Below are 57671 nucleotides of genomic sequence, written 5' to 3'. Positions count from 1 at the left end.
TTTGCGAATTCGGTGGCCGGATTTGCCCAGTTTGCGGCACAAACTGGGCACAAACTGGGCGGATCGGGATTGCGGATCGGGATGAATTCCCGCACTGGTCGGCTCCGGGCACCTGAAACCGATTAGCGGTTCCAGCATTCTGCCGCCACCCGCGCATTTTGCTCACTTTGCGCCCAGCCCGCCGCATAATGAGCGGATTCATTGCGCTGGGAGGCGTTTGGGCGTTTGGGCCCTGTACGGCATCAGATTTGCTCAGATTTGCTCACTTTGTGGAAAATCGGCATCAGAATGAGCAAATCCAGTGCGATGAGTGTGACTAGGCGTGCGGATTACAGTACGGAACAACTTCGCCCGCATCGGATTCGCTCACTTTGCGCCCAGCCCGCCGCAGAATGAGCAAATCCAGTGCGTGACGCATATCTCACCCGCACCCGCCCGTTGCGCAACATCGCGCGCGCCGGATAGGGTGGAGGCATGACTTCGTTCGCAGATATCACCACCATCGGCGTGGGCGGCCGCATCGCCCGATTTGTTGAGCCCACCTCGCGCGTGGGCGTGATCGAGGCCGTCGAGGACGCCGACGAGAAGGGCCTGCCGCTGTTCGTGATCGGCGGCGGCTCCAACACGCTCGCCTCCGACGACACCTTCATGGGCTACGTGGTGCGCGACGCCCGCCGGCTCATCACCGTGCCGGATGAGGCCGCGCCCGTCGAAGGCGGCGAGCGCACCGTGCATGTCAATGCGGAGGCCGGCGCGAACTGGGACGATCTGGTCGAATTCTGCGTGCGCATCGGGCTCGAAGGCGTTGAGGGCCTGTCCGGCATCCCCGGAACCGTGGGCGCGAGCGTGGTGCAGAACATCGGCGCATACGGCCAGGAAGTGGGCGATGTGGTCGAGTCCGTGGAGGTCTGGGACCGCCAGGAGAAGAAGACCCGCGATCTGACGCATGACGAGATGGATTTCGGCTACCGCACCTCGGCTCTGAAGCGCAGCATGTACCGGGCGCCCGGCGTGCCGGCGGACCAGTTTTTCCCCACGCCGCGCTTCGTTGTCCTTTCAGTGACCTTCGCGCTGCGGCACAGCGAGACCGGCGTGGTCGGCTACGGCCAGCTCGCCAAGGCGCTCGGCGTGGAGGTGGGCGATCGCATGTCCACCCACGCCATCCGCGAGACCGTGCTCAAGGTCCGCGCATCCAAGGGCATGCTTGAGGATCCGAACCGCTATTTCTCCCCGGATATGGCCGGCACCAAGCGCGAGGAGAACGTCGCCGCGGATCTCGCCGCCCTGCGAGACGCGAATAATGGCAGCGACGAGAAGGACTTCGATCGCCACAGCTGCGGCAGCTTCTTCATGAACCCTATCCTTCCTGCGGACGACCCGGCAATCGCCGCCCTGCCCGAGGATGCCCCGCGCTTCGAGGCCACGCTGCCCGACGGCACGCCGGGCGTCAAGACGTCGGCCGCATGGCTGATCGACCACGCTGGCTTCCCCAAGGGCTTCGCGATCGATGGCCATACCGCCGCCGACGCCCCCGCGTCCCTGTCCACCCGGCACACGTTGGCGCTGACCAACCGCGGCGATGCCACCGCCGCCGACGTGGCCGCCCTTGCGCGCACGGTCCAACAGGGCGTTGAGGAGCGCTTCGGCATCCGTCTGATCCCCGAGCCCGTGGTGATCGGCCTCGACCTGGCGTAGGTGGTGGACAGGGCATAGCGGCCCGATCTGCAACGCATGGCAACCGTTTGTCCCCCGCGCGACCCGCGTCCTAGGCTGGTGATCACCAAGACGAAAGGAATCACACAGTCATGGAAAAGCTCAATGTCAACGTGGCCATCGAGCGGGGGCTCACCACTGCCGGTGCGGCCAACCGCCCGATCAAGCTCATCCAGTTCGGCGAAGGCAACTTCCTGCGCGCCTTCGTGGACTGGATCGTCCAGCAGCTCAACGACAACGGCCTGTTCAATGGCAACGTGGCGATCGTCCAGCCGCTGCCCCAGGGCCGCGTGGCCGAACTGGACAAGCAGGATGAACTGTACACGGTCATCCTCGAGGGCCTGAAGGACGGCAAGGAGGTCCAGTCCCGCCAGCTCATCGACTCGATCGGCAGGACCGTCAACCCGTATGCCGACTTCGACGCCTATCTTGCGCTGGCCGACGATCCGAACACGCAGATCATCGTGTCCAACACCACCGAGGCCGGCATCGCCCTGTCCGACGAGGATGCCGCCGACGCCAAGCCCGCCAAGAGCTATCCGGGCAAGCTCGCCCAGCTGCTCAAGCGCCGCTTCGACAACGGTCTGCCGGGCTTCCTGATCGTGCCCTGCGAGCTGATCGCGGACAACGGCGTGGCCCTGAAGCGCTGCCTGAAGGAGACCGCCGAGAAGTTCGGCTACGGCGAGGCCTTCATCGAGTGGCTCGACGCCGAGAACACCTTCGTGTCCACCCTCGTGGACCGCATCGTGCCCGGCTACCCGCGCGACAACGCCGAGGCTTTGTGGGACGAGCTGGGCTACCAGGACGACAACATGGTCAAGGCCGAACCGTTCCTGCTGTGGGCGGTCGCCGGCTCCAAGGATGCGCAGGCCAAGGTCAACGAGCTCATCCCGGCCGCCAAGCTGGGCATCGACCTGGTCACCGCCGACGCCGTGCAGCCCTACCGCGAGCGCAAGGTCTACCTGCTCAACGGCCCGCACACCACCATGGCCCAGGTGGCCCGACTGGCCGGTTTCACCACGGTGGGCGAGGTCATGAACGATCCGACCATGCGCTCCTTCATCGAAAAGGAGATGCACGAGGACATCATTCCCGTGCTCACGCTGCCCGAGGAGGAGCTCAACGCCTTCGCCGCCGCCGTGTGCGAGCGCTACGCCAACCCGTTCGTCAAGCACGCGCTCGATTCGATCGGCCTCAACTCCGTCGCCAAGTTCACCGCCCGTCTGCTGCCGCTCGTCGGCGCGAACGTGGAGGCCGGCCGCGGTCTGCCCAAGCGCATCGTGCTCGCCTTGTCCGCGCTGCTCGCCACGTACGGCGGTCTGGCCGCGGAGCCGGTGAACATCAACGATTCGCCCGAGGTGGTGGATCGCATCCGCGCCGCCGCGGCCGATCGCGCCGGGTTCGTGAACGCCGTGCTGTCCGACGCGTCCCTGTGGGGCGCCGATCTGACCGCGATCGACGGTCTGGCCTCCGCTGTGGAGGCCAACGTGGCCGCGATCGAGAACGGCGGCATCAAGCCGCTGATCGAGGCCCTCGCGTAGCGCCTGCTCTTTTCTTCTTCAACCCTTTCCTTCCCGTGGCATCCGCCCGTTGCGTGCTTGTTCCAAGTTCCGCAACGGGCGGATGTCGCATTGTGGGGTGTGACCGGGTCATAGCCGGGTCGTGGCCGGGTCGTGGCCGGGTCGCGGTGCCCGCCGACCATACAATGAAACATATGACGACAGAGGATTTCAATCAGCCCGCCGATCGAGCGCGGGACGTGCAGGCTCAGGGAACGCAGGCTCAGGACACGCAGGCACCGGATACGCATGCATCGGGCACCCGGACGCCCGCCGAGCCCGCGAAGGTGACGATCCGGGACGTGGCCAAGCTGGCCGGCGTTTCGCCCTCCACCGTTTCGCGCGCGTTCGCCAAGCCCGATCGCGTGAGCGCGGCCACCACCAAGCGCATCTTCGAGGCGGCCGACCGGCTGGGCTATCACGCCGACCCGGTGGAGACCGTGCCGAGCCGCGGGCAGCACGGTCTGATCGCGATCATCGTGCCGGACATCGCCAACGAGTTCTTCTCCGACATCATCCGCGGCGTGGAGCGCGAGTGCGCCAACCACGGGCTGAGCCTGATCGTGTCCGAATCGCGCGAGAACGCCTCCCTGGAGCGCGCCGCGTTCGACAAGGTGGTCGCCTATGCGGACGGCGTGATCCTCACATCCTCCCGCATGCCTGATTCGATGATCCGCAAGTGCGCCCAGTCCCGCCCGGTGGTGGTGATCAACCGTGCGGTGCGCGGCGTGCACAGCGTGCTGATCGACAACGCCCCCGGCGTGCAGCAGGCGGTCGACTATCTGCGCGCGCACGGCGTGGACGGGGTCACGTATCTGGACGGGCCGGCCACGTCCTGGTCGGTGGGCGTACGATGGAACACGATCGCCGCCGCCTGCAAGGCGCAGGGCATGGAGGTGCGCCGCCTGTGGCCGGGATCCCCCACATTCGAAGGCGGGTTCGCGTTCGCGGAGAAGTACGCGCAGCATCCCACCGAGGCGGTGATCGCCCACAACGACCTGATGGCGATCGGTTTCATGGCAGCCATGCGCAGGCGTGGTAAGGAGGCGCCGCGCGACTACCAGATCATCGGGTTCGACGATGACATCGTGGCGCGCGTGAGCGAGCCCACCCTCACCTCGATCCGCGTCTCGCTGCCCATTCTGGCTTCGCGCGCGGCCCGACTGCTGTTCGCGCGCATCAACGGCGAGCGGCAGGACGCCGAGCTGTTCCGCATCCCCTCCGCGCTGGTCCTGCGCGGCAGCACCGGGCGGTGAACGCCCGATGGGCGTCCCGTGGATTGGAGCGGATTGGGAGCGGATCGGGACCACAAAACTCAACTCAACCAAAGTGAACATGATTTATGTTCGTTTTAGTTGAGTTGTTCGATCGCACAAATGCGCACACGATCGTGCGGCTCCGTGCAATCACTTGGCAAACATTGGCCTCCGTATTCCCCAATGCGCGTGTCGCCGACTATGCTAGGGTCTGTCGGACGATGTGCTATGTCACATCGGCATGATCGAAGGCATGGCCGTGCAAGAGCGGTCACGGAAAACGGTTGGACCGATCGACGGGCCGGGTGGCTGGCCGATCAGGAAGGCGGAGAACGATGTTCGAGATGACGACCGAAACGCTGAAGGGGCTGCTGAAAGACGCGCATGAGAACGGGTATGCTTACCCGGCGATCAACGTGAGCAATCTCGATACCGGCATCGCCGCAATGGCCGGTCTGAGCCAGGCGAAGTCCGCCGGCTTCATCCAGATCAGCGTGGGCGCGGCCAAGCAGGCCAGCCCCGTGAACGATCCGGTGGAGGGCTCCATCGTCCTGGGCCGCACGCTGCGCGACCTGCGCAAGTCCCAGCACGTGCCGATCGCCATCCACACCGACCACTGCCATGCGGACATGGTCGACGTGTGGCTCGTTCCGCTGCTCAAGGAGCTCAAGGTCCTCAAGGACGCCGGCGAGGAGAAGATCTTCGACTCCTTCATGTTCGACGGCTCGCACGACGAGATCCACGACAACGTGGCCACGATCCGCCGCCTGCTGCCGCTGGTCAAGGCCGTGGACGGCGTGCTCGAGGTCGAGGCCGGCGGCAAATGGGGCGGCATGGAGGACGGCGTCGCGGACAAGGCCGTGTTCTCCACCCCCGAGGACGTCGAGGAGATCCAGCGCACCTTCGAGGATGCCGGGCTCACCGCGGACGACTATCTGCTGGCCGTCGCGTTCGGCAACGCCCACGGCACGGCCGTCGTGCCGGACCTGCACCCCGAACTGCTCAGCGAGATCGCGCAGAAGACCGGCGAACGCAACCTGTACGTGTTCCACGGCGGCTCCGGTTCCCCGGACGACGACGTGCGCGCCGCGGTGGCCAACGGCGTCGTCAAGATGAACGTGGACACGGACACCCAGTACGCCTACACGGCGGGCGTGGACCAGTTCCTCACGGACGCCAACGGTCTGCAGCGCTCGCACCGCGAAGGCAAGAAGTTCTTCGACCCGCGTCACTGGAATGCCGCGGGCCGCAAGTCGATGACCGCCAAGGTCGTCGAGGTCGCCGAACTGCTCGGTTCGGCCGGGCACGCCGAAAGCGTCGACTACCGTTCCGTCCTGGAACCCGTCGTCGCCCGCTGAGGCGCGGACCTTCCATCAAACGCATAGCGCATTCATCAAAGGAGATGCACATATGACCGGACAACTGTACCTGCTTCGCCACGGACAGACCTACTGGGCCCTCTCCGGGCAGCACACCGGACTCGCGGAGGTCCCGCTGACCGCCAAGGGCGTCGAGCAGGCCTCGGATGCCGGAATCCGCGTGAAGGCCCGCCATCCCGGCGACTTCGCCGCCACCTACGTTTCGCCCATGCTGCGCGCCCGCCAGACCGCCGAGGCCGCGGGCCTGGACGCCCAGGTGCTCGACGATCTGCACGAATGGGACTATGGCCGCGCGGAGGGCCGCACCCGCGCCCAGCTTTCCGAAATCATGGGTCGTCCGTGGGACCTGTGGGTGGACGGTCCGCGCGTGCTGCCGGAGGAGATCGGCGGCGAGCATGTGGAGACCCTGCCCGACGGCACGCCCGTGACGGTGGCCGGAGGCCCGGGGGAGACCCTCGACGAGGTGTACGAGCGCGCCGGCCGCGTGGTGGATCTGGTCCGCCCGGTGATCGACGATGGCGGCGACGTGCTGCTCGTGGCCCATTCGCACATCATCCGCATGCTCACCGTGGCGTGGTGCGGGCTGCCTGCGATCGGCGCCCGCTCGTTCGAACTGGGAACGGCCGAATACTCGGTGCTCGGCGTGCACAAGGGCCAGCCCGTCATCCAGCACTGGGGGCTGTGATGCCCGCGCGTCCACGCCGCAAGCCCTTGGTGGTGGGCAACTGGAAGATGAACCTCAACCACCGCGAGGCGGCCCAGTGGATGATCGACTACTCGGGCATGAACGACGCCTGGGAGGGCCGCATGGCCGCTTCCGGGCAGCCGCTCGACCGTCCGGAGATCGGCATCCTTCCCCCGTTCACATCGCTGCAGTCCTTCATCGACACGCTGGGCGAACGGGGCATGGGCAAGCAGCTGGTCGTGGGCGCGCAGACCGTCAGCGACATCGCATCCGGCGCCTACACCGGGGACATCAGCGCGGACATGCTCTCCACGCTGGGCTGCAAATACGTGCTGGTGGGCCACTCCGAGCAGCGGCGCTACCATCCCGAGGACGACGACACCTTCGCCACGAAGATGCGCGTGGTATTGGACAACGGCATGCAGCCCATCCTGTGCATCGGCGAGACCCGCGCCGGCCGCGAGCACGGCATCGGCATCGACTACGCGCTGCGCCAGCTCGCCGAAGCCGTCAGTCAGATGGACTGCGAGGACATGAAGCGCGTGATCGTGGCCTACGAGCCCGTGTGGAGCATCGGCACCGGCAACGTGCCGGACCTCAATGTGATCGAATCGGCGCTCGCGGACATCCGCGATTTCATCAACGCGGCGTTCGGCGCGGACATCGCGGCGGCCGTGCGCATTCTGTACGGTGGCTCGGTCAAGCCGGAGAACGCCATGTCGATCATCCGGCTCAACGACATCGACGGCTTCCTGGTGGGCGGCGCCAGCCTCGATCCATGCTCGTTCGCCAAGATCTGCCATCGCACGGCCGAGGCGTCGGTCACCCGCCACCAGCGGCCCGCCAGCCGCGGATTCAAGCGCAGCGGCCGCATGAGCATCGCGGAGTTCAAGAAGCCGAACATTCCCGAATCCCGTAGGATCCTCGCGGCGGACGTCGCGCGCGAGTTCCCGGACACGCACTCGTGGCGCCTGTCCTTGGCCTTGGCCGCGTATCGCACGGCCGGGTTCTCGTGGCTGGAGGTGCGCGCGGTGCAGGATCTGATCGAGGCCGTGGACGCGGCCGGATCCGCCATCGAGGAGGATCCGGACATGCTGCGCGACATCATCTGGGATTCGCGCCGGCAGATCATCGAGGCCATGATCGCGCTGATCGAGCGCGATGCCGTGCAGGGCGTGTACTCCGTGAACCAGTGGCTCGTGGAATCGGACCCCCGCCTGACGCACGATGAGCGCTGCGAGCGGCTCGTGCAGGCGTACGCCTCCAGCACGTGCAGGCGCGCCTACCACTACATGAGCCACGGCGACATAGACTACGACGTGTTTTGCACGTACTTCCTGGAAGGGTACCTGTCGTGCGACGCCAACACGGACAACCGGCGCTGGCGCAGGCGCGGGATCGACCGGTACAAGTCGCGCCCCTGGTTCCCCAGTCAGCAGGACGAATAGGCCTGTGGCTTGTCCCGTCCGCGGCCCGTCCGCTGCCCGTTCGCGGCCGGCCTCTCCGTGGTCTGCAACGGATGGCAACCCGCGCCGTTCCAACGGCCCGCCCGCGCCATACTTGTAGGGTGATTGCAAACCCTCAACGTATCGGCAAAGGAGTCGAGGCATGAGTTTCCTTGATGATGATTACCTGCTGACCACGGACGTGGCCAAGGAGCTGTTCCACGGGACCGCGGAGAGCCTGCCCATTGTGGACTACCACTGCCATCTGAGCCCCAAGGAGATCTACGAGGACCGGAACTTCACGGACATCGTGGCCGCGTGGCTCACCGACGGCAACAACTACGGCGACCACTACAAGTGGCGTCTGATCCGCGCCAACGGCACCCCGGAGGAGCTCATCACCGGCAAGGGCGACCCGTGGGAGAAGTTCCAGGCGTACGCCGCCACCATGGAGAAGGCCATCGGCTCGCCGGTCTATCTGTGGACCCACATGGAGCTGCGCCGCTACTTCGGCATCACCGAGACGCTGACCACGCGCACCGCCCAGTCCATCTACGAGCGCACCAACGAGATGCTCGCCACCAAGGACTTCACCCGTCGCGCCCTGCTGCGCCGCATGGGCCTGGACACCATCTGCACCACCGACGATCCGGTCGACTCTCTCGAATACCACAGGAAGTTCGCGCAGGAGGGCGGCGACACCTTCGCCATGATCCCCGCCATGCGCCCGGACAAGGCCCTGAACCCGGACAAGGCCGGTTTCTCCGAGTGGGTCGACCAGCTCGAGCAGGTCACGGGCGACACGATCGGCTCCTTCGACGACATGATGGCCGCCATCAACAAGCGCGTGGACTTCTTCCACTCCATGGGTTCCCGCCTGTCCGACCACGCGGCTGACCTCATGGTCTACGAGGAGGCCACCAAGGCCGAGCTCGACGCGATCCTGGACAAGGCCCGCGCCGGCGAGCCGCTGACCGCCGACGATCTGGCCAAGTACCGCACCGCGCTGTTCCTGGAGCTCATGAAGATCTACGACGCGCACGACTGGACCATGCAGCTGCACATCCACGCCCTGCGCAACATCAACTCCGTGGGCTTCGCCGAGCACGGCGCGGACACCGGCTTCGACGCCCTGAACGACCGCTCGATCGCCGAACCGCTGGCCCGCCTGTTCGATGCGGCCGCCCGTCAGGGCGCGATCCCGCGCACGATCATCTACTCGCTCAACTCGAACGACTACATGCCCATCGCCACCGTGATGGGCAGCTTCCAGGGCGGCGGCAAGAAGCAGCGCATGGCCCTGGGCAACGCGTGGTGGTTCAACGACACCCGCACCGGCATCCGCCGCCAGCTCGAGGTAATGGCCGAGGAGTCCCTGCTGGGCAACTTCGTGGGCATGACCACCGACTCCCGCTCCTTCCTGAGCTTCCCGCGCCACGAGTTCTTCCGCCGCATCCTGTGCGAGCTGGTGGGCGAGTGGGCCGCTCGCGGCGAGGTCCCGGACGATGTGGACTACCTCAAGCCCCTGATCGCCGACGTCAGCTACAACAACGCGAAGGCGCTGTTCGTCTGATCGTTCGTCCGATCGGCGGTCGCCGGCCGATCCGTCCGCGATGATCCGATCCGGGCGCCGGGTTCCCGCGCGGGGGCTCGGCGCCCGTTTGCGTTGATGTCATCGCCCGTCCCGCAATGCCCATTGCCAGGCCGGGATGACCCGAATCGTTCCCGAATCCGTGCTGATCGTCCCCTCCTGCCGCAGGGTGATGATCGTTGACGTCACCTCCGGCATGCGGCGCATGGTCAGCTCAAGACCGGCGATTTCGCGATCGCGCGTGCTGGCTCGCGTCATTTCGGCCGTGACTTGGATGGCGGCATACGGTTCCATGCCCAGGGCATCCCCCACGAGGAAGTCGATCTTTTCATGCCTGTCCGTGGGCAGCGTGAGCGATGTGATGGAGTCGGTACGTCGTCTCGCCTGCCTTCTGCGAAGTTCGAGATAAACCGCCGTTTTCAGTCGTTTGCCGACGTCCTGTTGGTTGGCCCGGGAGACCGCGTAGGTGAAGCCGGGATCCTCCGAATAGACCTTGGGCGGCGTGGTGGATCCGGGCTTGAGCGTGGTCGCGTATTCCCGGACCTCATAGCACAGGAACGCCTGTTCCAACAGGTCGAGGATGCGCCTTGCCTTGTTCCAATACAGTTTGTAGCCGGCTTGTTCCAGCTGGGCGGCCATGTTGCTGACGGACAGCTCGCATGACGTGTTGCGCAGCGCATACAGCGTGATCTGGTTGGCCAGCGTGATGTCGCTGCGTCCAAGGCGATCCGCCACATCTCTGGCTACCACATCGCGCATGTAGCTTTGCAGCATGTCGATTCGGCCCGCTTCGGACAGCCTCTGCACGCCCGGGAATCCCCCCTCGATCAGGTATCGATCGAATGCGGCCTCCATGGCCGTTGTGGTTTGGGGCGAGAAGGCGTCGTCGTCGGGGGCGGGGGCCTTCAGATCATGGAAGTCGCAGTATTCGCGGAACGATAGGGGCAGCACCTCGTGGGCGTATGATCGGCCGCGGAAGTTCGTGGCGATTTCCTCGCTGGAGAGTTTTGACGAGGAGCCGGTGATGACGATCGTCACCGGCTCATGTTCGGCGAGCCGCTGGCAGAATCCCTGCCAGTGCGCCGCCTCCTGCACCTCGTCCAGGAAGAGGTAGGTGCCCCCCGATCTCGATTGCGGGCATTGGCGCCAGAATTCGTTGACGGTTTGCTCCAGAACGTCCTCGGGCATGGGCTGAAGCCGTTCATCGGCGAAGTTGAAGTACAGGATGGCGTCGCGCGGGATGCCGGCGTCCAGCAGATCATTGATGAGCTGGAACAGATGGAAGGTCTTGCCGCTGCGGCGCATGCCGGTGAGGATGTGCACCAGATTGAACATGGCGGGTTTGGGAAGATCCCGGATCACCGGCTTGCGGCGAATGGGTCTGGGGAAGCGGTATTCACGCATTTCCCGGACCAGCGAGGCATAGTCCGGTGCGGGGTGCCGATCGATGATGCGCGTCATGGGTCCTCCGATTCCCAATTCATCTATCTTCATACATATTTTATGAAGATAATATCATCTTCTCATAAAATATTTATGAAGTTGATGCTCGTGTGCGGCGGCATACAATCGGCTGCAAGGCATCGGATCTGCTCATTTTGATGGTGTTGCGGCGCAGAATGAGCGGATTGGATGTGTGACGGTCTGAAATCGGCTGCAGCGCATCGGATTTGCTCATTCTGTGCTTTGCTTACTTCAGAATGAGCGGATCGGATGTGGGGGAGCTGGTTTGGGTGTCTGGTTTGGGTGTCGCAGGGCATCGGATTTGCTCATTTTGCCCGCCCACGCCGCCTTCCGTGCCAAATATTGGGATGCAGTTTCAACCTCTGGTATGCTGATAAGCGTTCCAATCCATTGCATCGAAGAGGATCAATCATGGCACTAGCACCATCATTGAAGCTTCCCACGATCACGCATATCCGCGCGTACTCGATGGGCGGCGCTGCGGCCAAGGTCCATGGCCAGGGCGGCGGCGATTATCACGATCAGGGCAAGGACCACTGGATCGACGACCACATCGCCACCCCCATGTCCAAGTACGATGAGTACAAGCAGTCCCGCCAGTCCTTCGGCATCAACGTGCTGGGCACGCTGGTCGTCGAGGTCGAGGCCTCGGACGGCACCACGGGATTCGCCATCTCCACCGCCGGAACGGTGGGCTGCTTCATCGTCGAGCACCACCTGTCCCGCTTCGTAGAGGGCAAGCGCGTCGATCAGATCAAGCTGATCCACGACCAGATGCTCAACGCCACCCAGTACTACTCCGGTGGCGGCGGCGTGGTGATCAACACCATCTCCTGCGTCGATCTGGCCCTGTGGGATCTGTACGGCAAAGTCGTCAAGCTGCCGGTCTACAAGCTGCTCGGTGGTGCCGTGCGCGATGAGATCCACTTCTACGCCACCGGCGCACGCCCGGATCTGGCCCAGAAGATGGGCTTCATCGGCGGCAAGATGCCGACCCACTGGGGTCCGGCGGACGGCGACGAGGGCATCGCCAAGGACATCGCCACCCTCAAGGAGATGCGCGAGCGCGTCGGCGACAACTTCTGGCTGATGTTCGACTGCTGGATGAGCCAGGACGTCAACTACGCCACCAAGCTGGCCCACGCGGCCGCCCCGTACAAGCTGAAGTGGCTGGAGGAGTGCTTCCCGCCCCAGCAGATCGAGTCCTACCGCCAGCTCAAGAAGAACATGCCCGCCGGCATGCTCATGACCACCGGCGAGCACACCGGCACGCTGGAGGGCTTCAAGGAGCTCTCCGACGCGGGTGTGGACATCCTGCAGCCCGACGTCGGCTGGTGCGGCGGTGTGACCTCGCTGTGCGAGATCGCGGCCGTGGCCAAGTCCCGCGGCCAGCTCGTGGTGCCCCACGGCTCCTCCGTGTACTCGCACCACGCGGTCATCACGTTCACCAACACGCCGTTCAGCGAGATGCTCATGACCTCGCCGCACGCCGACTACGTCCGTCCGCAGTTCGATCCGGTCCTGATCGACGAGCCGGTTCCGCACGACGGCATCATCACCGCGGAGGAACTCGACAAGCCGGGCTTCGGCGTCGAGCTCAACCGCGAGTGCCCGCTCGAGCGTCCGTTCGAGCACTGATCCGAGCGGCCGTCCCCGCCTCCCGCAGCCAACGCTCCTTATGGCTGCGGGGCGGGCGGCCGTTATTCGTCTTGCTGGCCATCCGCCGGCATTTCCGCCAGAACACGTCAAGAAAGGGATGCGCAACGATGACATCCGTCGCTTTGCCCCGCAATGAATTCAAAGCCGCCCTCAAGGAAGGCAGGCAGCTCAAGGGCCTGTGGATCGCCATGGGATCGGCCACCTCCATCGAGATCGCCGCCGAGATCGGCTACGACTGGCTGCTGATCGACGGCGAGCATGGTCCGAACGACCTGACCACGATCCTCGACCAGCTGCGCGCGGTGCACGGCTATCCGACCACGCCGATCGTGCGTCCGCCGCACGCGGACCCGGTGCTGGTCAAGCAGGTGCTGGATCTGGGCGCGCAGACGCTGCTGCTGCCGATGATCAACAACCGCGAGGAGGCCGAGCTGATGGTCAAGGCCATCAACTACGCCCCCGAGGGCATCCGCGGCGTGGGCGGCGTGATCGCCCGCTCCGGCCGCTGGGGCCTGATCCCGAACTACATGCGCGACGCCAAGAACGAGCTGTGCCTCATCCTGCAGGTCGAGTCCCAGGAGGGTCTGGACAACATCGACGAGATCGCCTCCGTGGATGGCGTGGACGCCATCTTCATCGGCCCCGCCGATCTGTCCGCCTCGCTCGGCCATCCGGACGACGCGGGCGCGATCCAGGACCAGGTCCACTACGCCTTCGAACGCATCAAGGCGCACGGCAAGGCCATCGGCTCGCTCGCCTTCGACCCCGAAACCGCCAAGAAGTACTTCGAGTGGGGCGCGTCCTTCGTGGCCGTGGCCGGCGACACCGACGTGTATGTCCGCGGTCTCAAGGCCGAGCTCGCCAACTATCAGGATTGATTCCATGCGCGCGGATCCCCGCACCTGTTCGCAGGCGGGGATCCGCGCGCATGTTCCGTTGCCGGAATGCCCGCTGTCCAAAGGAACGCTACGATGAATGCCATGAACACAACGGCCCCCGTCATCCCCGGAACCCAGACCCTCATGAACGGCCTCGCCGTGCTGCAGGCCGTGGCCGACGGGGCCGCGACGCTGGCCGACGTGGTCGCCGCCACGGGCCTGACCCGTTCCACGGCGCATCGGCTCATCCAGGCGCTCCGGTCCGCCCGCTATCTGCGCGACACCTTCGAGGGCTCGCTGGCCCTTGGCCCGGCGCTGATCGAGCTCGGCTTCCAGGCGCGCGACCAGGTCTCCCTGCGGGCCGTGGCCCGTCCGGTCATGGTGGACCTCGCCGAGGAGGCCAAGGACACCATCCATCTGGCCGTGGAGGACAACGGCGAATGCCTGTATCTGGACAAGATCCACGGCAGCCGCAATGTGGAGATCCGCTCCTGGCCGGGCGTGCGCATGCCGCTGACCTACACCGGCATCGGCAAGGCCCTGCTGCTGGACAGCCCCGAGCGCTGGGAGTCCCAGTTCGAATCCGACCGCAGGCGCATGGAGCGCCAGCCCCAGCATGATTTCTCCTCCACGCGCGCGTTCGTCAACGCCATGCGCACCTATGCGGAGCAGGGCTTCGCCTACGATCTGGAGGAGAACGAGCCGGGCATCCGCTGCGTGGCCGCACCCATCCACGACGCGACCGGCGCGGTGGCCGGCGCGATCTCCGTGTCCGGCATGACCCAGGTCATGCCTCCCCGCCGCATGAAGAGCCTTGGCCCGGTGGTGCGCGCGGCCGCCGACCGCATCAGCGCCGAACTGGGCGCCAAGCCTGCCCGCTGAGCCGTCGGCTTGGCGAAGGGGCCCGCTTCGGCCCCGTAATGCGTCCGCGTGCGCAACCGATGGAAACCGCCGCCGTTTCCCGTGACTCCCACGCTAAGGTGAATTCACGGAGTGAAAGGACGGGACATGGACCTTGCTTTGCAAACCGGAGCGCTGCTGCTCGCCATCGTCATGGGATACGCCGGCAAGAGGGCCGGCTTCTTCGGCGCCAAGGACTACAGGCTCCTGCAGACCCTGATCTTCAACGTGACGTTGCCGTGCGCCGTCATCTTATCCTTTGCGAAGAACGATCATGACCTGCGGATGTTCTGGGTGATCCTTCTGGGCTTCGTCTCCACGCTCATTCCGCTGCTGGTCATCTACGCGGCCACACGCCGTGCGCCCAAGGCGTCCCGCGGCTTCCAGATGCTCGCGGGCACCACGTTCAACATCGGCAGCTTCGCCCTGCCCGTCATCACCACCTTTCTGGGCGCGGGGGCCGGCGTGCCGGTGGTGATGTTCGACATCGGCAACGCCATGATGTGCGCGGCCGGCTCGCTGGTGCTCACCAACCTGCTGCTGCACCTCGACCCGAACTGGGATGATATGACCGCAGCCCAGCGGGGCCGCGTGATCGCCCGCAACTTCTACTCGTCGGTCCCGTTCGACATGTACATCGTCATGATCGTGCTGCTGCTGGCCGGCATCGCCATCCCCGGGCCGGTGGTCACGCTGGTCACCCCGTTCGCCAATGCCAACACCTTCCTGTCCATGATCATGGTGGGCATGATGATGGAGATCCCGCATGACCGGTCGGACGTGCTCGACATGGCCAAGGTGCAGGTCTGGCGACTCGCGGTGGCCGTGTGCGTCGCGCTGGCGGCCTGGTACCTGCTGCCGCTCGCCCCTCAGATCCGCATGATCGTGGCGATCACCGCGTTCGCGCCCATCTCGATCTTCTCCACCAAGTTCGTCGACCAGACGCTGGACCGTGGCCAGCTGGCCGGGTTCAGCCTCACCGTGAATGCGGTGATCTCGCTGTTGATCATGGCGGGTCTGTGCGCCTGGCTGCCCGCACTGCTGTAGCGGGGCGGTTCGCCGCGCGCCGGCTTCGACACGCCGTGCGCGCGGCCCAGCTCGGCCATTGTGATCGCTCACAATGATGTGATCTGCGTCACTTTTCCTCAAAAATATGCAACTGACGGCAACGGTGGTAGCATGTTAGTTATTCAACTGACATGTCAGTTCCCTGGTTGACATACCAGCTGACGGGATGCGCAAAGTTGCGCGTTCCAAGGAGCAACCGGCAGTGATGCCGGCAAGAATCGGAAAGGGAAGTACTCCAATGGTCGAGATCATCATCGGCGTGATCCTGATCCTGTCGTTCGTAGGCATGATCTGGTACTGCGTCAAAGGCCACAACCTCATGGTTGGATTCTTCGTCATCGCCACCCTGTGGATGGTGCTTGCCATGATCGGCAACGCCATAACGCCCAACCCGAAGATGGATGGGCAGAACTGGCTTGAGGTCTTCGGTTATGTGTTCCAGACGGGACCCGAAGGCTACGCGAAGTCCATCCTCGTCAACATCTTCTTCGGCGCGTTCTTCGGCCGTGTCCTCATGGACACCGGCATCGCGGCCACCCTCATCCGCAAGGTCGTGGAGCTCGGCGGCGATCGTCCGCGCATCACCATGGCCCTGCTGTGCATCGTCACCATGCTCATCTTCACGTCCATGACGGGCATCGGCCCGGTCATCTCCATCGCCGTGATCGTCCTGCCCATCCTTCAGGCCCTGGGCATCCCGTCCGGCGTGGCGCTGTTCTCCTTCATGGGCTCGATCATGGCCGGCATCTGCGCCAACGTCACCAACTTCAAGCAGTACCAGGGCATCATGGGCGGCATCGACGCCCGCTACCTCAACGATTACGACTACACCCAGTACTTCCCGTTCGCCTGCATCATGGCCGGCGTGGCGCTGGTGACCGTGCTCATCGTCTCCAACCTGTCCCTGCGCGGCAAGAAGTCCACCCGCTCCTGGGCCGCCCAGGCCCCGGCCGCCTCCAAGGAGAACGCCCCCTGGTACTCCTGGATCTCCGTGATCCTGCCCGTGATCATCATCGTTCTGATCAAGGTCAAGGAGGTTGATCCGGAAACCGGCAAGGAAGCCACCACTACCTTCCCGGTCATCCTCGCCTTCATCCTCGCGGCCCTGTACGCCCTGCTGACCACCGGCAACCTGTTCAAGGGCGGCTTCACCGAGGTATGCCGTCGTCTGGCCAAGGAGTTCGCGGACGGCTCCGTGGATGTGGCCCCGATGATCGGCTTCCTCCTGACGCTGTCCATGTTCAACAACGCGGCCGTGTACGCGGCCCCGTACTTCGAGGCCATCGTGGGCGGCGCCATCCCGCACAACGCCCTGCTGATCTCCGTGATCTTCGCGGTCGCCGTCCCGCTCGGCTTCTTCCGCGGCCCGACCAACCTGGTCGGCTCCGGCACCGCCGTCGCGGCCCTGGTGCTCTCCGTGTTCGAGTGGCCGGTCGCCTTCATGTACCCGATCCTGGCGACGGCGACGATCGTCCCGCAGCACCTCGACATCACCCAGTCCTGGGTCGCCTGGGGCCTTGGCTACTCGAAGGTCAGCTCCCGCGAGTACATGAAGATGTCCATCCCCACCGGCTGGATCGCCGGCGCGATCCTGATGTTCATCGCCTACTTCATGTACGGCGGTCTGGTCACGGCCTGATCCCGATCCCGGCCTGATCCGATCGGCCGGCCATATGGGCTCCCCCGTCCCGGCATGATGGCGGGGGAGCCCCTCACTGCACACCAAACCACAAGACTTACGAAGAGGTAAATCCATGTCCCGAGCTGTACGAATGGGCATCGACGTCGGCGGCACCCACACCAAGGCCGTCGCGATCGACAACGCCACCCATGAGATCATCGGCAAATCCAGCGTCAAGACCACGCACGACGACCCCCGCGGCGTTGCGGCCGGCGTCGTCAAAAGCTTCCAGAACTGCCTGCGCGAGCACAACATCTCCCCGGACGACGTGATCTTCGTCGCCCACTCCACCACCCAGGCCACCAACGCCCTGATCGAGGGCGATGTGGCCAAGGTGGGCGTCCTCGGCATGGCCAAGGGCGGCTTCGAGGCCTTCCTCGCCAAGCGCCAGACCAAGCTGAGCGACATCGAGGTGGCCGAGGGCAAGAAGATCCAGATCTTCAACGCCTTCCTGACCACCAAGCACCTCAACAAGGCCGCCGTGGAGGGCGCGATCGACGAGCTGATCCGCCAGGGCGCGCAGGTGATCGTCGCCTCCATGGCCTTCGGCGTGGACGACGCCGGCCCTGAGCAGCTGGTCTACGAGGTCTGCCAGGAGAAGAACGTCCCGGTCACCATGGCCTCGGACATCACCAAGCTGTACGGCCTCACCCGCCGCACCCGCACCGCCGCCATCAACGCCTCCATCCTGCCCAAGATGCTCAACACCGCCAACTCCACCGAGCAGTCGGTGCGCGAGTCCGGCGTCAACGTGCCGCTCATGATCATGCGCGGCGACGGCGGCGTCATGGAGATCAACGAGATGAAGAAGCGCCCGGTGCTCACCATGCTCTCCGGCCCGGCCGCGTCCGTGATGGGCTCGCTCATGTACCTGCGCGCCTCCAACGGCGTGTACTTCGAGGTGGGCGGCACCACCACGAACATCGGCGTGATCAAGAACGGACGCCCGGCCATCGACTACTCGATCGTGGGCAAGTACCCCACGTTCATCTCCTCGCTGGACGTACGCGTCCTGGGCTGCGCGGGCGGTTCGATGGTCCGCGCCAACAAGGAGGGCGTGATCGACGTGGGCCCGCGCTCCGCGCACATCGCCGGCCTTGAGTACGCGGTCTTCTACCCGAAGGAGGAGATCAAGGGCGCCACGGTGGAGTTCTTCTCCCCGAAGCCCGGGGATCCGGCCGACTACGTGGCCGTCAAGCTCGCCAGCGGCAAGCGCATCACGATCACCAACACCTGCGCGGCCAACGTGCTGGGACTGGTCAAGCCCGAGTACTTCTCCTACGGCGACGCCGAGGCGGCCAAGCTGGCCATGAAGGCGCTGGCCGACTACTGCGGCACCACCGTGGAGGACATCGCCAAGCAGATCATGGAGCGCTCCTACGCCAAGATCGAGCCGGTGATCCTGGACCTGGCCGAAAAGTACAAGCTCGAGAAGGACCAGATCTCCCTGGTGGGCGTGGGCGGCGGCGCGGCCTCTCTGATCGTCTACTTCGCGGACAAGATGGGCGTCAAGTACTCCATCCCGGACAACGCGGAGGTCATCTCCTCGATCGGCGTGGCCCTGGCCATGGTCCGCGACGTGGTGGAGCGCATCATCCCCAACCCCACGCAGGACGACGTGCGCGCCATCAAGAACGAGGCCATCGACAAGGCCGTGGAATCCGGCGCCACGCCGGACAGCGTGGAGGTCCACATCGAGATCGACCCGCAGACCTCCAAGGTCACGGCCATCGCCACCGGCTCCACCGAGGTGAAGACGGCCGGCGACCACCTCAAGGAGTTCACGGTCGAGGAGGCCCAGGAGGCCGCGGCCGAGGACATGCGCCTGACGGACAAGTCCAAGGCCCTGCTGCTCGAGCAGTCCGACCACTTCTACGTGTTCGGCACCAACCGGGACGTCACCTCCGCGGCGGCCGGGCCGGTGCGCATCGTGGACAAGAAGGGCTTCATCAAGGTGCAGCGCGCCCGCGCCCTGGCCTTGAAGACCACCGCGGCCAACTTCGAGGAGGCCGTGGCCAAGCTGTGGGACGAGATGGCCGTCTACCAGTCCGAGGTCATCATCCGCCCGGACTACTATCTGTGCATCGGACCGCGCGTGATGGATTTCTCCAACCCCGATTTCGAGCAGATCATGCTGCTCATGAACATCGAGGTCTCCACGCTCGACCCGGACACGGAGATCCTGCTCGTCGCCGGCAACATCCGCCAGGACGGCTTCGAGTAAACCGCGGGCCTTCGGGGCCTTCGGATCTTCGGGCCTTCGGGCCTGTGTGGTCCGCGGGCCCCGGAATCCGGGAGTCCAAACAATATTAAGGAGCGCATCATGGGAATCCTCAGATCCGACGGCACCGCCCGCCAGTTCGCCAACGATGACGAGCGAGACAAGGCCTTCGACGGCACCGTCGGGGACGAGGAGATCCGCGACGCCCTGCACGGGGCGATCGACCGCTTCTTCGACAGGCTGGGCGGCAAAAGCAAAAAGGACGGCGCCGCCGCGTCGCTCGACGGTTCGGCCGCGGGCGACGGGACGGCAGCCGGTCCGATCGGGCTTGTGGACATGATGCGCAGGCTCGCCACGGTGTCCGACCGCGCGTGGGGCCGCTACATCCTGTCCAGCGACATGCTGCGCGACAAGATCGATCCCGACGAGGGCGATCGCATGATCGAACAGGCCACGGCTTGCGGACGCGAATGGGCCGATCGCGTCTACCGCGAGTGGGGCACCAACCATCCCAGCGAGATCGCCGGCAAGCTGGGCATCGCGATCGGGGACAACCCGTCGCCCATGTCCGGCCGTCGCGCCCTGTTCGCCCAATATCTGCCGGATGCGGGCGGCGATCGCATCGAGGTGCTGGTCGATCCGCTCAACCGGTACGATCAGCTGCGGGGGCGGCTGATCGCCGAGGCCGCGGCGGATCCGCAGGCCTCCGCAAGCCCGCAGGCTGCCGTGATCACACAGACCGGTGAAGCCGCGGCGGATCCGCGGGCCGCCGAGGGCGGGACCGACTCCGATCTGGCGCTGATCCTGCCCACCGCCGGCCGCGTGCGCACGCTGCTGGTGGGCCACGAACTGTTCCACGCCATCGAGGACCGCAACGAGGCGTCCATCTACACGCGCACGGCCACCATCAGCCTGTGGAAGGTGTTCGGCAGGGAGAACCGCTCCACCGTGCGCGGCCTTGGCGAGATCGGCGCCGGCGCGTTCTCCCGCGCGCTCGTGGGCGCCGCGTTCTGCCCGTTCGCGCTGGATGTGCTGCTCATGTGGTCGTACAGTCCGGACAACGCGCGGGCGTTGTATCGTCAAATCATCACATTCGACGTCTAAGATATCTGACGTCAACGCCGGAGGGGGTTGTGCCGGCGGATGTCGCGAACGCGTCTGCGCCGATTCGCGACGGAGAGGGGGATCCCATGGACGCCAAATTGAGCGATCGGCTGTACGATCGGATCAAACAGGACATACTGTTCCTCAAGCTCGAACCCGGCGAGGCCGTGAGCATGCAGAAGCTGTCGGACATCTACGGCGGCTCCCGGACGCCCGTGCGTGAGGCCGTGGTGCGCCTTGAACAGGAGGGGCTGCTGATCGTGCATCCGCAGTCCAAAACCGAGGTGAGTCCCATCTCCGTGTCCCGCGTGGAGCAGGAGCGCTTCGTGCGCACATCGTTGGAGACCGCCTGCATCGACGATTTCATCCGGCTGTGCAACCAGCTCACCTTCGACACCATGGACCACATCAACGCCATCCAGGAGCGCTGTCTGATGCGCGAGGACTTCAAGGCGTTCCTGGAGGCGGACAACCGCTTCCATCACATGATCTTCGCCACCGCCGGCCGTGAGCTCGCCTACGATCTGTCCATGGCCAACTGCGCGCACGACCTGCGCATGCGCTATCTGGGCATCGCCATGGGCGGGCAGGGCCCGTTCATCATCACCGAGCACCGCGCGATCACCTCCGCCGCCCAGCGTCGCGACGCCGGCCGCATGACCGTGCTGCTGCGCGATCATCTGGGCAACTGGGCCCGCTCGTTGGACAAGCTGCGCGCCGTCTGCCCGGACGGGTACTTCGTGGACTGAGTCTGCGGGGGGGGGCTGAGCCCTCGGGCCCGTCGGGCGGGCCGCCCGATGTTCGGCCGCGGGCCACCCAACCACGGAATGACCGGTTTTTCCCGGAATCGGCTTCATTTCAACGCCGCCCCGGAAAATCCGGGCCTTCCGTGGTCGGCCCCAGTGGTCGGCCCCGGTCCATGGAAGGTCCCACGGAAGGCCTCGCGGAACCCTGCGGTCGCTCTCCCATGCCCTCTTATGTAAAGACAGTATGCTTATGTGGTTCCATGATTCGTCAAACCATTGAATCCCTGTAAAAGCGAGAAACCTGGAACGTTAAAAATGGCGGAATTATAGAGGACACGCATTAATTGTTAGGGAAGTTGACAGTTATTGCCGAAATCTGTAGAGTATCAATCACTCGCCGCAAAGCAGCGGTGATTCCCATCTCGAGGAGGAGTAGGACAATGATTAGGAATCGACTGATTACAGGCCTCGCCGCCGTGGCCGCCCTGGGCATGGGCCTGGCGGGATGCGGCACCGAGGGCACTTCAAACAACACCGCATCCAATACCGCCACCAGCAGCAATGAAGTCGTCAACATCACGTACATGCACCGTCTGCCGGACAAGGCCGGCATGACTCTGGTCAATGACATCGTGGCCGAATGGAACAAGGCCAATCCGAACATCCAGGTCACCGCCACCAAGTTCGATGGCAAGGCCTCGGAGATGATCAAGAAGCTCGAGACCGACGTGAAGGCCGGCACCGCCCCGGATCTGGCCCAGGTGGGCTACGCCGAGCTGCCCGAGGTCTTCACCAAGGGCCTGCTGCAGGACGTCTCCGCCGAGGCGTCGAAGTACCAGAGCCACTTCGCGGCCGGCCCGTACTCGCTCATGCAGGTGGACGGCAAGACCTTCGGCCTGCCGCAGGACACCGGCCCGCTGGTCTACTTCTACAACAAGGCCGAGTTCGAGAAGCTGGGCATCACCGTGCCCAAGACCCAGTCCGAGCTCATCGAAACCGCCAAGAAGGCCGCGGCCGCCGGCAAGTACATCATGTCCTACCAGCCCGATGAGGCCGGCAATATGATCTCCGGCCTGGCAGGCGCATCCGGCGGCTGGTACACCGTCAAGGACAACGCCTGGGTCGTCAACACCGAAACCGCCGGCTCCAAGGCCGTGGCGGACGTCTACCAGCAGCTCATCGACGCCAAGGCCGTCACCACCAACCCGCGTTGGGACACCTCCTTCGACGCCACGCTGCAGGACGGCTCCCTGATCGGCACCGTCGCGGCCGCATGGGAGGCCCCGCTCTTCCTTGACTCCTCCGGCGGCACCGGCGCCGGCCAGTGGCAGGTCACCCAGCTCGGCGACTGGTTCGGCAACTCCGGCAAGACCAGTCCCGACGGCGGCTCCGGCGTGGCCGTGCTCCAGACCTCCAAGCATCCGGCCGAGGCCATGAAGTTCCTCGACTGGTTCAACACCCAGGTCGAAGGCCTCGTCTCCCAGGGCCTCGTGGTGGCCGCCACCACCGAGGACGCCAAGACCCCCAAGGATTGGGCCGACTTCTTCGGTGGCCAGGACATCATGGCCGAGTTCAAGACCGCGAACGGCAACATGGGCGACTTCACCTACATGCCCGGCTTCTCCGCCGTCGCCGCCGCGATGAACACCACCGCCGCTAAGGCTGCGGACGGATCCGGCAAGGTGTCCGACATCTTCTCCGAGGCGCAGAAGACCTCGGTGGAGACGCTGAAGAACCTCAACCTCTCCGTCGCGCAGTGATCGGGATCTGACCGGTCTCGCATCGCCAAGCCAATGAAGGGCCGGGGTCGTGCACTCCCGGCCCTTCATGTTGTTCGCGGCGCAAAGTCGTTCCTCTCGCCGTTTCAGGCGGCGTCGCCATTTCCAGTTGTATCGCCTTCCTTGGGAAAGACAGGTTCATCATGACTGCAACCACATCGTCATCCAAGCCGAAGCGGTCGCTCGCAGCGAAGCGGGAGAATCGCATAGGCTGGGCGTTCATGGCTCCCTTCGCCATCCTGTTCGCCTTCGTGTTCATTCTGCCCATCGGCTGGGCCGTCTACTCCAGCTTCTTCCGCCAGATCGCCGAGGGGGGCGGCGCGTACGGCGGCGGCAAGCTCGTCAACAAGTTCGTCGGCCTGCAGAACTTCCAGTACGCCATCACCTCCGCAGACTTCTGGACCGGCGTGGGCCACGTGCTCGTCTACACGGTCATCCAGGTGCCGGTGATGATCATCGCCGCCCTGGCGCTGGCCATGGTCGTCGACTCGTTCGTCGTCAAGCACGTCACCGGCTTCCGCCTGGGCTACTTCCTGCCCTACGCCATCCCCGGCGTGGTCGCCTCGATCATCTGGGTGTACCTGTACAACGGCCAGATCTCGCCGATCGTCAAGGGCCTCGCCGCGATCGGCATCAACGTCGACTTCTTCGCGGACAACGTGGTGCTGCTGTCCATGGCCAACATCACCACATGGACGTTCACCGGCTACAACATGCTGATCTTCCTGGCCGCCCTCCAGGCCATCCCGCACGATCTGTACGAGGCCGCGCGCATCGACGGCGCCAACGGTTGGCAGATCGCCATGAAGATCAAGCTGCCCAACGTGCGCGGCGCCGCGCTTCTCGCCATGCTGCTGTCCATTGTGGGCACGATCCAGCTGTTCAACGAGCCGCAGATCATGGCCACCGCCGATCCGGGCATCTCCAAGTCGTACACGCCCATGATGATGGCCCTGAACACCTCTCAGGGCACCCTCACCCCGTCCGGCGACGGCCCCGCGTCCGCGATCGCGATCGTGATGGCCCTGATCGCCGGCGTGCTGGCCATGCTGTACACCCTGGCCGAAAGGAAGGTGAACGAGTGATGTCCTCCGCAACCGTCAACGAACGAGAGCGCCGCAGGGCCGAACGCAGGCTGGAAAAGCAGCGGGCGGCGGCCGAGCACGATCTGCCCCGTTCCATGCGGCCATCCGCCGCCGTGAAGGTCATCACCGTCGTGGTGCTGGTGGTCGCGCTCTTCTACTTCCTGTTCCCCATCTACTGGGCGATCATCGCCTCCACGAAGTCGCCCTCGCAGATGGTGGGCACGAACGGCATGTGGTTCGCCGTGGGGCTGGGCGATCTGCCGAACGCGATCGCGTCGAACTACGCCACCCTGCTCGGCTGGACGCGCGGTAACTTCTGGCGCTGGGTCCTCAATTCGCTGATCTACTCCGGCGTCTCCGCCGCGATCGGTACGATCGCCGCCGTGATGGCCGGATATGCGACCGCCAAGTTCAACTTCCGCGGCAAGAACGCGGCGATTGGCGTGATCATGGCCTGCATGCTCATGCCCGCGGCCCTGCTCACCATCCCGCAGTACTCGATCTTCCACTCCCTGCATCTGACCAACACGATGCTGTCGATCATCATCCCGTGCTGCGTCTCCCCGTTCGGCTTCTTCCTGGGCCGCGTATACGCGCAGTCCTCGGTGCCGGACGAGCTGCTGGAGGCGGCCCGCATCGACGGGGCGAGCGAGGCGAGGATCTTCTTCACGATCGTGCTGCGGCTGCTGGCCCCCGCGATGGTGACGATCTTCCTGTTCCTGTTCGTCGCCACGTGGAACAACTTCCTGCTGCCGCTCATGATGGTCTCCTCCGACACCCTCAAGCCGGTCACGCTGGGCCTGTACGGCATGGTCTCCCTGGCCACGTTCACCGATCGCGGCGCCCTGATGATGGGCGCCCTGCTCGGCGTCCTCCCCGTGATCGTGCTCTTCCTAGGCCTCCAGCGCTTCTGGCAGTCCGGTCTGGCGGCCGGAGCGGTAAAGGGCTGACGCGGTCAGCCGGCAGTCCGGTGGACTGCCGGCCGCGTCAGCCTGAGCCGCCGCCAAGGGCGCGAAGGTCGGATTGAGCCCCGCCCGTCAGGGTGGGTCCGTTATTGCAGGGGCCGAAGGCGAGCCGATCACCGGCAATCCGGTGGTGGCCTGCCAGCCCCTAATCGCAGCCCCGTCGTCGGGCCGCCAACCCACCGCCCTGCCATCCGCGAACCCAAAATCATCTTCCCCCCGTATTCCCCATCCATCCATCCATCGAACAAGGACGTTTTCATGGCACATACAACCGGTTGTTTCACGTTGCCCAGCGAGTCGAATTTCGCGGAGAAGACCGCGGAGCTGGCCGAGCTGTGGGGTGCGGACGCGATCCGCAACTCGGACGGCACGCATCTGGACGATGCGGTGCGCGCGCTGGGCAAGCGGATCTACAGCGCGTATTTCCCCACGCGCGCGCATAACGAGTGGATCACCCTGCACATGACGCAGACCCCTCAGGTCTATCTGCTCACGGACCGCTTGTTGGCCGAGTCGGACGGTGACGGATCGTGCGCTGTCACTATCCCGCTGATGGAGTCGTTCTTCGAGGAGCAGCTGGCCCCGAATTGGGACGCCGATCCGAAGCGCTACTGGGAGGTCGTGGACCGGACCACGGGCGGGGTGGTCGATCCGGCCCTGTGGGACGCGGACCGCGAATCGTGCTCGGTGACGGTGACCGGTGCGACGCCGATGCACGAGTACACGGTCTCGTTCCTGGCGTACATCATCTGGGATCCGGTGGAGATGTACAACCACCTGACCAATGACTGGGGCGACAAGGAGCACGAGATTCCGTTCGACATCTACCATCCCGCCACCCGAGATTTCGTGTTCCGCACGTTCGAGCAGTGGCTCAAGGACAACCCGGACACGGATGTGGTGCGGTTCACCACGTTCTTCTACCAGTTCACGCTGCTGTTCGACCAAAGGCGCCGGGAGAAGATCGTCGACTGGTTCGGCTGCTCGTGCACGGTGTGCCCCGAGGCCCTGGACGATTTCGAGCGCGAGTACGGCTACCGTCTGCGCCCGGAGGACTTCGTGGATGAAGGCTGCTACAACTCGGCGTGGCGCGTGCCGGGCAGGGCGCAGCGCGATTGGATCGACTTCCTGTCCGGGTTCGTGCGCGCGAACGTCAAGCGCCTGGCGTCCATGGCCCACGAGTCGGGCAAGGAGGCGATGATGTTCCTGGGCGACCAGTGGATCGGCACCGAACCGTACAAGGACGGGTTCGCGGATCTGGGTCTGGACGCGGTGGTCGGGTCGATCGGCGACGGAACCACCACGCGCATGATCGCGGACATCCCGGGCGTGCGCTATACCGAGGGCCGGTTCCTGCCGTACTTCTTCCCGGACACGTTCTACGAGGGCAACGATCCGAGCGTGGAGGGGCTGGATAATTGGCGCAAGGCCCGCCGCGCGATCCTCAGGAGCCCGATCGACCGCATGGGCTACGGCGGGTACCTGTCGCTTGCGGCGAAGTTCCCGAAGTTCGTGGACACCGTGACGCGCATCGCGGACGAATTCCGCGACATCCGCGAGCGGACCGGGGGCGAGCCCGCCGAGGGCATGCTCAACGTGGCGATCCTCAACTGCTGGGGCGGGATGCGATCGTGGATGGCGTTCACGGTGGCGCATGCGCTGCCGAACAAGCAGACCGCGTCCTACTACGGCGTGCTCGAGGCGCTCTCCGGCATGCGCGTCAACGTGCGCTTCATCAGCTTCGACGACGTGCTGGGCCGTGGTGTTGATCCGGATGTGGACGTGGTGATCACGGGCGGCCCGGCGGACACGTCGTGGTCCGGCGGTGACGTGTGGCGCGATCCCCGTCTGGTCGAGACGCTGCGCGCGTGGGTGCGGTCGGGCGGGGCGCTGGTGGGCGTGGGCGAGCCGAGCGCGGCCGTGCGCTTCCAGGGCGGTCGGTTCCTGCAGCTGGCCGACGTGTTCGGCGTGGACGAGGAGCGCTTCCAGACCCTGTCGGTGGACAAGTACTTCCCGCCGGTCACGCCGGATCACTTCATCACGGCGGACGTGCCCGTGGATCCGTCCGCGCGCGAGGCGTGGGAGCGGGCCGGCTATCGGGCCCCGCTGTCCGGGTGCGGCGGCGGCCAGGGCATCGCGCCGCTGGGCGGGATCGATTTCGGCGAGCCGATTTTGAACACGTTCCCGGTCAATGAGGATGTGACGCTGCTGCGGGCCGATGGCGGCCAGGTGCAGCTCGCGGTGAACGGGTACGGCCTGGGCCGTGGCGTGTACGTGTCCGGTCTGCCGTATTCGGCGGCGAACGCGCGTCTGCTGGAGCGCATGCTGTTCTGGGCGGCGGGCGCTGAGGATCGGTACGCGGCGTACAGCTCCTCGAACCCGGAGTGCGAGGTCGCGCACTGGCCGGACGCGGGCCTGTACTGCGTGGTGAACAACACGGATCGCGCGCAGTCCACCGACGTGACCCTGCCCGGCGGTGCCGTGGAGCATTTCGATCTGGAGCCCAGCGGCATCGCCTGGCGCTGAGCGCGGCGGATCGGTCTTCTCCGTCATCCTGAGCGGAGCGGATCGGTCTTCTCCGTCATCCTGAGCGGAGCGGATCGGTCTTCTCCGTCATCCTGAGCGGAGCGCAGCGAAGTCGAAGGATCCGTAACCTCGTCCCTCAAACTTCGCTCGGGAGAACGAAGTCCGGTGTGAAATCCCCCGCAGGACGGCAAGTCGGCGGACTTTCGGGCGGATTTCGCAAGGCCGGCCGATCGTCGTGCTGCTGCAGTCTTCCCCGTGTCCGAAGTCGCCGCCAATTTCGCAATGGGCGGCGACTTCGGACACGGGGGAGGTGCTCTGTGTCTCAAGTTGCATCCGTTCCGGGATTCGGTGGCGTTTTCGGACACGGGGGAGGTGCTCTGTGTCTCAAGTTGCATCCATTCCGGGATTCGGTGGCGTTTTCGGACGCGGGAGCGGTCTTCTGTGTCTCAAGTTGCATCCATTCCGGGATTCGGTAGCAGTTTCGGACGCGGAAGGGCCCCCCTGTGTCTCAAGTCGCCCCCAATTTCGCAATGGGTGGCGTTTTCGGACGCAAGGGAGAGCTGCTGTGCCCGAAGTCGCACCCATCAATCGCGCAACACGCGCCTCGCGCCCGCATTAATGCATATATACTTAACAAATAGAGAAAGCACTACAGCATAAATAGCAGAAAGGGGATTCCCATGGCAGACATCGACGTCACGCTTGCCTCCGTGGCCTCGCGGTTCCAGCTCGAAGGCACGGTTGAAACCATCGAACCGTACGGCGACGGGCACATTAATGTCACCTATCTTGTCGTAACCAGCCAACGGCGCTACATCCTGCAGAAGATGAACACCGCCATCTTCCCGGACACGGCGAACCTGATGCGCAACATCGAACTCGTCACCGCCTTCCTGCGCGAACAGGGGCAGGAGACGCTGGACATCGTGCCCACCGCCACGGGCGCATCGTACCTGCAGGACGATTCCGGCGCCTGGCGCGTATACCGGTTCATCGAGGACACGATCTCCTACAACCTCGTGCCGGACGCCGACGTCTTCCGTGATGCGGGCGCGGCCTTCGGATCCTTCCAGAACCGCCTGGCCGGCTTCGACGCCTCCCAGCTCACCGAAACCATCGCGCGCTTCCACGACACCCCCAACCGCTTCAACGCCTTCAAGGCGGCCCTCGCCGCGGACACGCAGAGCCGCGCCGCCACCTGCCGGCCGGAGATCGACTTCTATCTGGAGCACGCCGACGTGTACCCCACCATCGTGATCGGACTCGGGAACGGCTCCATCCCGCTGCGTGTCACCCACAACGACACGAAGCTCAACAACATCCTCATGGACGCCGGGACGCACAAGGCCCGCGCGATCATCGACCTCGACACCGTGATGCCCGGGTCCATGCTCTACGACTTCGGCGACTCGATCCGCTTCGGCGCTTCCACCGCCCTTGAGGACGAGCCCGATCTGAGCAAGGTCCACTTCAGCACCGATCTGTTCCGCGCCTACACCGAGGGCTTCGTGGGCGAGTTGCGCCACAGCATCACCAATCGCGAGGCCGAGCTCCTGCCGCTCGGCGCGCGCATGATGACCCTCGAATGCGGCATGCGGTTCCTCACGGACTACCTGTCCGGCGACACCTACTTCGCCACCAAGTACCCCGAGCACAACCTGGTCCGCTGCCGCACGCAGATCCAGCTCGTGCGCGAGATGGAACAGAAGGCCGCCGAAACCAATGCGATCGTGGACGCCGTGATGTCCGCGCCCGCGCAGGAGGTCCGCTGATGGCATCGCCCATGGAGCATCCGGCGCCGGAAACCACCGTCTACGAAGCGATCGATGCGCTGGTCGACTACGCCGGCCGGCATCTCGATCTGGATCCCCGCAACGCCGATTGGATCCGCAACCGCATCTTCGCGCTGTTCGGGCTGTCCTCCTACCGTCCCACCGGCGCTACCGCCGGTGAAGACGCTCAGGATGCGCCGGCCCCCGACGCCCTGTTGGCCCGTCTGCGCGATGCGCTCGAATCCGCGGGCCTGTCCGACCATGACGACTGGCCGGCCGTGGAGGACGAGGTGATGGGCATCCTCACCGCGGATCCCGCGCGGATTGCCGACGCCTTCGCCGAAGTGGAGGGCGCGTACGACGGCATGGCCGCCATGCGATGGCTCTACGACCATTGCGTGTCCAACACCTACGTCAAGAAGTCGCAGCTCGACCGCAACCCGCGCTTCGAATCGCACGGGATCGTGGTCACCATCAACCGCGTCAAGCCGGAATTCCGGAACATGAAGAAGGCCGCCGCCGGCAACGCCGTGGCCGGGGGATACCCGCAGTGCACCATCTGCCACGAGAACGAGGGCTTCGCGGGCCGCAACAAGCGCACGCTTCGGACCGTGCCGGTCACGCTGGGCGGCGAGGACTGGTTCTGGCAGTTCTCGCCCTACGGCTACTTCAGCCAACATGGCATCTGCGTGAACCGCGAGCACACGCCCATGCATGTGGACCGGGACACGTTCGTCCATCTGCTCGACTTCGTGGACCGGTTCCCCGGCTACTTCCTCGGCTGCAACGCGGCCCTTCCGCGCATCGGCGGCTCGGTGCTCGCACACGACCACTACCAGGGCGGCGGCGAGATCCTGCCCATGCTCAAGGCACCCGCTTGGGCCACGCTGCATCTGGATGCGCACCCGGACGCCGTGGTGGAGATCCTCAACTGGCCCGGAACCGCCGTGCGCGTGGTCTCCCCGTCGCGCGGGACGATCGTGGAGGTGTCCGATCTGATCCGCCGCGCGTGGATCGACTACAACAACCCCGATCTGGATATCGTCAGCCACGACGCCAACGGCAACCGTCAGTCGGCCCTCTCTCCCAGCGCGATCCGCACCGACCGCGGCTACGAGATGAACCTGATCTTCCGCAACAACGCGGTCAGCGACGCATTCCCGGAGGGCGTGTTCCACGCGCACCCCGAATTCTGGCCCATCAAGCAGGAGCCTATCGGCCTGATCGAGGCGCAGGGCCTGTTCATCCTGCCCGGACGTCTGGTGGACCAGCTCGGGCGGGTGGAGGACTCGATCGCCGAAGACAGGCCGTTGCCGGACGACATGGCCGAATTCCGGATGATCCGCGACGAGATCGCCGCCATCCTGTCCGCCAACGCAGCAGCCGGCCCGGATGGCGCATATGGCCGCGAGGCGATCCGCGCCGCCGTGCGCGACGAGCTCGGATCGGTATGCGAGCGCATCCTTGGCAACACCGCCGTCTTCAAGAACAAGGCGCTCACTCTGGGATTTCTGGAATCCCTGGGTTTCATGCAGCACGCGGGAGGCGTCGCCGGATCGATCGCGGCGGATGATTCGGGGACGGAACGATCATGAATGCACAAACAACGTATGCCGGCCCGTGGCGGGTCGGCGTGGACATCGGCGGTACCAAGATCGAGGCTGCCCTGGTCTCACCGGCGGGCGAGATCGTGGCGAGCGAGCGCGTGCCGGCGAGGCCCGGCAATGAGGCGGTGCTGGACGACGTGACCGCTCTGGTCCGCTCGGTGGCCGGGCATCTTGGCGATCCGAAATCCTCCATCGCCGCCGTGGGCGTGGGCACGCCGGGCCAGGTCGATTCGGCCACCGGGCACATTGCCCACGTGGTCAATCTCGGCATCGAGGAGTTGGAGCTCGGCGCGCTCGCCGGCGAACGGCTCGGCGTGCCGGTCCACGTGGAGAACGATGTCAACGCGGCGGCCGTGGGAGCGGCCCGCGCGCTGTGCGGCAACGACACGTCCGGCACGATCGTGTGCCTCAACTTCGGCACCGGGCTGGCGGCCGGGGTGGTGACCGAAGGCCGTGTGGTCCACGGATTCAGCGGTGCGGCGGGGGAGATCGGCCACGTGCCGGTGGATCCCAACCGCTTCCCCTGCCCGTGCGGCCAGCGCGGTTGCCTGGAGACCGTGTGTTCGGGCGCCTCCGTGGCCCGGCTGTGGCCCCGGACGATCGATGGCCGGCCGCCCATGCCCGATCTGATCGACCGCGCCCGCGCCGGCGAGTTCGCGGCCCAGCGGGTGCTTGCGATGGTGATGCATGCGATCGCCGACGCCCTGCAGATGATCGGTCAGGCCTACGATCCGCGGCTGATCGTCCTCGGAGGCGGCATGGCCAAAACCGGCGATCCGTTCGTGCAGGTCATCCGCGAGGAGCTGCACGAACGCGAGGCCGACTGTCCCTTCCTTGCTGGGCTGAAGCTGGGGGAGCGGCTGCGGCTGGCCCCCGTCGACATCAACCTAGGCGCCCTCGGCGCGGCCCTGTGCGCGTGAGGGATGAAATGCCTCGTGTCGCGTAAGGCGCGCGGCCCCGTAAAGCCTCAGCCCAGATCCAGATGATCCCTGATCACCGCGATCGCGCCGCCCCGCAGCGTGATGTCCGCGCCGCATTGGCAGCGGCGGATCGTGGTGCGGGCGTGGAACTTCGAGGTGGTCAGACGGTCGAGTTGGCGCTGGGCGGCGTCGAGGAACGTGGTGTTGATCACGTCCGGCGGCCCGTACACGCACACGTCGGCGATGTCCAGCAGTCCGATCGGCACGGCCAGTGCGGCGGCGAACCGGGCGCCCGCCGCGCGGATGATCTCCGGCGACTCGCCGCGGTCCGCCCCGGCCAGTCGCTCGCGGATCGCGTGTGCGGAGATCAGCATCTCCATGCACCCCCGCTTGCCGCACGGGCAGAGCGGTCCATCCACCGGATCGATCGAGATGTGGCCGATTTCGCCGCCCGCATGTCCCTCGCCGGTCACCGGCACGTCGTCGATCAGCGTGGCCGCGCCGATGCCACGATCGTTCTTGACGAACAGCAGATTCGATCCCGCCTCGCCGAAGAAGCGTTCGGTGAGCATGGAGTTCGTCACGTCGTTGCCGATCGTGACGGGCAGGCCGAACCGCCGCTGCAGAATGCCCTTGATGTCCACGTCATGCCATCCGAGGAACGTGGATTCGCGGATCACGCCGTCCTGGATCACGCCCGGCGCGGAGACGCCGATGCCAAGGATCCGGTCCGTGTCCAGTCCCTCCCGCAGCTGATCCACGAGCTGCACGATCGCGTCGATGTCCACATGCGCGTCCGGTCCGAGCGCGATCTCCATGCGGTCCTGCGGCAGACCGAGCAGATCGGCCACCGCTCCCTGCACCAGCTGCTCCTGCGACAGGTCGACGGTGATGATCCGCAGCCGCGTGGTGTCCACGCTCAGCAGCGTGCCGCGCTTGCCCTTGCCGGTGGCGTTCGTCTCGTAGCCGTTTTCGCGGATCAGGCCCTCATCGAGCATGTCGTTGACCACGTCGGACACGGCCACGCGGGACAGTCCGGTGCGCCGGCCCAGTTCCGCCCGGGACAGTTGGCTGGAGGGGAACAGCAGGCTGAAGATCAGCGCGCGATTGTTGCGGCGCACGTCCGACGGGTTCGCCTTCGCCGTTCTGCCGGGGGTGTGCAGGGGAGCCGACATGAGCCCCCTCCTTTCATGTGCCGCTGGTTGCGGATTGTCCGTTTCGTGTCCGTCGCGTATCCGCCGTTCGAATATAGACCTCACCGTTGAAGTCGGAAGATACGTTCTTTTCATTATATCCGTATAGATTCGTTGCGACTCGCTGAAAGGTTTGGAAATTGGCTGTTTTCTATTTATGTAAGTATTATTAACAATTGAAGGTGGCGGCATGGCCGCTACTCAGGAATTGCCAGTGGCAGGAAGGATGTGGGTCATGGCGGAGATCATCATTGTCAGGAATCAGGAGGAGGCGGGCGAGCTGTATGCGCGCTGCGTCGCCGATCTCATCAAGGCCAAGCCGGATGCGGTGCTGGGATTGGCCACCGGCTCCAGCCCGCTGGCGGCGTACCGGGCGCTGGCGTCCATCGTGCGCGATGAGTCGATCGACGTGTCCCGCGTGCGCGGCTTCGCGCTGGACGAGTACATCGGTCTGCCGCTGGCCCACCCCGAGTCGTACCACGCGACCATCCACCGCACGGTGGTCGGGCCGCTGGGCCTTGACCCGGACAAGGTCCACGTGCCCGGTGACGTGCTGGACGGCGCGCCATTGTCCGACGGGGAGCGGGTCGCCGCGGCCGGCCCGGCCTATGATGCGGCGATCGAGGCGGCGGGCGGCATCGATGTGCAGATCCTGGGCATTGGCACGGATGGGCATGTGGGCTTCAACGAGCCCGGCTCGTCGCTGGCCTCCGGCACGCGCGTCAAGACGCTGACCGAGCAGACCCGCATCGACAACGCCCGCTTCTTCGACGATGACATCAATCAGGTGCCCACGCACTGCATCACGCAGGGCATCGGCACGATCATGAAGGCGCGGCACTTGGTGCTGCTGGCGTTCGGCGCGGGCAAGGCGGAGGCCGTGGCGGAGACCGTGGAGGGTGGCATCAGCGCGTACTGCCCGGCGTCGGCGCTGCAGCTGCACCCGCACGCCACGATCATCGTGGACGGGGAGGCCGCCTCCAAGCTGCGCAACAAGGACTATTACCGCTACGCGTTCGCGCACAAGCCCGCCTGGCAGGGCATCTGAACGCCGAACCGTTCCCTCTCTGTCATCCTGAGCACTGAGCCGTGAGCCTCCCGCCTTGTCATCCTGAGCGGAGCGTAGCGAAGTCGAAGGATCCTTAATCTGTGCGCACTAAGGGATGCCACGATTGATGCGCAATGGCCAAGGATCCTTCGACTCCGCCCTACCGGGCTCCGCTCAGGATGACGGGTACCTACGGTGTCCGGCTGCGTCAGACCATCGCCGCCCTACCGGGCTCCGCTCAGGATGACAAGACCTCAACCCGCGTACACTGCAGATGTCGGACGCAAAGGAGTGACATGACCGAATCGCGTGAAACCATCGTCAACCGCGTGACCGCCGCGCTGGAGGGGAAGCCCTCGGCCTTCGCGATCCGCAATGCCCGCCGAATCGATGCGCGGGGCATCCGGGAGCATACCTGGGTCGTCGCAAGCCCCAGTGGCGTGATCGCCGCCACCGGCACTTCCGACGCCGACTTCGAGTCCGCCGCCCGGTCCGCCGACATCGACCCCACTGCCGTTGACGGCGACGTCCGCGCGATCGACGCCGCCGGCCGCCTGCTCACGCCGGGCTTTGTGGACATCCATTCCCATGGCGCATGGGAGAGCAGCTTCGACGACGGTCCCGAAGGCATCGCCGTGGCGCGCGCGGGCCATGTCATCCACGGCACCACCCGCCAAGTGCTTTCACTGATCACCAACCCGATCGACGTGATCCGCGAAAACCTCGGTTATGTGCGCGCGGCCATGGATCGCCGGCCGGACGTGCTCGGCGCCCATCTGGAGGGCCCGTTCCTCGCCCTTGCGCGCAAGGGGGCGCATGATCCGATCTGCCTGAAGGATCCGGTTCCCGAACTGGTCGATGCGCTGCTGGAGGCTGCCGACGGCTGCATCCGCCAGATCACCATCGCCCCCGAACTGCCGCATGGGCTCGACGCGATCCGCCGGTTCGCCGCCGCCGGTGTGGTTCCGGCCGTGGGCCACTGCGATGCCGATTACGATCAGGCGCGCGCGGGCTTCGACGCCGGTGCGGGCATCCTGACCCATATGTTCAACGCGATGAACGGCCTGCATCATCGCGAGCCCGGCCCGATCCCCGCCGCCGTGGAGGATCCTCGTGTCACGATCGAGCTGATCAACGATGGCTTCCACGTCCAGAACCCCATGGTCCGGCTCGGCTTCGGTCTCGCCCCGCATCGCATCGCCTTCGTGACCGATTCCATGGCCGCAACCGGCTGCCCGGATGGCGCCTACAAGCTGGGCGCGCTCGACGTCAACGTGGTCGACGGCCATGCACGGCTCGTTTCCAACGGGGCGATCGCCGGGTCCACCCTGCTGCTGGAGGTGGCCGTGCGCCGCGCGGTGCTGGAGCTCGGCATCGATCCGTCCGCCGCCGTGGAGGCCGCCACGCTCACCCCGGCCCGCGCGTTCGGCTTCGATCGTCCCAATCCGGTCACCGGCGCCCCGATCGGTCTGGTGGCCCCCGGTTATGCGGCCGATCTGCTGCTCCTTGATTCGTCCGACTGGTCCGTCGAATCCGTCTGGTGCGCCGGCCGTCGCGTCAGGTAGACCGTCGCATCCGGTAGGCGTCGTGGGGTGCGGATGCTTTCTCATAGGTCCCAAATAATGGGATGCGGTTCCAAAATCACTATACTGGGTAAGCGTATGGGCAAGCCGTCCAGTCGGCGGCCCGCCACCAACGGACAAAGCAGTCGAGAGGCAGGAATCAGCACATGACCGCGAACAAGTACAACTTCGAAGGCAAGGTCGTCATCGTCACCGGCGGCGGCACCGGCATCGGACGCGCCATCACCCAGGGCTTCCTGGACAACGGTGCCACCGTCGTGGCCGTCGGACAGCGCCTCGCCCCGCTGGAGGAGACCATCGAGGGCTACGGCAAGGGCTACGCCCACCAGACCGACGTCTCCAAGCACGAGCAGGTCGCCGAGCTGGTCAAGTGGACCGCCGACACCTTCGGCCACATCGACGTCGTCGTCTCCAACGCCGGCATCTTCGAAGGCGGCGAGATCGAGCACGTGTCCGACGACGTCTGGCACAAGCTCTTCTCCGTCAACGTCGACGGTCTCTTCTACCTCACCAAGGAAGCCCTCCCGTACCTCAAGGAATCCAAGGGCAACATCGTCGTCGACACCTCCGTCTCCGGCCTCTTCGGCGACTGGGGCCAGACCGCCTACAACTCCACCAAGCACGCCATGAACGGCTTCGTCCGCTGCGTCGCCCTCGACTACGGCCAGTACGGCGTTCGCGTCAACGCCTTCGCCCCCGCCTTCATCGAAACCGACATCAACAAGGAAGTCTGGACCGACCCCGAGCGCCTCAAGCCCTACATCGAGCGCGTCGCCCTCGGCCGCACCGGCAAGCCCGAGGATTGCGCCGACCTTGCCCTCTTCCTCGCCTCCGACGGTGCCAAGTACCTCACCGGCCTCGTCGTCCCCGTCGACGGCGGCACCACCGCGGCCACGGGGCAGGGGAGGAATAATTACGAAAACGACACTCGTTCCGTCCTGTGATCGCCGCGATGGAGCGTCTTCGTCGTTGCGGAAGGTTCGACGTACCTTCGTACGCCTTCACCTTCCGCGCCTAGAAGCCGCACGCATCGCGGCGATCACAGCCGCGGGAGGATGACGGATTGGCTTGCTGATTGCTGATCCGGCATGTGATCGGCGGGGCCTTCTCGAAGGGTGAGGGGCCCCGCTTGATGTATTCGTTTTCATTGCAAAGGAGCAAATATGACGCTTGGAGAGGATTATCAGGAGCCGGTCAAGGGGCGGCTGTACACGATCATTCCCGAGGACGGTGATCGCGCCAAGGCCCCAAGGCCGTTCATCGACACCCATGTCCATCTCATGAAGACGAGCCTGTACTCGTGGTTCAACCCGTCCAAGGCCGCCACCTTCGAAGGCCCATGGGACCCGCTGTTCCAAGCCGGCGACTATCTGGCGGACGATCTCGTCGACGAGCTCAAGGGATCCAACGCCAGCATCGTCGGCGCCGTGCACGTCCAGGCCAATGCGGACGATCCCGTGGCTGAAGTCGCCTTCGAACAGCAGCTCAGCGAGGACAGCGGTCTGCCGATCATGATCGTGGCCGGCGGCGACCTGTCCAGCCCGGACATCGAATCCACGCTTGAGCGCGAGGCCGATTACGCCAATACGCGCGGTTTTCGCCAGAACCTCAACATGCATCCTCATCCCCTCTACCATTACGTGGACAAGTCGTACATGGACGATCCGAACTGGCTCGCCGGCCTCGCCCTGCTGCCCAAATACCGCATGAGCTTCGACATGCAGCTGTATCCCACGCAGTTCGCGCGAGCCGCCGAAGTGATCGACGCGCATCCGGACACGCTGTTCATCATCAACCACGCCGGCATGCTGGCCGACCGCAACCTCGCCGGCTGGCGGCTGTGGAAGAACGGCCTGTACGAGCTTGGCAAACGCGACAACGTGGCCATCAAGATCTCCGGCCTGCCGTCCATGGACCACTACTGGACCATCGAAAGCATCAAGCCCGCCGTCTACACCGTGCTGGACGCCTTCGGCATCGACAAGGTCATGTTCGCCTCGAACTTCCCCGTGGACAAGCTGCACTGCTCGCTTGCCGATCTGGTGCACGCCTACGAGCGCTGCGTGGAGGACCTCTCGCAAGCCGAGCGCGATGCCCTGTTCGTGGACAACGCCCGCAGGTTCTACCGGTTCTAGCGTCCGGACGGCATCCGGATGGCATCCGGAAAGACACAGAAGGGATAAACGCCATGTCAACCGTCGAACGAGCCTCGTACAGGGGCTTTCTCAAAGCCGAAGCCACGGAGGATGACGTCGCCCGTGCCGCGGCTGCGCTCCACGAGGACGCCGAACGGCTCAAGGCGGACGATCGCGTGCTCACGGTCTGCCTGACCCGTTACGGCCGACAGCTGTTCCTCTACGTGGAGCACATCGTGCCGGAGCATCCGGCGCACAAGGCGATGGCGTCCATCACCGGCTTGCCCGCCTCCCGCGGCTGGTTCGCCGGCCTGCTCACGCCGTACCCCCAGTTCGGCGGGGATGCGGACTGGGCCTATATGCATCCGGTGTTCTGGTTTGACGAGCCCAAGGATGTCGAATCATTCCGCCGCGCGCAGGAGCCCGATGCCCGCTGCGGCCGCATCGCCCACTTCTGGCCGGACGCTGTGATCGACTATGTGCTCCACCATCAGCTCATTGCGCGCGAGGGTCTGGCCGTGGGCGACCGCTACCAGTTCATCTCCGTGCTGGACGATGTGGCTTTCAGCTACTTCGAGACCCCGCGCGATCGCGAGCAGGTCAACATCCGCCGCGAACAGGGCGAATCCAAGGAGATCCAGCGCTGGCTCGACGTGGACCCGTTCAGCCACTTCGACCACTTCGATCCCGGAACCCTCGAAAAGGACTTCCTCGTCATCGACACACTGGTTTCGGTGGGCTGAGCCGTTAAGCGGACAGCCCGGTGGGCTGTCCGTAGGCGAAGGGAGCCGCCGCCAAGGCGGCGACGGTCCGGTGTAGCCGGACGCCGGCAAGATGTCCTCTCTCGTCATCCTGAGCGAAGCGACGCGGCGGTTCCCCGTCATCCTGAGCGAAGCCCGAAGGGCGGAGTCGAAGGATCCTTAACTGTATGCACAAATTAAGGATCCTTCGACTCCGCCCTAAAGGCCTACGCTCAGGATGACGGAGGGGACTTGCCGGCTCGGTCTCAGGATGACGGAGGGGCCTTGCCGGCCTACGCTCAGGATGACCAAAAGACGGCCCACGCTCAGGACGACGAGAGGAAACCTGCCGGCTCACATCGCATGCTCGAACCGGATCACGTCCGGCTCGGCGTTGGATGTCACGAACGCCTTGGGGGTCATGCCGAACTCCCTCTTGAAGCAGCGCAGGAAGTGCGTGTACGACTTGAACCCGCACATGTGGTACACGCGCTTGGCGTTGCCGGTCTTGCGCAGCAGCTCCTTGGATTTGAGCAGCCGCTTGGTGAGCGTGTACTCGTGCAGGTTCACGCGCATGTGCTTCTTGAACTCGCGGCTCAGGTAGTACTTGTTGATGTAGAACCTCGCCGCCAGCGCGTCGAGCGAAAGGTCCTCGTCCAGATGGTCGCCGATGTAGCTCATCACGTCGCCGATCATCCGCGGCACCATCGAGCTTTCCGGCATGATGTCGTTCGTGGAGGCGAGCACGGCCTTGTTCAGCGCGATCATGAGTTCCAGGAACCGCTGCTCGTACATGATGTCGTCGCCGTACGACCGCCCGGGCTTCTCGTCTAGTCTGGCGATGTGCTCGGCCAGCATGTCCGGATCCACGCGGATCACGCGGCTCACCGGCTTGCCGTAGTGCGAGAAGCATGCGGTCAGATCGGTGGCGGGCGTGGAATGCGACTTGAGGTACTCGTCGGTCACGTAGGCGTAGGCGCGCTCATAGCTGTCCGTCGACTGCCGCACAATGTTGTGCAGGTCGTTGATGTTCACCAGGATCACGGTGCCCGGCGTGGTCTCGTACTCGTCGCCGTCAAGGTAAAAGACGCCGCTTCCCTTGAGTACGCAGTTGATCTCGTAGTAGTCGTGGTAGTGCAGCGGCATGTCCTCCTCCACGGTCTGGTTGACGTGGAAGATCTCGAAGCGGTCGGTGATCATCGGGTTGACCACCACGGCCTGCGATGCTGGCATGAAACCGGACCCCCTCGTTCAAAGCTGCGCGGATGCTGAATCCCAGTATAGCGATCGTGTCCCTCGTCCCAAGAGTGCAAGAAAAGACACTCATGGTGCAAAAGCTGCGTATTTCTGAGCGTGACGGTCCATTGCCGGACTCATACAATGAAACCATCCGCACAATGAAGTGGTTGCGCGGGTGCATCGTCTACGTAAGGAATCCATATGACCGAATCCGCACTGCCGGCCAGCCGTGAAGAGATCCGCGGGCTGATCGACCGCATGATCGACAACCTTGTGACCATCGAGGTCACCGATACCAAGGGCCTGTGGGTCAACCCGGACGGCACTGTGGTGGACGACAAAAGCTGGAAGGAATGGAACTGGCCGCAGGGCGTGGGCCTGTACGGCATCTACAAAAACTATCAGATCACCGGCAATCCCAAGGCCCTCAAAACCGTGACCGATTGGTTCGATCAGGCCCTCGCCAAAGGCACTCCGGCCAAGAACGTCAACTCCGTGGCCCCCATCCTCACCCTCGCCTTCCTCTACGAGCAAACCGGCGAGCCCAGCTACCTGCCCTACTTGAAGCAGTGGGGCGAGTGGATCTACCGCGACCAGACCCGCACGGAGGGCGACGGCATCCAGCACGTCACCCTGGCCGACGCAAACCACAACCAGCTGTGGGCGGATACGCTCGTCATGACCGTGCTGGCCCTGGCCAAGCTCGGCAAGGTGCTGGATCGTCCGGAGTATCTGGAGGAGGCCAAGTACCAGTTCCTCATCCACGCCAAGTTCCTCATGGACTCCGCCACCGGCCTGTGGTTCCATGGCTGGACCTTCGATGACCGCAACAACTTCTCCGCCGCCCACTGGGGCCGCGGCAACTGCTGGGCCACCATCGCCATCCCCGAGTTCCTCTCGCTGCTCGATCTGGACGAGCATGACGCCGTCCGCCGCTGGCTCATCGAGGTCCTCCGCGAGCAGGTCGAGGCCCTGACCCGTCTGCAGGACGAGCGCACCGGCATGTGGCACACCCTGCTTGACGATCCGGAGTCCTATGTGGAGTCCTCCGCCACGGCCGGCATCGCCTACGGCATCCTCAAGGCCGTCCATGAGCGCTACATCGATGCCGCCTACGCGCCCGTCGCCTACCGCGCCATCAAGGGTCTGATCGGCCGGATCAACGAGGCCGGCGAGGTGGGGAACGTCTCCGCCGGAACGGGCATCGGATCCGATTTCGACTACTATCGCAACATCGACGTGACACCCATGCCGTATGGCCAATCGCTGACGGTTTTGGCGTTCACGGAAATGCTGGTATCGTATTGCTAGGGCGATGTGAAACCGGTTTCACGATCGTGACAACGACGTGCAACAAGGTTGACTAACCGCATAACTGAAGATTGAATGGAATCGTCATAGACGACAGAAAGGAAGCCTAATCATGGCCTTCGATATGAACAAGTTCTCCCTGGAGGGCAAGGTCGCGCTGGTCACCGGCGCCTCCTACGGCATCGGTTTCGCCATCGCGTCCGCGTTCGCCGCGGCCGGTGCGAAGATCGCCTTCAACGACCGCACCCAGGAGGCCGTCGATCGCGGCCTCGCCTCCTACAAGGAGGCCGGCATCGAGGCTCACGGTTACGTCGCCGACGTGACCGATGAGGACGCCGTCGCCCAGCTGGTCAAGGACATCGAGCGCGATCTCGGCACCATCGACATCCTGGTCAACAACGCCGGCATCATCAAGCGCATCCCCATGCTCGAGATGTCCGCCAAGGACTTCCGCCAGGTCATCGACGTCGACCTCAACGGCCCCTTCATCGTTTCCAAGGCTGTCCTGCCCGGCATGATCAAGAAGGGCCACGGCAAGATCATCAACATCTGCTCCATGATGTCCGAACTCGGCCGCGAGACCGTCTCCGCCTACGCCGCCGCCAAGGGTGGCCTCAAGATGCTCACCCGCAACATCTGCTCCGAGTACGGCGAAGCCAACATCCAGTGCAACGCCATCGGACCCGGCTACATCGCCACCCCGCAGACCGCCCCGCTTCGCGAGCGCCAGCCCGACGGCTCCCGCCACCCCTTCGACGCCTTCATCGTCGCCAAGACCCCGGCCGCCCGTTGGGGCACCCCCGAGGATCTTCAGGGCCCGGCCGTCTTCCTCGCCTCCGACGCCTCCGACTTCGTCAACGGCCTCGTCCTGTACGTGGACGGCGGCATTCTGGCTTACATCGGCAAGCAGCCCCAGTGAGCAAATCGCGCGGCGGCGGAGCGTCTTTCGCCTTACGGCGGGCTTGACGTACCTTCGTACGCCTGCGCCCGGCGACGGCGAAAGCCGCACGCGCCGCCGCGCGATTTGTGGAAAGTGAAGTGACGGAGCGTCTTCCGCGCCTTGAAGTCGCACGCGCCGTCACCGTTTTCGGCGTGACGGGCGTCTCCCCGTCATCCTGAGCGAAGCGGAGCGGAGTCGAAGGATCCTTCGGCTCCCCTCCGCATCGGTTTTTCGTAAATGAAAGGAAACACACCCATGCGCATCGCTTTGATCAACGAGAACTCCCAGGCCGCCAAGAACGGCCTGATCTACGACGCCCTGAAGAAGGTCGCCGACGAAAAGGGCTTCGAGGTCGACAACTACGGCATGTACGCCGCCGATGACGAGGCCCAGCTCACCTACGTGCAGAACGGCATCCTTGCCGCCGCCCTGCTCAACACCAAGGCCGCCGACTTCGTCGTCACCGGCTGCGGCACTGGCGAGGGCGCCATGCTCGCGCTCAACTCCTTCCCGGGCGTGATCTGCGGTCACGTCGAGGACCCGCTGGACGCCTACACCTTCGCCCAGATCAACGACGGCAACGCCATGGCCATCCCGTTCGCCCTCAAGAACGGCTGGGGCCAGGAGCTGCAGCTCAAGTACATCTTCGAGCAGATGTGGCTCGAGGAGCCGGGCTCCGGCTACCCGAAGGAGCGCGTCGTCCCCGAGCAGCGCAACAAGAAGATCCTCGACGGTGTCCGTGAGGCCGCCTTCAAGCCGCTGGTCGACATCTACAAGGCCCTGGACCCGGAGCTGGTCAAGGGCGCCTTCGCCGGCGAGCACTTCAAGGAGCTGTTCACCGCCAACGCCCAGGATGGCGAGATCAAGGACTACGTCCTGTCCCTGATCTGATCCATCGGATCCGCCGTTTGCCGCGGATCCAATCCCGGACCGCCTTGGCGATCCACCCCGGCCGGACGCCTTCGGTTCCTTGCCGCGCCCGGCCGGACGTTTCTCTTCCCCCTGATTATTTCCTTCCCAAGGCCGACCGGTCCTGTCCACCGGTCGGCCTTTTCCTTTGCCTTTCCTTTGTCTTTGCCTGGATCGTCCCTCGACCCCGGTTCCCCAATCCGGTCCCGAATCCGCCCCGTCGCTTACGTCAATCGTTTTGCAAAGGCTGGCAACGGATGAACGATCATTAAGAAAGCTTGCTTAATCTTCACTCCCGTCACTGAAAAGTTTCGTTCCGCGACATGCGCAGCACCGCGCGATGGCAGCCGTGGGACGCAATTACAAAGGGGTGGTTGATTATGGCTGGTCTCTCATGGGTCGGCAAGAAGAGGAAGATCACGTATTGGACGCGATTCGGCTACGGCATGGGCGGTCTGCTCAATTCCGGCGCCCTCACGTTCACGCACACGTATCTGATCATGTTCGTGTCCACCGAGTGCGGCCTGTCCGCGGGTGAGGCGGCCATCATCGCCTCCGCCGCCATCTACCTGGACGCCGTGCTCGCCCCGCTCATGGGCTTCTTCTCGGACAACTTCTACGCCACCAGGCTCGGCCGCCGCTTCGGCCGCCGCCGCTTCTGGATCCTCGCCGCCATCCCCATGATGGTCGCCGAGCCGCTGATCTTCCTGGTCACGCCCTTCGGCTTCGGCTACTACCTGGTGTGCTACCTGATCTATAACGTCGGCTATTCCTTCGCGTCCACGTCCCTCGTGCCGCTCGCCATCGAGATGACCGACGACTTCCAGGAGCGCGGCTACCTGACCGGCATGAAGCGCGTCTTCGGCAACGTGACCGGCTTCCTCATGGCCGCCCTCACCGCCTTCGGCTTCGGCGTGTTCGGCGAGGACAACCCGCACTCCTACTTCATCATCGCCTGCATCAACGCCTCGATCATGATCTTCGGCCTGGTCACCCTCTACCTGAGCACCTGGGAGAAGACCGTGGACGAGGTCGCCGAGGAGAAGATCGTCAACGTGTGGGAGGGCATCAAGAAGCTCGTCATCGACGTGCTGTCCACCTTCCGCAACAAGGCTTTCCGCCGTCTGCTCTACACGTGGATGCCGTCCCAGTTCGCCGCCTCCGTGTGGTCCGCGGCCTACAGCTACTTCATCGTCTACACGCTCGGCATCACCAAGGCGTGGGCGTCCGGCTCCGAAATGCCCGGCAAGATCGTGGCGATCGTCTGCATGGCCATCTGGGTGCCGCTGCTGGTCAAGAAGGGCTTCCACAAGCCCTACTGGTTCGCGGTGATCGGCGCCGCGGTCTCCATGGCCGTGTTCGTCACCTTCGGCGTGCTGCAGTTCACCGACGCGATCCCCGTGGCCGCCGTGATGGTCGCCTACCCGATCGTCTTCTGCGTGTGGAAGTTCTTCTACGCCGGCTTCCAGTACCTGCCCGACGCGATGCTCAACTACGTGCCCGATGTGGACGAGCTCATCACCCTGCGCCGCCGCGAGGGCGTCTACTCCGCCTCCCAGCGTCTGGTCCAGCAGCTGCTGCAGGCGATCGTGACCACGGTGTTCGGCTTCGTCCTGCTCGCCTCCGGCTTCATTTCCACCAAGGGCCAGCATGTGGAGCAGCCGATCTCCGTGCCGGTCACCATCGCCATCACCCTGCTCGTGGGCTGCTGCGTGATGTTCATCCTTTCCGCTGTGCTCTCCCACTTCCTGACGCTGGACAAGGACACCTGCGCGGTGGTCACCGGCGAAGTGGAGCGCGTCAAGAACGGCGGCCTCATGAAGGACGTCAAGCCCGAGGTGCGCCGCGTGTGCGAGGACCTCTCCGGCCTCAAGTACGAGCAGTGCTTCGCGCACAACAACATCGGCTACCAGGAGGAGGAGATCACCCCCGCCGCGTGACGGTTGCGTGACGGTTGCGTGACTGTCGCGGCCGGGTGGTCGGTGCGGGTTCCGTTGTTTGCCCGATCGCCGATCGCCCGGCCGCTTCGCCGGTTGCGTTTCCCCTGGCCGTTGCGCTTTCCGCCGGCTCCTCTCTCGCCGCCCGTTGCATATACACGTATATGAAACATGCGTTGAAACGGGCCGTTGAACGTCGTTTGCATATACATGTATACGCAATGGACAGCGGAGCGGCCCATTCGGCGTCATTTTCATATACGTGTATATGCAATGTGCGGCGGGAGAGGCTGTTCAACGTCGTTTGCATATACATGTATACGCAACGTGCATTGTGGGGCGGTACTTGATGTCGTTTGCGTATTGTCGTTTGCGTATACACGTATATGCAAACGACAGGCAAACGGCGGCGGACGACAGACAGGTGGCGACGCGTGGCCGAAGAGTCGCCGGTTCGCCGTTGGTCTCGCTGCCTGATGACTGCCGCTCGACTCATGCCGTCCGCCGCCATTGCGATGCTTATTCTGTAAATTCGTTACAAAAAGTGCCGATTACGATCCCCTCGTGGTCCGTTCTGTAACGGTGTTACAAAAAGTGCGACGGGGGAGGCCGTTCGGCGTCCATTCTGTAAATCCGTTACAGAAAGTGCGTGGGGAGGTGCTGTTCCATGTCCGTTCTGTAAAAGAGTTACAGAACGAACTTGGAAGGGTACCGTCTAAGGTGCGTTCCGTAAATCTGTTACGGAAAGTGCCGCGAGGTGCGTCGTCTAAGGTGCGTTCTGTAACAATGTTACAAACCGTGCGGTAGGGTATCGGCGGGAAAGCGGCGCGGTGGGGGAATCGGTGCCGCCCGTTCGGCGTCGTTTGCGTATACATGTATACGCAACGTGCGGCGGGAAACCGTGCGGCTGGGAATCGGATTGCGATGGTCGCGCCGAAAAGTTTTCGGCTGTGCATGATGCAACAATTGGCAACGGAACGTGATCGCCGCTTGGAATCACTCTAGGCTGACTGTAGAGCAATGAAGCCAAAGTCTAGAGAGGACAGTCATGCAGCTGGAATTGATCACCGTTGGCGCACGATTCGCCGTCATCGAAATGAAGTACGCCGGCATCTGGCGCGCGGAAAATCCGTGGAAAGTTTTCGTCAATGGCGAGCTGAAAACCGAGACCGATCACATCGTCACCTACCTCGATGGTCTCGAGCCGGACACCGAGCAGATCGTCCGCTATGAGCCCGTCGCAAGCGGTGGCATGGTCGCCGCCGAGCCCGTGGAGATCGCATTCACCACCAAGCACGAATCGTTCACGCTGAACGTGCGCGATTTCGGCGCGATCGGCGACGGCGTCCATGATGACACCCAATCGATCATGGCCGCGATCATGGCCGCCCCGCGCGACGCCCGCGTGCTGGTGCCCGCCGGCGATTGGCGCGTCAAGAACATCTTCCTCAAGTCGGACATCACTCTCGACATCGCCGAGGGGGCCACCATCCGCGCCCGTCACGATCGTGAGAATCTCGCCTACCTGCCCGTCACCCAAACGGCCACGAACGCGGCGAAGGCCACGAACGCGGCCACGAACGCCGCCGAGCCCGCGAACGCCCCGTGCGACGGCTACAACGGCACTGGCCTCCTGCCCCTGGGCACCTGGGAGGGCGAATCGGTCGTCCCGATGTTCTGCGGCGTGATCACCGGCATCGGCCTTGAGAACGTGACCGTCTGCGGCCGCGGCGCGATCGACGGCGGCGCGAATCGGGATGAGGACAACTGGTGGTTCGAGCCCAAGCGCATCCGCATCGCCGCCCGCCCGCACATGGTGTTCCTGTCCGACTGCGATCACGCCACCTTCGCCGGCATCACCGTGCGCAACTCGCCCAGCTGGAACTTCCATCCCACGCTGTGCCGCGATTTCACGCTGGCCTGCGTGACGATCGAGAGCCCCAAGGTCTCGCCGAACACCGACGGCTTCGATCCGGAGTCCTGCGACGGCGTGCGCGTGATCGGCACGCATTTCTCCGTGGGCGACGACTGCATCGCCGTCAAGTCGGGCAAGATCTCCATGCCCCGATCGCTGCGCCCGGCATGCCGCAACATGATCGTCGAGCAGTGCTACATGCACGACGGCCATGGTTCGGTGGTCCTGGGCTCCGAGGCGTCCGGCGGCATCGAGAACCTCACCGTGCGCGACTGCCTGTTCGAGCGCACGGATCGCGGTCTGCGGATCAAGTCCCGTCGCGGCCGCGGCAAGGATTCGATCTACCGCAACATCCGCTTCGAGCACATCCGCATGGATGAGGTGCTCACCCCCTTCGTGGTCAACTCCTTCTACTTCTGCGACCCCGACGGCAAGACCGACTACGTGCAGACCCGCGAGCCGCTGCCCGTGGACGATCGCACGCCCAAGGTGGAGTCGCTGGAGTTCCGCGACATCGAGGCGCTCAACTGCCACGCCGCCGCCACGTGGATCACCGGTCTGCCGGAAAGCAAGGTTGGCAAGCTGGAGTTCCACAATATCCATGTCACCTTCTCTCCGGACGCCGAGCCCACCACGCCGGCCATGGCCTGCCAGGTGGAGCCGATGGTCCGCCAGGGCATCATCGCGCAGAACGTTGAGACGCTGGTGCTGGACGACGTGCGCATCGAGGGCCAGGACGGCGACGAGCTGCAGCTGACCAACGTGGACAGGGTGGTCCGCCAATGACCGGTCCGATCGCCGGGACGGCCGCCGGTCCGATCGCCGGAACGGCCACCGGGTTCGTGCAATCCTCCGGGCTCGCGCAATCTGCCGGGCTCGCGCAATCCGCCGATCCACCCACGCTCACGGTCGCCGCGGACGGTTCCGCCCGGTTCTCCACAATCGGCGCCGCGCTGGACCATCTCATGTCGCTCGACGACGGCCTTGCCCCGGCGCGCATTCTTGTGAAGCCGGGGGAGTACCGTGAGCGGCTGATCGTCCGCCGCCCGAACCTCACCATCGAGGCGGCCGGCGCGCCCCGATCGGCCCGGATCGTCTACGGGCTGGGCGGCAAAATGCCCTCACCGGACGGTCAGGGAGACAGGCGCGGCACCTTCCGCACGGCCACCGTGTTCGTGGACGCGCACGATGTGACGCTCAGGGGCCTGGTGATCGAGAACGATGCCGGCGACGGACGCGAGGTGGGCCAGGCGATCGCCCTGTATGCCGACGGCGACCGGCTCACCGTGGACGACTGCGCGCTGCTGGGCCATCAGGACACGCTGTTCACCGGTCCGCTGCCGCCGAAGGAGATCCAGCCCGGCGGCTTCCTTGGGCCCAAGCGGTTCGCGCCGCGTGTGGTGGGCCGGCAGCTGTACCGCGGCTGCCTGATCGCCGGGGACATCGACTTCATCTTCGGATCGGCGCGAGCATGGTTCGAGGATTGCGAGATCATGTCCCTCAACCGCGGCGAGGCGATCAACGGCTATGCGACCGCGGCCTCCACCCCGCAGGACGAGCCGTACGGCTACGTGTTCGATCGTTGCCGGTTCACCACGGATCCGGACGATCCGGCCGCGCCCGGTTCCGTGTATCTGGGCCGTCCCTGGCGCGATTGGGCGCGGGTGACGCTGATCGATTGCGAACTCGGCGCGCATATCCGCGCGGATGGGTGGGATGATTGGAACAAGCCCGACGCCCGCCTCCACGCCACCTTCCAGGCCATCAACCCCACCGGTCCCGGTGCCGCGCCCATGGCATGGCCCCGGTGGGCCCGCATCCTGCCCGATGCCGATCTCGCCCGATTCTCGCGCGAGTCAGTGATCGGTTTCTGACCATCGCGTCCGACTGCACGAAAGGAGTTCCCCGCATGGGCAATGCACGCATCCTCAACACCTACATCCATCAGCTCATCGAGACGAGCACGCCGGAGGCCCCCGCGTGGAACATCGAGAAGCTGCGCGCCGGCAAGCCGAACACATGGAACTACATCGACGGCTGCATGATCAAGGCGCTGCTGGATCTCCACGGCATCACGGGCGACGACGCCTACCTCGATTTCGCGGACCGGTTCATCGACCACTTCGTGCGCGAGGACGGATCGATCGCCTCGTACGATCCCAAGGCCTACAATCTGGACAACGTCAACGCCGGCAAGACGCTCTACCAGCTGTATGCGATCACCGAAAAGCCCAAGTACCGCAAGGCGATGGACACCATCTACAGCCAGCTCGAAGGCCAGCCGCGCACGGTGGAGGGCAGCTTCTGGCACAAGCTGATCTATCCGAACCAGGTGTGGCTCGACGGCCTGTACATGGCCCAGCCGTTCTACATGCAGTACGAGCTGAGCTTCCGCGACGGCCGCGGGTGCCCGGACAGTCTCCACCAGTTCGAGGTGGTGCGCGAGCGGATGCGCGACGATCGCAACGGGCTGTACTTCCACGCCTACGACGCCTCGCGCGAATCGTTCTGGTGCGATCCGGTCACAGGCCTGTCCAGTTGCTTCTGGCTGCGGGCCGAGGGCTGGTTCGCGATGGCGCTGGTTGATACCTGGGAGCTCATGCCCGCATCCATGAGCGGCGAGCGCGACATCCTGCGGCGCATGTTCCGCGAACTGATCGACGCGATGCTGCCGTATCAGGACGGGGAAACCGGCATGTGGAGCCAGGTGATCAACCTGCCGAACATCGCCCCGAACTATGCGGAGACCAGCGGCTCGGCGATCTTCGCATACGCGATCATGAAGGGCGTGCGCCTGGGCGTGCTGCCGGAGTCCTATTTCGAAGCGGGACGCAGGGCGTTCCAGGGCATTTGCGACACGAAGCTCGGCGAGGAGGATGGCCGGCTTACGCTCGACGGCATCTGCTTGGTGGCGGGCCTGGGCAACACGGACCATCGCGAGGGCACGTTCGAGTACTACATGCGCGAACCGGTGGTGCGCAACGACGCCAAGGGCGTGGCCCCGCTGGTGCTCGCCTACGTGGAGATGCTCCGGCGGGAACGTGGGGTGTGAGTCCCGGCAGCGGGTTTCATCCTGAGTGGTCTTTTCCGTCATCCTGAGCGGAGCGCGTAGCGCGGAGTCGAAGGATCCTTAACTTCATGCGTAAAGGAGCCATGACTATGCGCGGAGTATTAAGGATCCTTCGACTCCGCTGCGCTTCGCTCAGGATGACGACAGCTCCTCTTTTGCCAAGAGTTTCATTGGTTCCCAGCCTTTCCACAGGCCCCGGTGTATCCTTGGCATCGGTTAGGCACGCACCACTCAACACGAAGGGGAAGCCATGTTCCAAAGCTGCAACGGGCTCTACGCCGATGTCTCGGACACGTCCATCACCCTATTCTGGGACCAGCCCGATGAGGCCACCCCGGAGAGCATCTACCGCATCCGCTTCGACGGCCCGGAGGCCGCGAAGACCGATCGCACCCACGTCACCTTTCTGGACCTCGAACCGGACACCAGTCACGATTTCTCCGTCTGTCTGAGCGAGGAGGGCGAGTATGGCGACTATGAGCCGATGCTGTCCGGCACGTTCCGCACCCTGCCCGCCAAGCGCGCGATCGATGTGACCCAAGCCCCCTACAATGCGGTGGGCGACGGGAAGACCCTGAACACCGCGGCCATCCAGCGGGCGCTGGACGACTGCGACGCGAACAGCCGCGTGGTGGTCCCCAAGGGCACGTTCCTCACCGGTGCGCTTACCATGCACTCCGATTCCGAGCTCACCGTGCTGTTCGGCGGCACCCTGCAGGGCTCCACCGACCCGGCGGACTACGAGCCGCGCGTGCGCACGCGCTTCGAGGGCGTGGAGACCGAATGCTACCGCAGCCTGATCAACGTAGGCCGGATGGACCACGATGCCAGCTACACCACGCGCAACGTGACCATCAGCGGCGAGGGGTCCATCCTTGGCGGCGGTCCCGAGCTCATGCACGCCACGATCGATCTGGAGCGCGAGCGCATCAAGGACCAGCTCGCCGCCATGGCCGACTACATCGCCACCTGCGAGAACGAGAATACGATCCCCGGGCGCGTTCGCGGCCGTCTGATCAACGTGGCCAATGCGCAGAACGTGACGATCAGCGGACTCACCTTGGGACAGGCTCCCAGCTGGAACCTGCAGTTCATCTACTCGGATACGATCGTCACGCACAACTGCGCGTTCACGTCCGTGGGTGTGTGGAATGGCGACGGTTGGGATCCCGACTCCTCCACGAACCTGTGGCTGTTCGACTCCCGCTTCGACACCGGCGACGACATGGTGGCCATCAAATCGGGCAAGAACCCGGAGGGCAATGCGGTGAACCGTCCCACCAGGCATGTGCGCATCTTCGACTGCTCGGCCACGCACGGCCATGGCATCGCGATCGGATCGGAGATGAGCGGCGGCGTGGAGGACGTGAAGGTGTGGGACGTGGACATCGCCAAGTCCTGCTACGGCTTCCACATCAAGGGCACGCCCAAGCGCGGCGGCTATGTGCGCAATGTCACCGTGCGCGACTGCGAGCTTGCGGCCATCACCATCCATGCGGTGGAGTACAACGACGACGGCGAGCCGGGCCCCGACCAGCCGGTGTTCGAGAACTTCCGGTTTGAGCGCGTGAAGGTGCTTGGCCGCCATTGGGGTGAGGGCGATGGCGAAGTCCATCCCACCACGGCGGTGCTGGTCCGCGGCTTCGCCAAGCCTGGCCACGAGGTGCGCGACGTTGTGCTGCGCGACGTGACGCTGGGCGGGGTGAAGGATGGCTCCGGGCTTGTGGAGATGGCGTACGCGCGCAACGTGACCATGGAGAACGTGAGCTCCCTGGCCACGGACACCCTGCCGGCCGGGGAGAATCCGCTGCAGGGGCGGTAACCGGCGGTCTGGGCGGGCAACGTTTGGCATCGCGCTGCATGATCGCGTGCGGCCGCGTTAGGCTCGGAAACAGTCCGCAATCATCGTCGATGGGAGTTTCCATGGCCGTCTCCGATTCCGTTCGTTCTGATTCCGCCGATTCCGCCGGGCTGGCGATTACCCGCATTCCCTCGTCCCGCGCGCGCATCGTGTGCATCGGCGACAGCATCACGCACGGCGACACGGGCCTCGGCTTCAACGCCCCGCGCCCGTGGCCCGAGCAGGTGGGGGAGATGCTGGGCGTGGAGGTGTTCAACTGCGGGCACAACGGCATCGAGGCGGCCCGGTACCGCGAATGCCCCGAATGGGAGCTGGCCAAGTCCAAGCTGCCCGGCGCCGATCTGGTGACGTTCATGCTGGGCACCAACGACATCGGCCACGATTTCGTCACGTCGCCGGACGATGTCCCCGCGCACATCGCGCGGTATGTGGGGCTGATCGAAGAGGCTGCGGCGCTCACCCCGCACGCCGAGGTGGCGGTGCTCTCCATCATCCAGTTCGCGCTTGGCGAGCCGGTGATGAGCCGGTTCGGGCTGGAGGGCATGCGACGCATGAACGTGCTGGTGGACGAACTCAATCCGGCATACCGGCGCATGTGCCGCGAGCACGGCTGGCATTTCGTGGATTTCGCCGCGGCGATCAACCAGCATCGCGATCTGTATGGCAATTCGATCCATCCGAACCAGGATGGCTACGACGTCATGGCCAGGGTTTTGGCGCCAAGGCTGTCCGCCCTGCTCGGCGCCTGATCGCCCGGCGCCGCCGTGCTGGTCCGCACCACGAGTTCGGTGGGCAGGATCACGCGCGGGTCGGCGTCCGGTGATCGTCGCTCCATCACCATGCGCGCGGCGGCTTCGCCCATGCGGGCCAGCGGCTGGCTCACGGTGGTCAGCGCCGGCATCAGCGTGATTGAGGTTCGGACGTCATCGAATCCCACCACAGACAGATCATCCGGGATCCGCAGGTCCAGCGCGGCGGCGGCCCGGTAGACGCCCAGTGCGATCTCGTCGCTTTGGGCGAAGATGGCGGTCGGTCGCCTATCCGCGCGCATCGCATCCCCGTCCAGCAGCTCCCGTGCCAGCCGTTCGCCCGAATCGGCCGTGAACTCGCCGTGCCGGACCATCGTGGGATCGAATGACGCGTCGAATTCGGTGAACGCGCTGCGGAATCCGGCCAGTCGTGCGTTGGCGCACATGGCGTTGCCCGGCCCGGTGATGGTGGCGATGCGGCGATGGCCCAGAGCCAGCAGATGCCGGCCCGCATACAGTCCGCCCGACCAGTTGTCCGATTGCACGCTCATGATGCCGCTTTCCGGATTGCCCAGCGGGTCGATGAACACGCAGGGGATGTTGCGCGAGGCGAACCGGCGTCCCAGCGATTCGGTGGGCTTGGAGAACACCACGATCACGCCGATCGGCCGGCGTGCCACCACTTCCTCCACCCATGCGGTCATTTGCGCGTCATCGCAGTCCAACAGGGACACGACCGATCGCACGCCGGCCGATTGCGTGGGTCCGGCGATGCCCCGCATGATGTCCAGCGTCCATACCGTGTCGAAATGATGGAATGCCACCTCGATCAAGGGCGACGAGCCGGCCTTGTGCGGCGAGGACTGGAAGTAGCCGAGATCGGCCATCGCGCGCTCCACGCGGTTGCGGGTGTCCCTTGACACCTCGCCGCGCCCGTTGGCCACCTTGGAGACCGTGGCGATCGAAACCCCGGCCCGCTCGGCCACATCCCTGAGAATCACGCGTCTGCCGCCGTTGCCGCCGTTGCCACTGGTCATGGGTACTCCCTTCCCGCGTCCGCCGCGAGGCCATCGTCGGCATCGGGCGAACGAAATGTTTCATAATCAGATAAAAACTAAAGAAAATTTTACTACCAAGATATCGACATATTGCCGTGGTGGGAGCCGCCGATGGCATGGAATATATGGCTTTACGGTCCGGTTTTTGCTGTGCTGCGGCGATTGGCAACGATTTGCGGTGATCGTATAAGCGCTTCTACAATGGAGACACGTCACGAAAAAAGACCGAAAACGATTCAAGGAAGAACGCCATGTCTGACCGCATGATTCACAACCCGATCCTGCCCGGATGCAACCCGGATCCGAACATCTTCACCGACGGCCGCCGCTACTACATCGCCGTGTCCACCTTCACCTGGGTGCCCGGCGTGCGCGTCTACGCCTCGGACGATCTGGTGGACTGGCGGTATGAGACCAGCGTGCTCGCCACCCCCGCGCTCGCCGACTTCGCCGGCCGCCCGGACAACATGGCCGTCTGGGCGCCCATGATGACATGGCATGACGGCGTCTACTATCTCATCTACACCGACGTGAGCACCACACAGCGCCCCTTCGCCGACGCCTCGAACTACATCGTCACCGCCACGGACATCCACGGGCCGTGGAGCGAGCCGGTCTACATCAACGGCTCCGGCTTCGATCCCTCCATCTTCTTCGACGACGACGGTTCCATGTACGTGGTCAACGAGCTGTGGGACTACCGTCGCGCCACGCACAACAAGTCCGACGGCATCGTGCTCCAGCGCCTCGACTCGAACGGCTTCCAGCCCATGGGCGAGCCGCGACGCATCTTCGACGGCACCGAGGCCGCCAAAACCGAGGCACCGCACATCTACCGGCATAATGGCCGGTACTACCTGATGACCGCGGAGGGTGGCACCGGAACGGGCCATCAGGTCACCGTCGCCCGGTCGGACAGCGTGTGGGGGCCGTACGAGGTCGATCCCGCCACGCCCATGCTCACGTCGAAGGACCGCCCCGACTGGCCGCTGCAGTGCGCCGGACATGGGTCGATCGTGAAGACGCCCGGCGGGGAATGGTACATGGCCCACCTGTGCACGCGGCCGATCGACGGTCATGCGGTGCTGGGACGCGAGGCCGCTTTGCAGCGCGTGGAATGGACGGACGACGGCTGGCTGCGACTGGCCGGCGACGGGCATCTCCCCGCCGTGGACGTCCCCGCGCCCCAGCCCTCTCCCGTCATCCTGAGTGCCGAGCCGTTAAGCGGACAGCCCGGTGGGCTGTCCGTAGGCGAGGGGAGCCGCCGCCAAGGCGGCGACGGTCTGGCGAAGCCAGACACTGATAGGGGCGGAGCCGAAGGATCCTTAACCTCCCCGCACCCCGCCTTCCTCGACCCCTTCACCGCGCCCTCCCTCGACCCCGCCCGTTGGAACACCCTGCGCGAGCTGCCCGGCGACTGGCTGTCCACCGGCCCGGACGGCCTGACGATCATGCCAGGCGCTTCGCCGCAATCGCCCATCGGCCAGCACATGGTGGCCACGCGGCAGACCGATTTCAGCTTCCGCGCGACGGCGTCGCTGCGATACGAGCCGCGCACCTACTTGGACATGGCCGGCATGTTGCTGTATCTGGATGCCCGGCGCTACCTGTTCCTGGCCATCACGCTCGACGAGCGGCTGGACGGTCAGGGCGGACCGGTGATCGCGCGGCTGATGGAGAACCGCGATGGCACCTTCGCCATACTGGGCGATGCGGCGCTCGCCGACGAGGATCAGGAGGCCGCTTGCGAATTGGCCGTCACCGTGAACCGGGCCACCGCCGACTTCGCGGTGAACGGGCGGACGGTGGCCACCGGCGTGGACGTGACCTTCCTGTCCGGCGGCTTCACCGGCGATTTCATCGGCCTGACCAACGTGGGCATGAACCGGCGCATGGGTCCCGGAGCATGTCCCGCCCGCTTCGAGCGTTTCGAATACCGCCCACTTGACCGAGCCCACAACTGAGCACAGGGTTTGGCGCGCAAAATACGCGCAAAATACGGGCTGCGCGGGCCGAAATCCGGGATTCGCAGCGTCATCGGGCCGTTTTTCGCGCGATTTTCGGCCCGATGGCGCTGCGAATCGCCGAAAACGGCCCGCGCAGCCCGTAATTCGGATCGTCGCTCCTCTACTGCGCCTCAGACGTGAGCTGGACGTCGCGCATATACAGTCCCAGCACGTCGGAGGAGCGGATCGACTCGCCGGCGGTCATGTACACGGAATCGAGCGTGATGTCGCGCAGCGGCTCCTCGGGCAGACCCGCGAACTCCAATGCGGCGGCGGCCCCGGAGCCGGTGATGTGCCGCAGCGTGATGCGACGCAGCTTGGTGGGCGTGGTCGTCTTCGGCGTCACGGTGCTCATCTGGTAGAACATGCTGAATCGGATCGCCTCATGCCGCACGGCCTTGATGGTCAGGTTCTCCAGCAGCACGTCCTCCACGAAACCGCCGCGGCCACGCATCGACTTGATGTGCACGCCGCGTTCCACCGCCGCCATCGTGCAGTCGTGCGCGTACACGTTGCGCACGCCGCCGGAGACCATCGATCCGATCGCGATGGCCGCATGCCCGCCGATCATCGTGCAATGGCTGATCTCGATGTTTTCGCACGGCCGGTTCACGCGCCAGCCGTCCTCGTTGAGGCCCGAGTCGATTTCCACGCAATCGTCGCCGGTGTTGAACCGGCAGCCCTCGATCAGCACATTGCGGCAGGAGTCGGGGTTACATCCGTCCACGTTCGGGCCGATCGATTCAACGCGCACGCCGCGGATGATCACATCCTCGCAGTACACGGGGTGGATGGTCCACATGGGACCCTCCTCGATCGCAACGTTCTCGATCAGCGCGTTGCTGCAGTTCACGAACTGCACAAACGACGGCCTCAGCGCGTCCTTCTCGGTGCCGAACATGCGCTGCTCCACCGGCGTTCCGGTCGCCGCCAGATCGTACAGGCGGTTGGCCCCACCGATCTGGTCGGTCTTCCAGTCCCACCAGTCCATGCCGTTGCCCTTGAGCGTGCCGTCGCCGGTGATCGCCACGTCATGGCAGTCCTTCGCGTAGATGAGCGGGGAGTAGTTGTAGCATTCGGTGCCCTCCCAGCGGGTGAACACCGCAGGCAGGTATGCCTCGCGCTTCGACGTGAACTCGATCGTCGCGCCCGTCTCCACATGCAGGTTGATGTTGCTGGACAAATGGATCGGGCCGGAATGCCAGCTGCCTTCCGGCACCACGACCGTGCCGCCGCCATGCCCGGCGCAGTAATCGACCGCGTCCTGGATGGTGGGATAGAGGGATGCGACCACGCGGCGCTCGGGGATGTTCGGCTCGCGGATGGCCATGGTATGGTTGCGGACGATGGAAGCGATGTCGCTCATGCGGTACTCCTTTGTACGTTGCTGATGTACGTTGTCGAAAGGGGATGGAACTGCTGCAAACGATTCCACGGTATCCGCGAAAGCTGACGATTGTCATGATTGTTGCCAACTGGTGTGTGCCGGTCCCTGTCGTCCTGGTCGCCGAGCCGTTAAGCGGAATTGGCTCCCCGGTCATCCTGAGCGCTGCGGAATTAACTCCCGGTCATCCTGAGCGGAGCGTAGCGGAGTCGAAGGATCCTTCGTCATTTCGCACGGAGGCATAGTGCAGGAAGTTAAGGATCCTTCGCTCCGCTCAGGATGACAGCGGGCGGATCGCTCAGGACGGCAACAGGGACGACCGGGGCTGCCCAGAACGACCGGGCTGCTCAAGGATGACGGAACCAATCGTCCTCCCCGTCACCGGGCGCGACCCCACCGTCACTCGGCGCGAGGCGCGTCACAGGGTGCGACCGCCCCCCGTGACGCCGTCCCGGAGCCCTACTGCCGCAAGCCCTCCCAAACCACGTCACCCGGCGCGACCGCTCCCCGTGACGCCATTCGCACCCCGTGACGCACCTTTCGCACCCTGTGACACGCGCCAACCCGAGCCCGCGCCTGAATCCGCATCCC

42 protein-coding genes are annotated in these 57671 nt (G+C 64.8%); 37 read left to right on the top strand and 5 right to left on the bottom strand.

Going from position 1 to position 57671, the window contains the following annotated elements:
- Positions 1-474: 474 nt before the first annotated feature.
- The 7 genes from EMO90_RS04465 to uxaC all read left to right on the top strand — a co-directional run bounded on the left by EMO90_RS04465 (position 475) and on the right by uxaC (position 9610).
- Complete coding sequence (locus EMO90_RS04465) at positions 475-1695, top strand: UDP-N-acetylmuramate dehydrogenase (protein WP_150353428.1); 1221 nt, start codon at positions 475-477, stop codon at positions 1693-1695.
- Between the two features lie 110 nt (positions 1696-1805).
- Positions 1806-3254: a tagaturonate reductase gene (locus EMO90_RS04460; protein WP_150353427.1), complete on the top strand. Its 1449-nt coding sequence runs from the start codon at positions 1806-1808 to the stop codon at positions 3252-3254.
- A gap of 173 nt (positions 3255-3427) precedes the next feature.
- Complete coding sequence (locus tag EMO90_RS04455) at positions 3428-4528, top strand: LacI family DNA-binding transcriptional regulator (protein ID WP_150353426.1); 1101 nt, start codon at positions 3428-3430, stop codon at positions 4526-4528.
- 344 nt (positions 4529-4872) lie between these two features.
- A complete protein-coding gene (locus EMO90_RS04450) occupies positions 4873-5886 on the top strand; it encodes a class II fructose-bisphosphate aldolase (protein ID WP_190971938.1) in 1014 nt (337 codons plus the stop codon).
- Between the two features lie 52 nt (positions 5887-5938).
- Positions 5939-6592, top strand: coding sequence for a histidine phosphatase family protein (locus EMO90_RS04445; protein WP_150353424.1), 654 nt, complete (start codon positions 5939-5941; stop codon positions 6590-6592).
- On the top strand, positions 6592-8040 hold the full coding sequence (tpiA, locus tag EMO90_RS12355) for a triose-phosphate isomerase (protein WP_223849674.1): 1449 nt from the start codon (positions 6592-6594) through the stop codon (positions 8038-8040). Before EMO90_RS04445 ends, tpiA begins: the two co-directional genes overlap by 1 nt.
- A 160-nt stretch (positions 8041-8200) precedes the next feature.
- Complete coding sequence (uxaC, locus tag EMO90_RS04435) at positions 8201-9610, top strand: glucuronate isomerase (protein ID WP_150353423.1); 1410 nt, start codon at positions 8201-8203, stop codon at positions 9608-9610.
- A 99-nt stretch (positions 9611-9709) separates the two neighbouring features.
- Here the strand turns inward: uxaC and EMO90_RS04430 are convergent, their stop codons facing one another.
- Entirely contained in the window at positions 9710-11089 is a 1380-nt protein-coding gene (locus EMO90_RS04430; RefSeq protein ID WP_150353422.1) for an ATP-binding protein, read from the bottom strand.
- A 414-nt stretch (positions 11090-11503) separates the two neighbouring features.
- Here EMO90_RS04430 and rhmD point away from each other — a divergent pair, with 414 nt between their 5' ends.
- The 15 genes from rhmD to EMO90_RS04355 all read left to right on the top strand — a co-directional run bounded on the left by rhmD (position 11504) and on the right by EMO90_RS04355 (position 32002).
- Positions 11504-12730: an L-rhamnonate dehydratase gene (gene rhmD, locus EMO90_RS04425; RefSeq protein ID WP_214381588.1), complete on the top strand. Its 1227-nt coding sequence runs from the start codon at positions 11504-11506 to the stop codon at positions 12728-12730.
- Between the two features lie 128 nt (positions 12731-12858).
- The gene (locus tag EMO90_RS04420; protein ID WP_150353421.1) at positions 12859-13629 is read left to right on the top strand and encodes an HpcH/HpaI aldolase family protein; all 771 of its coding nucleotides are present in this window, start codon (positions 12859-12861) and stop codon (positions 13627-13629) included.
- Positions 13630-13731: 102 nt separating this feature from the next.
- Positions 13732-14511: an IclR family transcriptional regulator gene (locus EMO90_RS04415; protein WP_150353420.1), complete on the top strand. Its 780-nt coding sequence runs from the start codon at positions 13732-13734 to the stop codon at positions 14509-14511.
- 126 nt (positions 14512-14637) lie between these two features.
- Positions 14638-15576, top strand: a complete 939-nt coding sequence (locus EMO90_RS04410) for an AEC family transporter (RefSeq protein ID WP_150353419.1) — start codon at positions 14638-14640, stop codon at positions 15574-15576.
- 259 nt (positions 15577-15835) lie between these two features.
- Complete coding sequence (locus tag EMO90_RS04405) at positions 15836-17236, top strand: citrate transporter (protein ID WP_150353418.1); 1401 nt, start codon at positions 15836-15838, stop codon at positions 17234-17236.
- A gap of 115 nt (positions 17237-17351) precedes the next feature.
- Positions 17352-19502, top strand: a complete 2151-nt coding sequence (locus tag EMO90_RS04400) for a hydantoinase/oxoprolinase family protein (RefSeq protein ID WP_150353417.1) — start codon at positions 17352-17354, stop codon at positions 19500-19502.
- A gap of 99 nt (positions 19503-19601) precedes the next feature.
- Positions 19602-20603 (top strand): hypothetical protein, encoded by a 1002-nt coding sequence (locus EMO90_RS04395; protein WP_150353416.1) that lies wholly within the window; start codon positions 19602-19604, stop codon positions 20601-20603.
- A gap of 86 nt (positions 20604-20689) precedes the next feature.
- Positions 20690-21352, top strand: coding sequence for a GntR family transcriptional regulator (locus tag EMO90_RS04390; protein WP_150353415.1), 663 nt, complete (start codon positions 20690-20692; stop codon positions 21350-21352).
- Between the two features lie 437 nt (positions 21353-21789).
- On the top strand, positions 21790-23109 hold the full coding sequence (locus EMO90_RS04385) for an ABC transporter substrate-binding protein (RefSeq protein ID WP_150353414.1): 1320 nt from the start codon (positions 21790-21792) through the stop codon (positions 23107-23109).
- Between the two features lie 161 nt (positions 23110-23270).
- Positions 23271-24212 (top strand): carbohydrate ABC transporter permease, encoded by a 942-nt coding sequence (locus EMO90_RS04380; RefSeq protein ID WP_150353413.1) that lies wholly within the window; start codon positions 23271-23273, stop codon positions 24210-24212.
- Positions 24212-25162, top strand: coding sequence for a carbohydrate ABC transporter permease (locus EMO90_RS04375; protein ID WP_150353412.1), 951 nt, complete (start codon positions 24212-24214; stop codon positions 25160-25162). Before EMO90_RS04380 ends, EMO90_RS04375 begins: the two co-directional genes overlap by 1 nt.
- A gap of 273 nt (positions 25163-25435) precedes the next feature.
- Positions 25436-27703: a 1,3-beta-galactosyl-N-acetylhexosamine phosphorylase gene (gnpA, locus tag EMO90_RS04370; RefSeq protein ID WP_150353411.1), complete on the top strand. Its 2268-nt coding sequence runs from the start codon at positions 25436-25438 to the stop codon at positions 27701-27703.
- A gap of 680 nt (positions 27704-28383) precedes the next feature.
- Positions 28384-29475, top strand: a complete 1092-nt coding sequence (locus tag EMO90_RS04365) for a phosphotransferase enzyme family protein (RefSeq protein ID WP_150353410.1) — start codon at positions 28384-28386, stop codon at positions 29473-29475.
- Positions 29475-31070 (top strand): galactose-1-phosphate uridylyltransferase, encoded by a 1596-nt coding sequence (locus EMO90_RS04360; protein WP_150353409.1) that lies wholly within the window; start codon positions 29475-29477, stop codon positions 31068-31070. Before EMO90_RS04365 ends, EMO90_RS04360 begins: the two co-directional genes overlap by 1 nt.
- Entirely contained in the window at positions 31067-32002 is a 936-nt protein-coding gene (locus tag EMO90_RS04355) for an ROK family protein (protein ID WP_150353408.1), read from the top strand. Before EMO90_RS04360 ends, EMO90_RS04355 begins: the two co-directional genes overlap by 4 nt.
- A 47-nt stretch (positions 32003-32049) precedes the next feature.
- Here EMO90_RS04355 and EMO90_RS04350 read toward each other — a convergent pair whose 3' ends face one another.
- A complete protein-coding gene (locus EMO90_RS04350) occupies positions 32050-33177 on the bottom strand; it encodes an ROK family transcriptional regulator (protein ID WP_150353407.1) in 1128 nt (375 codons plus the stop codon).
- Between the two features lie 253 nt (positions 33178-33430).
- Between EMO90_RS04350 and nagB the strand changes: the two genes are divergently transcribed.
- From nagB to EMO90_RS04325, 5 genes are all read left to right on the top strand, one after another.
- Positions 33431-34243 carry a glucosamine-6-phosphate deaminase gene (gene nagB, locus EMO90_RS04345; RefSeq protein ID WP_150353406.1) on the top strand — a complete coding sequence of 271 codons (813 nt, stop codon included), beginning with the start codon at positions 33431-33433 and terminating at the stop codon, positions 34241-34243.
- Positions 34244-34539: 296 nt separating this feature from the next.
- Positions 34540-35808 carry an N-acetylglucosamine-6-phosphate deacetylase gene (locus tag EMO90_RS04340; protein WP_150353405.1) on the top strand — a complete coding sequence of 423 codons (1269 nt, stop codon included), beginning with the start codon at positions 34540-34542 and terminating at the stop codon, positions 35806-35808.
- A 164-nt stretch (positions 35809-35972) separates the two neighbouring features.
- Complete coding sequence (locus EMO90_RS04335) at positions 35973-36770, top strand: SDR family NAD(P)-dependent oxidoreductase (RefSeq protein WP_150353404.1); 798 nt, start codon at positions 35973-35975, stop codon at positions 36768-36770.
- A gap of 219 nt (positions 36771-36989) precedes the next feature.
- On the top strand, positions 36990-37961 hold the full coding sequence (locus tag EMO90_RS04330) for an amidohydrolase family protein (RefSeq protein WP_150353403.1): 972 nt from the start codon (positions 36990-36992) through the stop codon (positions 37959-37961).
- 53 nt (positions 37962-38014) lie between these two features.
- Complete coding sequence (locus EMO90_RS04325; protein ID WP_150353402.1) at positions 38015-38704, top strand: hypothetical protein; 690 nt, start codon at positions 38015-38017, stop codon at positions 38702-38704.
- Between the two features lie 351 nt (positions 38705-39055).
- On the opposite strand, the gene EMO90_RS04320 is transcribed toward EMO90_RS04325, so the two are convergent.
- Complete coding sequence (locus EMO90_RS04320; RefSeq protein WP_150353401.1) at positions 39056-39934, bottom strand: AraC family transcriptional regulator; 879 nt, start codon at positions 39932-39934, stop codon at positions 39056-39058.
- A gap of 207 nt (positions 39935-40141) precedes the next feature.
- Between EMO90_RS04320 and bglB the strand changes: the two genes are divergently transcribed.
- The 9 genes from bglB (at position 40142) to EMO90_RS04275 (ending at position 52632) form a co-directional block, all read left to right on the top strand.
- Positions 40142-41251 carry a beta-galactosidase BglB gene (gene bglB, locus EMO90_RS04315; protein ID WP_150353400.1) on the top strand — a complete coding sequence of 370 codons (1110 nt, stop codon included), beginning with the start codon at positions 40142-40144 and terminating at the stop codon, positions 41249-41251.
- Between the two features lie 112 nt (positions 41252-41363).
- Complete coding sequence (locus EMO90_RS04310) at positions 41364-42170, top strand: gluconate 5-dehydrogenase (RefSeq protein ID WP_263390666.1); 807 nt, start codon at positions 41364-41366, stop codon at positions 42168-42170.
- 276 nt (positions 42171-42446) lie between these two features.
- Positions 42447-43082: an RpiB/LacA/LacB family sugar-phosphate isomerase gene (locus EMO90_RS04305; RefSeq protein WP_150353399.1), complete on the top strand. Its 636-nt coding sequence runs from the start codon at positions 42447-42449 to the stop codon at positions 43080-43082.
- 398 nt (positions 43083-43480) lie between these two features.
- On the top strand, positions 43481-45040 hold the full coding sequence (locus EMO90_RS04300; protein ID WP_190971937.1) for an MFS transporter: 1560 nt from the start codon (positions 43481-43483) through the stop codon (positions 45038-45040).
- 1045 nt (positions 45041-46085) lie between these two features.
- Positions 46086-47738: a glycoside hydrolase family 28 protein gene (locus EMO90_RS04295; RefSeq protein WP_150353397.1), complete on the top strand. Its 1653-nt coding sequence runs from the start codon at positions 46086-46088 to the stop codon at positions 47736-47738.
- Positions 47735-48826, top strand: coding sequence for a pectinesterase family protein (locus EMO90_RS04290; protein ID WP_150353396.1), 1092 nt, complete (start codon positions 47735-47737; stop codon positions 48824-48826). The genes EMO90_RS04295 and EMO90_RS04290 overlap by 4 nt, the downstream gene beginning before the upstream one ends.
- Before the next feature lie 35 nt (positions 48827-48861).
- Entirely contained in the window at positions 48862-50004 is a 1143-nt protein-coding gene (locus EMO90_RS04285) for a glycoside hydrolase family 88/105 protein (RefSeq protein WP_150353395.1), read from the top strand.
- A 268-nt stretch (positions 50005-50272) separates the two neighbouring features.
- Positions 50273-51844 (top strand): glycosyl hydrolase family 28 protein, encoded by a 1572-nt coding sequence (locus tag EMO90_RS04280; protein ID WP_150353394.1) that lies wholly within the window; start codon positions 50273-50275, stop codon positions 51842-51844.
- 89 nt (positions 51845-51933) lie between these two features.
- Complete coding sequence (locus EMO90_RS04275) at positions 51934-52632, top strand: SGNH/GDSL hydrolase family protein (RefSeq protein ID WP_190971936.1); 699 nt, start codon at positions 51934-51936, stop codon at positions 52630-52632.
- On the opposite strand, the gene EMO90_RS04270 is transcribed toward EMO90_RS04275, so the two are convergent.
- Positions 52575-53669 carry a LacI family DNA-binding transcriptional regulator gene (locus EMO90_RS04270; RefSeq protein WP_150353392.1) on the bottom strand — a complete coding sequence of 365 codons (1095 nt, stop codon included), beginning with the start codon at positions 53667-53669 and terminating at the stop codon, positions 52575-52577. The genes EMO90_RS04275 and EMO90_RS04270 overlap by 58 nt on opposite strands.
- Positions 53670-53941: 272 nt before the next feature.
- Between EMO90_RS04270 and EMO90_RS04265 the strand changes: the two genes are divergently transcribed.
- Positions 53942-55654: a glycoside hydrolase family 43 protein gene (locus tag EMO90_RS04265; RefSeq protein ID WP_190971935.1), complete on the top strand. Its 1713-nt coding sequence runs from the start codon at positions 53942-53944 to the stop codon at positions 55652-55654.
- A gap of 163 nt (positions 55655-55817) precedes the next feature.
- Here the strand turns inward: EMO90_RS04265 and EMO90_RS04260 are convergent, their stop codons facing one another.
- Complete coding sequence (locus EMO90_RS04260; protein ID WP_150353391.1) at positions 55818-57062, bottom strand: glycoside hydrolase family 28 protein; 1245 nt, start codon at positions 57060-57062, stop codon at positions 55818-55820.
- Positions 57063-57671: the final 609 nt, after the last annotated feature.

Source organism: Bifidobacterium vespertilionis (assembly GCF_008698145.1).
In the GTDB taxonomy this organism is placed as follows: domain Bacteria; phylum Actinomycetota; class Actinomycetes; order Actinomycetales; family Bifidobacteriaceae; genus Bifidobacterium; species Bifidobacterium vespertilionis.
Note: the sequence above shows the minus strand (reverse complement) of the source record. Positions and strands in the feature narration are given on the sequence as shown.

What these genes read in the sequence shown, in the direction of transcription:
- EMO90_RS04465 (WP_150353428.1), top strand. Translation starts at nt 475, where the DNA reads ATGACTTCGTTCGCAGATATCACCACCATCGGCGTGGGCGGCCGCATC.
- EMO90_RS04460 (WP_150353427.1), top strand. Translation starts at nt 1,806, where the DNA reads ATGGAAAAGCTCAATGTCAACGTGGCCATCGAGCGGGGGCTCACCACT.
- EMO90_RS04455 (WP_150353426.1), top strand. Translation starts at nt 3,428, where the DNA reads ATGACGACAGAGGATTTCAATCAGCCCGCCGATCGAGCGCGGGACGTG.
- EMO90_RS04450 (WP_190971938.1), top strand. Translation starts at nt 4,873, where the DNA reads ATGACGACCGAAACGCTGAAGGGGCTGCTGAAAGACGCGCATGAGAAC.
- EMO90_RS04445 (WP_150353424.1), top strand. Translation starts at nt 5,939, where the DNA reads ATGACCGGACAACTGTACCTGCTTCGCCACGGACAGACCTACTGGGCC.
- tpiA (WP_223849674.1), top strand. Translation starts at nt 6,592, where the DNA reads ATGCCCGCGCGTCCACGCCGCAAGCCCTTGGTGGTGGGCAACTGGAAG.
- uxaC (WP_150353423.1), top strand. Translation starts at nt 8,201, where the DNA reads ATGAGTTTCCTTGATGATGATTACCTGCTGACCACGGACGTGGCCAAG.
- EMO90_RS04430 (WP_150353422.1), bottom strand. Translation starts at nt 11,089, where the DNA reads ATGACGCGCATCATCGATCGGCACCCCGCACCGGACTATGCCTCGCTG.
- rhmD (WP_214381588.1), top strand. Translation starts at nt 11,504, where the DNA reads ATGGCACTAGCACCATCATTGAAGCTTCCCACGATCACGCATATCCGC.
- EMO90_RS04420 (WP_150353421.1), top strand. Translation starts at nt 12,859, where the DNA reads ATGACATCCGTCGCTTTGCCCCGCAATGAATTCAAAGCCGCCCTCAAG.
- EMO90_RS04415 (WP_150353420.1), top strand. Translation starts at nt 13,732, where the DNA reads ATGAACACAACGGCCCCCGTCATCCCCGGAACCCAGACCCTCATGAAC.
- EMO90_RS04410 (WP_150353419.1), top strand. Translation starts at nt 14,638, where the DNA reads ATGGACCTTGCTTTGCAAACCGGAGCGCTGCTGCTCGCCATCGTCATG.
- EMO90_RS04405 (WP_150353418.1), top strand. Translation starts at nt 15,836, where the DNA reads ATGGTCGAGATCATCATCGGCGTGATCCTGATCCTGTCGTTCGTAGGC.
- EMO90_RS04400 (WP_150353417.1), top strand. Translation starts at nt 17,352, where the DNA reads ATGTCCCGAGCTGTACGAATGGGCATCGACGTCGGCGGCACCCACACC.
- EMO90_RS04395 (WP_150353416.1), top strand. Translation starts at nt 19,602, where the DNA reads ATGGGAATCCTCAGATCCGACGGCACCGCCCGCCAGTTCGCCAACGAT.
- EMO90_RS04390 (WP_150353415.1), top strand. Translation starts at nt 20,690, where the DNA reads ATGGACGCCAAATTGAGCGATCGGCTGTACGATCGGATCAAACAGGAC.
- EMO90_RS04385 (WP_150353414.1), top strand. Translation starts at nt 21,790, where the DNA reads ATGATTAGGAATCGACTGATTACAGGCCTCGCCGCCGTGGCCGCCCTG.
- EMO90_RS04380 (WP_150353413.1), top strand. Translation starts at nt 23,271, where the DNA reads ATGACTGCAACCACATCGTCATCCAAGCCGAAGCGGTCGCTCGCAGCG.
- EMO90_RS04375 (WP_150353412.1), top strand. Translation starts at nt 24,212, where the DNA reads ATGTCCTCCGCAACCGTCAACGAACGAGAGCGCCGCAGGGCCGAACGC.
- gnpA (WP_150353411.1), top strand. Translation starts at nt 25,436, where the DNA reads ATGGCACATACAACCGGTTGTTTCACGTTGCCCAGCGAGTCGAATTTC.
- EMO90_RS04365 (WP_150353410.1), top strand. Translation starts at nt 28,384, where the DNA reads ATGGCAGACATCGACGTCACGCTTGCCTCCGTGGCCTCGCGGTTCCAG.
- EMO90_RS04360 (WP_150353409.1), top strand. Translation starts at nt 29,475, where the DNA reads ATGGCATCGCCCATGGAGCATCCGGCGCCGGAAACCACCGTCTACGAA.
- EMO90_RS04355 (WP_150353408.1), top strand. Translation starts at nt 31,067, where the DNA reads ATGAATGCACAAACAACGTATGCCGGCCCGTGGCGGGTCGGCGTGGAC.
- EMO90_RS04350 (WP_150353407.1), bottom strand. Translation starts at nt 33,177, where the DNA reads ATGTCGGCTCCCCTGCACACCCCCGGCAGAACGGCGAAGGCGAACCCG.
- nagB (WP_150353406.1), top strand. Translation starts at nt 33,431, where the DNA reads ATGGCGGAGATCATCATTGTCAGGAATCAGGAGGAGGCGGGCGAGCTG.
- EMO90_RS04340 (WP_150353405.1), top strand. Translation starts at nt 34,540, where the DNA reads ATGACCGAATCGCGTGAAACCATCGTCAACCGCGTGACCGCCGCGCTG.
- EMO90_RS04335 (WP_150353404.1), top strand. Translation starts at nt 35,973, where the DNA reads ATGACCGCGAACAAGTACAACTTCGAAGGCAAGGTCGTCATCGTCACC.
- EMO90_RS04330 (WP_150353403.1), top strand. Translation starts at nt 36,990, where the DNA reads ATGACGCTTGGAGAGGATTATCAGGAGCCGGTCAAGGGGCGGCTGTAC.
- EMO90_RS04325 (WP_150353402.1), top strand. Translation starts at nt 38,015, where the DNA reads ATGTCAACCGTCGAACGAGCCTCGTACAGGGGCTTTCTCAAAGCCGAA.
- EMO90_RS04320 (WP_150353401.1), bottom strand. Translation starts at nt 39,934, where the DNA reads ATGCCAGCATCGCAGGCCGTGGTGGTCAACCCGATGATCACCGACCGC.
- bglB (WP_150353400.1), top strand. Translation starts at nt 40,142, where the DNA reads ATGACCGAATCCGCACTGCCGGCCAGCCGTGAAGAGATCCGCGGGCTG.
- EMO90_RS04310 (WP_263390666.1), top strand. Translation starts at nt 41,364, where the DNA reads ATGGCCTTCGATATGAACAAGTTCTCCCTGGAGGGCAAGGTCGCGCTG.
- EMO90_RS04305 (WP_150353399.1), top strand. Translation starts at nt 42,447, where the DNA reads ATGCGCATCGCTTTGATCAACGAGAACTCCCAGGCCGCCAAGAACGGC.
- EMO90_RS04300 (WP_190971937.1), top strand. Translation starts at nt 43,481, where the DNA reads ATGGCTGGTCTCTCATGGGTCGGCAAGAAGAGGAAGATCACGTATTGG.
- EMO90_RS04295 (WP_150353397.1), top strand. Translation starts at nt 46,086, where the DNA reads ATGCAGCTGGAATTGATCACCGTTGGCGCACGATTCGCCGTCATCGAA.
- EMO90_RS04290 (WP_150353396.1), top strand. Translation starts at nt 47,735, where the DNA reads ATGACCGGTCCGATCGCCGGGACGGCCGCCGGTCCGATCGCCGGAACG.
- EMO90_RS04285 (WP_150353395.1), top strand. Translation starts at nt 48,862, where the DNA reads ATGGGCAATGCACGCATCCTCAACACCTACATCCATCAGCTCATCGAG.
- EMO90_RS04280 (WP_150353394.1), top strand. Translation starts at nt 50,273, where the DNA reads ATGTTCCAAAGCTGCAACGGGCTCTACGCCGATGTCTCGGACACGTCC.
- EMO90_RS04275 (WP_190971936.1), top strand. Translation starts at nt 51,934, where the DNA reads ATGGGAGTTTCCATGGCCGTCTCCGATTCCGTTCGTTCTGATTCCGCC.
- EMO90_RS04270 (WP_150353392.1), bottom strand. Translation starts at nt 53,669, where the DNA reads ATGACCAGTGGCAACGGCGGCAACGGCGGCAGACGCGTGATTCTCAGG.
- EMO90_RS04265 (WP_190971935.1), top strand. Translation starts at nt 53,942, where the DNA reads ATGTCTGACCGCATGATTCACAACCCGATCCTGCCCGGATGCAACCCG.
- EMO90_RS04260 (WP_150353391.1), bottom strand. Translation starts at nt 57,062, where the DNA reads ATGAGCGACATCGCTTCCATCGTCCGCAACCATACCATGGCCATCCGC.